The sequence below is a fragment of the Noviherbaspirillum malthae genome, from assembly GCF_015352985.1.
GTDB lineage: Bacteria > Pseudomonadota > Gammaproteobacteria > Burkholderiales > Burkholderiaceae_D > Noviherbaspirillum > Noviherbaspirillum malthae.
In genome coordinates, this window is the sequence record NZ_JACYXF010000035.1 from 1 (window position 1) to 56,791 (window position 56,791).

Below are 56,791 nucleotides of genomic sequence, written 5' to 3' on the forward strand. Positions count from 1 at the left end.
TGCGGCGCTGGACGCTGGTTACGACCTCGATACTTTCCATTTCTACTCCAAGACATAGTCATATGCCTAGGTCTATTCCTAGGCGTTATGAAAAGCACGATGTCCGATTGAAATGGGGGCTGCTCCATTGACATAGCTAAACCGCCAATCAGTACTCAACGCATAGAATGCGTCACCAATACTATCGAGCATGGTTATTAGCGCTTGTCTCGATTTTGCCGCTTCCTGCCTTGTGTTCACCATCTCCGTGACATCGCGGCCAGTGACGTAGAGTACACTCTGAGCGGTCGACCACTGCCCAGCCCATGAAAAGTGGATGATGCTCCCGTCCTGACGGAACCATCGGTTCTCGAAATTCAGAATCGGTATGCCTTTTAGGAGCTGCTTTTCAATGAGTTGCGTGCGTTCTAGTTCGCCCGGAACCAAAAAATCTTGGTACTTTCGTCCTGTAATTTCTTCGGGCGTATAGCCCAGCACTTTCTCCACAGCTTGATTGATGCGAAGGATGGTGCCATCACCGGCTATCAGGACCATCAAATCAACGGAATTCTCAATCAGTGCGGTGTTTGCTGCAGCAAGCTGACTTAGGCGTCGATTAGTCTTAACTTCTGCTGTTACATCCCGTCCGGTGCCGCGATAGCCTTTGAATTCGCCGTCTTGGAATATTGGTTCTCCAGATATCCGGACGTGACACGGTTCAGAGCATTGGCCTCCGTAGGCGGTGTACGTTATATCTCTGAACGGTTCTCGGGCATTTGTTTTTTCAACGTATTCGCGTATTCCCGGGTCGTCCTGATGAATAGCTCTGTCGAAACGAGTCTGGCCAATCAAAGCTTTAGCTGAGAGACCGTATATCTGCTCAATAGCGGCAGACACTGACGTAAAGCGTCCTTCCGCATCAGTCTCCCAGTACCAATCGGACGATAACTTGATAAGGCTGCGAAACCGCTCTTCGCTATGCCGTAGTTGCTCTCTAGCCTCCCGCTCGGCAGTGATGTCGCGCGACACTGCGACAACACCTGTATTGCCTCCGCTGAGTGGTGACTTGATTACCTTAAGCTTGGTACCTAACCAGTAGAATCGTCCATTCTTTGCGCGAATACGGAATTCAACCAGCTTACTCGGGCTGCAATATTCAATCTGCATCCGAACTTCCTTCCGGATTGCCTGCTCATCATCTTGCGAAATGAGGGAATAGACACTTAACGTAGCAAGTTCATCTGGAGCATACCCTAACAAACGTGAAATTGATGGAGAAGCATATCGGAACAATCCGGTACTGGGTTCATGATGGCTAATCAGGTCCGAACTATTCTCAGTAAGGAGGCGATGAGCCGCCTCGCTCTTCGCCAGTTTTTCTAGCGTTTCATGCTGGCTTGTGACATCAACAATGGTGCCAACGTAGCCAAGAAAATCACCGTTATCGGACGTTCTTGGAACACCGGAACCCATCATCCACCGAATTGAACCGTCGCTCCGGACAATACGGTACTCAAACTGGTAGCCGGTTCGCTCTTCTTTTACCTTAATGAAGCTTGGGCGTAAACGTGCGCGGTCATCAGGATGGATGCAAGCAAACCATTCATTGATGTGAAGGCTTGTTTTTTCACCAATCGTAAATTCTGGATTGGCATTCAGAAAAACACAGTGGTCGGACGTATCAGTCATCCAAACCAGTAATTTGGCAGAGTCAGCGAGACGTCGGACTAGCGGTTGCGCATTTGAAATATAGGATGGCATGACAAGTAGTTGTCGACCTTATAGCGCGATGGTTACAAACGCATAGTTTCTATAGAGAAATCAATATACCCGGTTGGCGTATCGTTTTCCATAGACGCTTTTGCAATTTTGCACTGGCAGCGATAACAAGAGATATGACTTGGCCTTGAGCTGGCAAGGGATGTCTAACCGCAGCAGTCAGGCGAACGGCGTCACCCTATTGAGGAGTCATAGACGAGAAAAGGGTGGGAGCGACTGGCTCGTAATTTGCAAGGCTTCAGGTGTCTCCTCCCCCCAACGGGGATTTAGCCCATGCACGCTCCCATCGGCTGCAGTGCGTGGGCTTTTTTATGCAACGACCAAACAGTTGAAAAGTAAAAAGCCCACACCTTTGCAAGTGTGGGCTTTCTCCTGTCTCCTCCACCTCTCTACGGAAATGGATTCTTTCGAACTGCCCAATGACTTTGCTATAAGTTGTTTCAGCGCTCTATTGGGGAAAACACGTATCAAGGAGCGCAATTTTTTCTAGCCCCGGTTTGGGAAACCAACTCCGTCATACACATTGCAGACTGGAATTCCATAGGACTACGGTAAGCACTCTTCAGATTTTCGGAGGTTAGCAGGAGCGGTGTTTGGTGAACTGCTCCGCCAAAAATTGACTGCGCCACAGGTCGAATGAAGGTTTCAAAGGCTTTGAAGAGCTCCAACGTATCTGCGTCCGAGCTGTCAATGTTCTTGAGTTGTGAAAGCGTATCAAGGGCTTCACGTGAAATTAAGCATTCCCTTTCGTGCGCGCCGATGTTGACTGAGAAAGTAACGCCATCCGGAGTCGGACGTACGGGTGTTGTATTGTCCATAAATTCCTCCTGGCTATCGCGTTTCGATTGAAATTTTGTCGCGCACATTTGTTCTACTTACATGCTAGACCACCCACGATATGCATTTCATGAAATGCAACAAGCCGATACAAGATTGTTTGCAGCAATCAGCTAATGCGACCGGCGAACAAAAACCGAATCTAGCAACTTGGCCCTTTCAGTTTCTCCCCTGTTTCTGTGGCCAAATCTGTGGAAAACTTATGAAAGCAGATGCAAGTCATTGAAAGATATAAATTATTTTCCAATGTGCAAAAAAGAGGCAAATGGATAATTCTGTTTTGAATAGTCAGTCACAGCAGACTCGGTAAAGCCATAATTTGATTTACATTGGATACAAATATCAAGGTAATGCCATGACCTTATCAAATCAGACTGCTAGGAAACTAGCAGTTGCTGTGGCGATTTTTGTCTTCGCTATCGATATTGCGACCAAGGAAGCCATCTTTCGCTCCTTCGCCTTACGCGAATCGGTTGCGGTAACATCTTTCTTCAATCTCGGACATTGGCTCAACCCCGGCGCTGCATTCAGTTTTCTGAGTGATGCTGGAGGATGGCAGCGCTATTTCTTCTCCGCACTTGCCTTTGCTGTCATCGCTTGGCTTGGCACCGGAATGCTTTTCAATGATTCGCTGACAAGAACACTACGCGTTGCGTTTGCTCTCATCGTGGGCGGCGCTGCCGGCAATCTTTACGACCGGATGGTCCGAGGAGCGGTGATTGACTGGATAGACTTGCATTGGGCAGGGTGGCATTGGCCTGTCTTCAACCTCGCCGACTGTGCCATCGTAGCCGGAGCAATCACTTTGGCTACGGCTAAGGTACCAAACACACCCAAGAATGAAAAATCTGCAGTACAGAGCTAGGAAACCTAATACGGCAATACTTCAATGAAGGGATGGCAGCCCTTAGCTTGTTACGGCCTTTCTAGGCGGTCTTCATTTCAGCGGAGGGCAGTTTTCTTCTTGGGTGGCGGCCTTGCTTTTGCTCCTCAACTTCTCTCAATGCGAACTTCACATCAGAGAAAGTCTCAGTACATATGAGTCTACACAGCACTGTGAGCACATGGAGTATCCCACTTTTACATCACAGCAATCATTGCCACTTGGGGGAAAAGGATGGGCACTCGTTCTTTTGTGGCCAGCACTTGCACTGTGTCTTGCCGGCTTGCTCTGGATATACACAGAGAGCGAGATTAAGAGAATCAAAGTTGAAGCCGTCAGTCAGGTACAAGAACGCGCCACTTCGACAGCTGACTCCTACGCCCAACAGCTGGGTCATATGACCGAGCAAATTAGTCAAGTAACGCTACGGCTCAAGCATCATTGGGAAGACCCAAATATTCCTGTAAATTTGGAGAAGGACCAAGAGTATGGGCTTTTTCCTCCCAGCCAGCTTCTCTATGCAAACATCTTTGATGCCGATGGCGATTTGGTGACTAGCACCATTCTGGGTGCCCCTCGCAGCGGAAACATCGCACACCTTCCTTACTACAAAATGCACCAGGTTAACTGTTGCTTAGGGCTGCTGATTTCTCCGCCGAGTCCTAGTGTATTGCTGGGCCGTTCAATTGTGCGCTTCTCCAGACGGTTGAATAATCCTGACGGCAGTTTTGATGGGATAACAGTCGTGTCGGTCGAACCTGATTACCTAGTCACGTTTCAAAAGAACGCCCTACAAGGCGAGAATGACTTTGTCTCAGTTCGGCTAGCCACTGGCCCTCTAATTGCAAGCAAGGTAGGCGGCAGCGACAACGCATCTACACCAATTTTCTACCGTACCGACCCTATTTTCCAAACACGTGAGGGAATAGTTCTTGAGCCGGTGGAGCGATTCAAGGACGGACATGCGCGATACGTCGCGTGGAGAAAAATTGATAACTACCCTCTGGTTGCTCTCGCTGGATTCTCGCTCGCCAAAGCCACTGCTTATGTCGACGACCAGACCCGAAAATACCGTGACTTCGCAGCGCTAACAACCATTTTTCTATTGGTCTTTGGATTCGGTGCCGCTAATTTTTCTGCACATCATGTAACGCGGAAGAGAGAAATTGATGAGACGCGTGAAACCTATCGTCTCGCTACCGATGTCGCGAACGAGGGCTTTTACATGTTGCGCCCTCTTCACGACACCAACGGTAAAGTCATTGATTTCAGACTGGACGATTGCAACAACCGAGCTGCAGATTTGGTTGGCACAACTAGGGCGAGATTGCTTGGAAAGACAGTCTCTTCACTGAAGTCGACATCGTTCAGAGAAGAGCTCCTGCGCTTATGCCATCTAGGTCTGACAAAGGGTTTTGCAGAGGAGGAAATTAGGATTCCGTCGCAAAGTCCGTTTAGAGCAAGGTGGGTCTACCGACGCATTGTACGGTCCCGTGCTGGTCTCGCCCTTACCGTCCGAGACATTTCAGAGGAAAAGGAAAAGGCTCAAGAGCTCGCACGACTCGCGAACAACGACACACTGACCAAACTACCAAACCGAAACTGGCTAAACAACTATCTGCCAACCGCGGTTGAGCGCGCGGAGAATGGGACTGCCCATCTCGCCGTGCTGTTCATCGACCTGGACAACTTCAAGAACGTGAACGACACCTTGGGCCATGAGGCCGGTGACGAGCTTCTAGTGCAAGCGGCCGAGCGACTTCGGGATTCAGTACGGGTTAGTGACCATGTCGCACGGCTTGGAGGTGATGAGTTTGTCGTAATCCTTGACCACATTGACGTCGTCGAAGACGTTGCCAAGGTAGCAAAGGTCATCATCGATAAGATACGCCTGCCTTATACGCTAACGGCAAGCATGGGCAATGAAATCAACGCCTCGATTGGAATTAGCGTCTACCCCCAAGACGGAGATAATGCGGAGCTGCTCCTGAAGCATGCCGACGTCGCCATGTATGCTGCCAAAGCCGCGGGTAAAGGACGCTATGCGTTCTACCATACTCATTTGTCTGACTCGCTCATTCTCCGGCTCGGCAAGGAACGAGCGCTGCGTGAAGCCGTTGAAAATGATGAATTCGTAGTGCATTACCAACCGCGCGTCGGGCTCGTTTCAGGACGACTTACCAGTATGGAAGCGCTGATACGCTGGCAGCGCCCTGACCGAGGACTGGTGTACCCCTCCGAGTTTATCGACGTCGCGGAGGACATTGGCCTCATTGTCAGCATCGGTGAAATTGTCATCGACAAGGTCTGCCGTCAAATTGCAAGATGGAAGGCTGAAGGTCTGACGGTAGTGCCCGTTTCGGTGAACGTCTCATCACATCAGCTCAAATCCGGCACCCTAAGCCCATTTATCCGAGCCTGCGTCGAAAGGTATGGCATTCCAGCAAACACCCTTGAGGTGGAACTTACCGAGTCGGCCGTGATTGACAGGAGCACTGTTGTGACGAAAGAGCTGGCAGCACTACGGGGACTAGGCATCAAGTTGATGATTGACGACTTTGGAACCGGCTACTCCTCCATGGCCCAATTGCACAGACTTGACGTCGATGTCTTGAAAGTCGATAAGGCGTTCACCAGAGCACTATCGGAAGGCGATGAGGGACGGCTTCTGTTTGGCGCCATTATGTCCATGGCTAACGCCCTCAACATGTGTGTCGTAGCAGAAGGTGTCGAGACTTCCGACCAGTTGGGAATGCTACGGTCCCTGGAGTGTGACGAAGTCCAGGGCTTTCTTGTTTCGAAGGCTGTGACAGCCAACGACATGGCAAACTTGTTAATCAAGCGGTTTCTGCTTCCTGGGTCACGCGGTCCAGGGCGGCTTATGCCTGCCTGATTATGCAAACAGTCATGCTCGACCTAGGCGCCCATTACCATTGGTCGCGACGTAGGTAGGTATCCGTCGAATTCGTCAGGAAGTGCGAATTCGTCAGGAAGTGATGTCCGAAAGGACTGCGTCAAGTTGATTGAGGGCGAATGGCTTGCCTAAAAATGAATCCAATCTCAGGTTCCGCGTGGCCCTTCTTTGAGTACTACTGGTCCCCACAATCTTCACTGCCGGATAGCGGTGACGAAGCGACGTCAGGCAGTCAACGCTGCCACCCGGAGGTAGCAACTCGACGTCAAATATGACAACGTCGCAGGCGGTCGTCTGTAAAACTTCATCTATGTCCGACGTTATTGAAGCCGGAACGGCATAGTGTCCTTTTGCGGTTGCCATCTCCGCAACTGTATCGGCGACAATCTGGTTCTCGTCGACAACGAGAACACGCAATCGTTTTGCTGAGGTCATTCCAAAGAGGACGAAGAAAAGGGAGCGCAAGAATGCGGCCTTGTTTCCAAGAAATCACGGATGACATAAAGCGTATAGGTTACTAGAAGTTCATCTTCGTATTGGCACACGCACCAGAACTGAAACGATGTCGTTATATGCCAACTGAAGCGTTGCAAGTGGTGGCCTGCCTACTCATTTTTACGGCAATCAATGTAGAATTACGCCTCTGGAAATTTCCCAACTTATTGATTCTACGAAATATTTCTTGAACGCCCCATTGAGACGGCCATATTCAGAAATTTCTTGAAAAGAGTTCTTCTCTGTACCACATAACCGTACGGGGAAATGTCAGTAACGCTCGAAAGGATTCGAGACCCCACCCCAGCGCCGTGAGCGTCTCTATCCATTTTTTGCCTTCAAAGTAACGCGAATGTCAGTAACGATTCCTGCCGAGTTTCAGGTTAGCTCAGCTACGTCCCTAGACAATCTCATTCTTGAAAGCATTACCGACTTTGCGGTAATTGCAATGGACTCTGCTGGTCACGTTTTGCGCTGGAACGAAGGCGCCTGTCGGATTCTGGGATGGACGGCGGAAGAGATGGTCGGACAGCACGTGTCTCGATTCTTCACGCCGGAGGATGCGGCAGTACACCAGCCCCAGAAAGAGATGCAGCAAGCTCGCTTATTCGGACGCGGCATGGACGAACGCTGGCACGTCCGCAAATCGGGAGAACGCTTCTGGGCGTCCGGTGAAATGATGCCTCTGAAGGGCAATACTGGCCAGCTTATCGGGTTCGTAAAAGTCCTCCGCGACCAGACCGAACAGAAGCTTGCCATTATCGACATCGTTGACCAGAACGAGCAGCTCGAAGACAAAGTCACGACTCGAACACAAGAACGTGACCGCGTCTGGCGTAATTCCCTCGACTTGATGCTCTCGATTGGAGCAGATGGCATCGTGCGTACTGTCAATCCTGCGTGGACCTCGACACTCGGCTACGAGCTGAATGAACTGGTCGGCCAACACTTTGCCCCCTTCGTGCATGTCGACGATATACCGGCGACCAGTGACGCCATCACAACGGCATCCCGGACCCCTGTTGAGCGTTTCGAGGTTCGACTAAAGCATAAGGACGGCTCCTATCGCTGGTTTGCCTGGCGTGCAGCACCGGAAGAAGGCATTGTGTATGCGAACGGACGCGACATCACAATCGAGAAAAAACAGGCCGAGCAATTGCGTCTTGCCAGCAGAGCCCGACTGCAACTTGCCATGGCGGCCGGTGAAATGGGCGCCTGGGAATGGAATATTCAGACAAACACGATTGTGTGGCTGCACGGCGCCGCAGCAGTACACGGGATTGCTCCAGCTGATGAAAACATGGTGTTCCCCGTTGAACACTATGTCGAACATGTCCATCCGGACGACAGGCGAAAGCTAGTTGATGTCATGGAGCGTGCCGTCTCGGAAGGCAAGAACCATCATGCCGAGTACCGTGTTGTCTGGCCCGATGGAAGCGCTCACTGGATTGAAGCGCGTGGCGAGATGTTCTTCGATGAATCAGATAAGCCTGCCTATATGGTCGGTGTCAGCGTCGATATCACGCGACAGAAGCGTTCTGAACAAGACTCGAAATTCCTCGCTCACGCCAGCAACGAACTTGCACAGCTGATTGACCCGCAGAGCACGCTTGACCGCCTGGCATATCTTGCTGTGCCGTTCTTTGCTGACTGGTGCGCCATTGACATTCTGGAAGGCGAAGACACCCTGCGCCGGGTTGCAGTGGCACACGTGGACCCATCCAAGGTCAGGCTTGCCTTGGAAATCCATCACCGCTTCCCTCCTGACCCGAAGTTATCACAAGGCATCTGGAGCGTGGTTCGTACCGGTCGGCCACAGATGGTTCATGAGCTGACGGACGAGCTACTGGCCCAATACATCAAGGAGCCAGAGCGCCTGACCATCATGCGGGAAGTGGGCATCCGCTCATTCTTGTCCGTGCCGCTGACTGCACGTGGTAAGACTATGGGCGTCATCACATTTTTCGCTGCTGAATCTGGCCGACGTTACGAGCAAGCGGATTTGATATTGGCTGAGGAGCTCGGCCGCAGAGCCGCAATTGCGATAGAAAACGCTAATCTCTATCGTGCAGTCAAAGAATCTGACCAGGCAAAGGACGTGTTTCTCGCGACCCTCTCCCACGAACTGCGTAATCCTCTTGCCGCAATCGTGAGCGCATTGAACCTGTTGACGATTACACCTGATGACAAGGAAAAGGTCACAAAGTACATCAAGATGATGGAGAGGCAAGCAGGCCATCTCACGCACTTGGTAGATGACCTAATGGATGTTGCCCGCATCTCTAACGGAAAAATCGAACTCAAGAAGGAAGCATCAAGCCTTGCTGGCATTTTGAACAATGCCATTGAGACATGCAGTACGCAGATGGAGAAAGGGGGACACCGCCTTTCGTTAACGTTGCCTGGTGAAGCCACACCGATTCATGCAGACCATGTTCGCTTGACACAAGTTTTCTCAAACCTATTGTCGAATGCAACAAAATACACCCCGACTGGCGGCCAGATATCCGTCATCCTTGAACATGTCGACTCAGATTACGTTGTATCGATACGAGATACCGGTGTTGGCATCCCATCTGACATGCTCAAGAACGTGTTCAACCTGTTCACCCAGGTCAATCATCCACTTCAGTACAGCGAGGGCGGGCTGGGTATTGGGCTGGCCTTGGTTGAAGGCATCGTGTCGCTTCATGGCGGTAAGGTCGAGGCATTTAGCGATGGCTCAGGAAAAGGAAGCACATTTATAGTCAGGCTACCTTTGGATATGCCCTTGCCAGCCTCTGCCAGTGAACTTGGCGGAATCCTATCAACTTCGGCGGTCCAAGCAACAGAGAAGAAGCGTATCCTCGTCGTTGACGACAATGTGGATGCAGCTCTGACGACCGGAGAAATCCTGCGCATACTCGGACACGAGGTCGATATTGCACATGATGGGCTCACGGCTGTCTCAGCGGCTGGTGCCGGCAATCAGGACATCATCCTCATGGATATTGGTTTACCTGGTATCGATGGCTACGAAGCTGCGCGTCGCATTCGGGCACAGCAACAAGGAAGCACATCGCGGTCGTTACTCATTGCTGTTACAGGATGGGGGCAAGAGAAAGACAAAGAGCTTGCCTTTGACGCTGGCTTTGACCTGCATTGGGTGAAACCAGTCACATTGGAAAAGCTAAAAGAACTTTTGGAAGCGTCCAACCTTCAATTTTGAAGCCTAGATGCATTCCATGGACATAAAAGACATTGCTTTTGCAGCAAAGTAGAACTACCAACGCCGATGACGTTGGTAGTCCAATTGGTTTCACGCTTACTGGTACGAACAAAATTATTTTGCGGTGAAGTTAGTCAGCCATTGCAGGTTTTCTTCGAGCTGCCAAGCTTCACCTCCGGATTGCCATGCCGGCTGAAGGGTGTCTTCGCTACTGCCGCAGCCAGCCGAACGCATGTAGCAGTGGTCTGCCAAGCCACTGGTCATCCGGAGTTGCTGGACCATATGCCAGCCACTACCGTTTGGATTGACGCAGCCGTTTGCCGTGAGACCACAATTAAGCCCGGTCACTTCCTGCATTTGGCTGCGGACAGTCAGTTGATTTCCACCCATAAATTCATCGGCTTCGCCGTTGACGATGCGTAGACGGTCATTGGGCAGCACGTGATTTCCGTTGGTCATACACTGTCGTAAATCTGTGGAAGCATATTGCACACCGGTGCCAAGCCCGTATGCCGCTTGCACCCGTGCGTCATAGTTCTTCGCCAGGACAGCCATAATAGAACCTTGACTGAAACCACCGACCACTAGCCCCTTACGGCAATCTGCTCCCTTGCGAGAGCAGATTTGGGTAATCGCACTTGCGGCATTATTAGGGTCGAAGATGCACTTCGATTTTGAGCCGATGACGTCACAGCTACCAAAAGCCGAATTACCGTACTCGACGGTGGCTGCGACATAGCCTTTTGCTGCCATCCTCTTGACAGCTTCAAGAGCCGAAGCATTGGTAAAATTTTCCCAAGTACCCACCATATATACAAAGACCGGGTGTTTTCCCGGCGTTGTCGGCTCCATGCCCACGATGTTATATGTACTTGAGCACTCGCCGCCGGAAGGGCTAGCACCGTTATATGTCATCGCAAAATTCGTCTGAGCCCATACTGCAGTACTCAAAAGAACTCCAGCACCAAGTACCGCCACCTTCTTCGTATATTGCATTAACTTTTGTCTCATCTCCGTCCTTGTCTCGTTTTTTTGATAGCCGTCATCTACCTGCGAATCACATGGGCAATGACGCACGACATACAGCAAATCGCATGCCGAAGATAAAACGTGAGACAGCAATGTAGCTAGGCTGGACGACGTGATTTTGGACTTTCGTCAAAGTTGAGGACAACTGTTTCGCACAACGAAACCGAGAGACGTTTCGCGTCAACCGCTATCTGCGTGAGTGCAGGCTTCGTCTTGGAAGCCCTTAGGTAGATTGTCACCATTCTGCTGTGCGCTCTTAGCCCATCGACACGCCTTCACAAAGTTCCCCTGTCGATAATGCGCTTGTGCGATATTTACCCGCGCGTCCCGTACTCTGGGTGAGACGTCCAGCGCTTTGTATGAGACCTCACGACTCTCGTCGGCACGTCCTTGAAGTAGAAGCAGCCGGCCATAATCGACGTATGTTTCGGGTGCGACGTCGTCTTTGTTGAGCGCTTGGCGATAGAGCGATTCAGCAGTCTTTACATCTTTATCGCGACGTTCGACGATAAGCGCAAATCCGTGATAAACATCTGCGTACTCAGGGTCGAGAAGCCAAGCCTGATTTAGCTGGGATATGGCATTGGTATAGTCTTTCTTTTCTAATGCATTCCAACCCGTAATAAGGAGCTCCCGTGCTCCCTCTTGTCTTGTGAATCCACGTTTCTCGTAGGTGGCTACAAGCGCTTTCTCCTCATTAGCAGAACTACGCCTCGCCTGACCGCCAAACATCGGCATCAAGTACGCCGGCGCCGATATGCTTTCCTGGAGGACCGGTAAGGCAACCAGAAGAGCGAGACACAAAGCTTGCTTACGCATAGCCAACCGCTTCTATGAAGGTTCATGCATAAAGTAGGAAGCGAGGCTACATTCGACGGAGACCAATCCAGAGAAACTCTTTAGCGGCCGGGTGTGACTGGCCGCAGTAAGGGCAAGATATCCTCCCAAGTCTCTCGGCTCTGGAAATCGTCGGAATGAGCCCAACAGCGTGATACCGTTTTCTACATGATTTGTTTACACACAATACAACGTCACCTGCATGAGGCTTCTCGATTCGACTACCCATGCTTAGCCTCCGCAGAACTTTTGTACTCTTGAATGCAGGGTAACCGTGTGAGTTAGACCGGTCAGCTAAATCGATGTTTCAACGGTAAGAGAATGTAAAGAATGACAAGTTTGCAGAGATATGTCTGAGTAGGCGCAATAGAAGGAACGCAGAGAAACATCTCTATGTCTGAAAAATGCTTGTCAGAAAGTGTAAAGGCAGAGGTAAAAATGTTGACTACAGTCAACATTTTTACCTCTTCTATTTGTATCATTGCTGGTTGAAAGAGACTACGTCGCCTAGTAGTGACAGGCATGCAAAAATGACAATAATACTAACGTGTCGAAGCCGGAAATGCCGCAAGCAATTTTGTGTATCGGCCTATGAGATGCATCCCGCACTTTCTTGCGTGCCGGGTCAAGTCGTTTGCCCATACTGTGCGAACGTCTCAAATGCAGACCCAGCCCACGTCTATTTGGCACGTCCGATGCCAGTTGGTGAGACCAATATCTATTTCACGGACAAGAAGGTGGCATAGCCCTCTTTCTTAGCCCGTCTAAGAAAACAATAACTGGGCTTGGTGAGCCGGCAAGGGTCTTGAGATGTAATACCCTTGAGCTTCATCACAGTTGAGCTCATGGAGGATTTTCATTTGATTTTCCGACTCGACCCCTTCCGCAACAACTAGCATTCCTAATGCATGCGCCATCATAATCATGGCTGTGACAAGCACCTTACCTTCTTCATTTTCAATCGTGGCGGTAAAAGCTCTGTCAATCTTCAATACATCTAAATCAAGTTCTTGTAATTGAGAGAGCGAGGAATATCCTGTTCCAAAATCATCCAGACAAAGCTTGATACCCACATCGCGCAGCGAGGTCAGGACGTTTACGTCATGTCCTGTTTCCTGCATCATCATCGATTCGGTTATCTCAATTTGAACCCATTCAGGTTCGATGCTATACCGCGTAAGTGCTGAGGTGAAAACATCGAGCATGTTCGATTCATTGAACTGCCTTGGCGACACATTGATAGATACAGGCACGATAGATTTCCCGGCGCGTGCCCATACCGAAAGCTGCTGGCACACCTTTTCAATAATGAGGGTGCCGAGCGGAAGAATAAGCCCCGTACTTTCTGCCAAAGGTATAAATTCAATTGGACTGATAATCCCCTTTGTAGGGTGATTCCAGCGTACTAGGGCTTCCATGCTCGAAGCGGACCTATCCTGGATATTGACCCGAGCCTGGTAGTACATTTCGAATTCATCAAGCTCAATAGCACGACGCAATTCGATTTCCCGATTCAAGCGATTCTTAAGAGCTTCGTAGAAGTGATGCTGGTAAAACTGGTAGTTGCTCTTTCCTTCCTTCTTTACAGCATACATTGCAATGTCGGCATTCTTGAGCAGTGTTTCAGCATCGGTACCATCACGTGGATAGATGCTGATGCCGATGGACGCACCGATAGTATGGTTTTGGCTTGCCAAGTGAAAGCCTTCTTTAAAAACATTCAGAGCTCGTTCGGCGACGCGTTTCACATCCTCGTCTCGGCCAGCCCCTTCAACGAGGACTACATACTCGTCTCCCCCGAGCCGAACGACATGGTCGTGAGGTCTGACGGTCCTTTTTAACCGGCTAGCAATCATCTTGAGTAGTTCGTCTCCGGCCGTATGTCCGAGTGCATCATTAACTGCTTTAAATCCATCAATATCGACGAAAAGCAGTGCAATCGTAGTATTAGATTCCTTTGCACGTGCAATTGCAGATGGCAAGTGGTTCTGTATCCAATGACGATTAGGCAGTCCTGTCAGGGCATCCTCGTTACCCCGCCTTTCGAGTTCCTGGAGATGAGCCTTGTTCTCGCTTATATCGCGTATGGTCACCGCCAAGTCGTCGCCGGAGCGAACCGCTTTGTAGTTTATCCATTCTGCATCTAGCCGGTCACGCTCGGACACTTTGACTTCGCTTTCGTGCACTCCTTTTTCGAGCGCTTCCTGAAGACGCGCAAATGCCGCCTCCTTCACTGCTCCTTGGTAGAAATCGGAGATGGTTTTACCGATAAGGTCATGGCGTTGTAACTTGAATATCTCTGCGCCGCGATTATTACAGTCGACAACAAGGTAATCATAGATTCGGCCATCCTTGTCACGTAACGGCCGATTGATATAGAAACCATCTACGCCTTCTTCGGTCGCAGCACGATACGCTATGCGTGCTGATTCCAACTCAGATTTCCTGCGCAGGAGGACGTGCGCAAATCCCATTGCCATCAGGGTAAATACAGCTAACCCAAGCGTGTTCCAATAGGCGTTGGCTAGCGCATTGCTCCGCTCGGATTCGAAATGAGCAAGCATTTCCGCTTCATCTAAGCCGACGATTGCAATGAGTTGCGTTCCTTTTACCTTCCGCCATGCTACAAAACGATTTCGCTCGTCTGCGAACCATCTTTTTCCTTCTAGTTGCGTAACGCCTCGTTCACTATCTGCATCGGGATAAAACGATGTCACCGGGTCTGCTGATTGAACTGCAGTTACCTTATTACCTATCCGAGCGACTCGTATCTGTTTGTCTACGCCAAGGACTCCTAGGTAACCGTGCTCACCAAAGGTGGTTACTGAATAGTTTGCCGTTAAAAACTCTGGGCGAATACCCGCAACTACGACTCCTTTAAAATCAGTGCTTGTTGGATGAAGACGCCTAGACAGCAATATGACTTCCTCATTGGAAAAGCGCCCGCGCATGGGCTGGCCTATCAGCAGTTGGTCCTCAGTTATGTACTTATGAAACTGAAAATATGGTCTGTCAGAGACGGTAAACTGCGACTTACTCGGGTGAGAGCTAGTGAGGACACTTCCTTGCTCACCAAAAATGGCAACTACTACGACGGCATCACGAGGAAATATTCCTACTTCGTCAGCCTTCTCGAGCTTAGTGGCACCTTTCGATAAATCCCAGTCATGCCGCACGTGAATAAGAATGCGGTTGAAACCATCAATTGTTCTATCTAGGCGTTCAGCGTAGCTTTGAGCCAACCCTTCTGCATGAGCATAGATATCTTTTATCGCCTGGAATTTCTTGCTTTCAAGAGTATTCAGAAGACTAGACCACGCGATGGCTGCCAGAAATAGTGAGATGAGCGGCAGCATCACGACAACAACTAGGTGCTGCCGCTGCGACAGAATAGGTAAGATGCGCCGCCGCAAGAAATGTGTAACAGCCGTCATGGTTGATGCATTGATTTTGGAATGCACCTAGGCATATCACGTTCGTGCCGTGCATTTGAATGGATATTCTCGCATCAATTGTAACGTGAGCTGGAAGTAAAGCCGTTTACTAGAGACAGCCAGCCAATGCCAAAGACTATGGTTCTCGGCATTGCTTTAGTGCACGAGCATCAAGCCAGCAAACTGAAACCACTTTTAAGATACATCAACCTGCCAACATAATAGGAGTAATCTGGCCGCATAATGTCTTCGCAAATGACGTACTGGTGCAGAAGAGTACTGCAACCATCGATGTGAAAGACTCCGCTATGCATAAAAGTCTACGGGTTTAGCATTGCAAAGATTCCAATCTGAAGCGGCACTCAGGTCGACATCTCTTTATCGAGCCCGCGCATAATAGTCAGTTCTTCCTTTTTACATGTTTACAAAGAAAAACCCGCATTGGCAGAATTGCATGCGGGTTCTTCTTGTAAGTGACGGTACTTCGATTAGGGCACCCTCATCGTACCGTGGATGGTAATTCCTGGTTCAACTACAACGGGCGGAGGTGCTGGAACATAGACCGGCGCAGGTGCGTAGTAACCATGACGCGGTTCTTTGCATTTGCGTTTCTCTTTATATTCCCCATCCTTCTTGAATTTTCGCTCGACCTTGCAGTTGCCCTCCCAATACTCTTCTTTGTATTCACGCCGGTCATGGCCATGACCACGCCCCTTACCGTGCCAACTTTCGTCTTTGTCCGAGTCTGCCAGCGCAGATATAGGAAGAAGAATCGCTGCAGAAAGTAAATAGATAGAAAGATTTTTCATCGTCATTTGAAGGTTTTTCTTCCCATCCTAGCCACGTCTACTCCGTTGAACTAGAACTAGGGTGCAAAAACGGTAACAAGGTGTTTCTTCATCTAACAGTAAATTTTTTTCTGTAAATGATTCTACGTTTTGTAGAATCTGCTACATGCATGATGACGAATCTAAATGGCTGCTGCTGATAGCGTCTTTACCAACTTCAGGAGCGACTATTCGAATGCGCCTTTGGCGAGGTATTAAGGGTCTCGGCTGTATCGCACTGCGAGACGGCGCTTATCTTCTTGTTGACTGTCAAGAACACGCAGACGCTTTGGCTGAGTTTGCGACCCAGATAAACCGTGAAGGTGGACAGGCGTGGGTACTTGACGTTGTGCCGCGGTCGGAGAGCGACAACCAAGCATACCAAGCGCTGTTCGACTGCTCTTCCAAACACGTCGAAATAGTTCCTGGATTGACTCAGGCTCGAAAAGCGCTTCCGCCTCAAACACCGGCAGAAATCACAAAGACCCTCAAGCGTCTTCGCAAGGAACGCGATGCCATCCTGCGTAACAATTTCTTTTCAAACCAGGCTTCCCTCGATGCTGAAGCAGCTTGGGCTGATTTCGAGGAAGCAGCCACTGCTATCCAAGTCTCACTGAATGGAAAGTCGTGCATAGAAACCAGCGACAGCCATATTCTGGATGCTGGGCGAGTCGGAGTTTGGACCAAGGCTGACAGCGTCACCTTGTTCGACGACTTCGCGTATGACAGCCTTGCCAAGCAATGACTAATCCGCTCCTGACACGAATCCTCTGGGTACGGGGCCTCCGAGCGTTTGCTGACGGATACATCAGCCTGCTGCTGCCGATTTACCTCATTTCACTCGGAATGGGGCCGCTCGAAGTTGGCGTCATTGCAACGGCGACGTTGCTTGGTTCCGGCATCCTCACGCTAGTTGTTGGGCTGCATGCTTGGCGATTCCAATCGCACACCCTGTTATTAGCCGCTGCTGCTCTCATGGCTGCGACGGGGGGCGGCTTTGCAACCATCAGTGGTTTTTGGCCCTTACTGGTCGTAGCAGCAGTCGGAACGCTCAATCCGTCAAGCGGGGACGTCAGCGTTTTCCTTCCGCTTGAACATGCATTGTTGTCGCGTGCCGTGCCGGACAAGCAGCGGACAGCAGTGTTTGCGCGCTATAGCCTGATTGGGTCGCTGCTCGCCGCGGTCGGCGCGCTCTTCGCAGCTGTTCCGGACTATGCAGTAACCAAACTTGAAGTCGACAGGCATTTGGTCATGCAAGCGCTGTTTGTCCTGTATGGCCTAATAGGCGTAGTGTGCGCCCTTATCTACCGCCATATTCCCAAGCATGCAGACACCGGTGAGCAGGTAACTGCGGCGCCTCTGCGTAAATCAAGAAAAATCGTTTTTACCTTGGCCGCGTTATTCAGCCTTGACTCGTTCGGGGGCGGCTTTGTGGTTCAGTCGCTCGTTGCCCTGTGGCTGTATCAAAAGTTCGAGCTGTCCACCATTGTGACGGGAACGATTTTCTTTTGGACCGGGGTGCTGTCTGCTTTCTCCTACCTAGTTGCGGTCCGGATTGCCAACCGTATCGGACTGGTCAACACTATGGTGTTCACCCACTTGCCGTCCAGCATTTTCCTGATGCTTGTTCCCTTCATGCCGACGCTCGGATGGGCGATAGCCTTGCTTCTGGCAAGAAGTGCGCTCTCCCAGATGGACGTCCCGACACGGAGCTCCTATGTCATGGCTGTTGTTCCACCAGAAGAACGCGCCGCCGCGGCCAGTGTTACCGCGGTACCTCGAAGTCTGGCGTCAGCCATCAGTCCTATGATAGCTGGCTATATGTTGAGCGCCTCCGCCTTCGGCTGGCCGCTGGTAGTCGCCGGCGGCTTGAAGATTACCTACGATTTGCTGCTATTGGCGATGTGCAGAAAGGTGCCACCGCCCGAGGAAGAAAGACCTGTAAGTTAAGTCGGCGGCCAATTCTTCCTTCCAAACCCTTGGATTGTCAGGGCTTGCCGGTCAGATAATGAACTTCAATCGTGGAGTGCACAATTTCCTCATGTATCGACAACTCCTCTCGAATCTTGTTGGCGGTAAGACTCGTATCCTCGGTAACTACGCTTAACGCGCAGGAATAGAAACGCTGGCCAACTTACCAGACATGCAGGTCGACCAGCTTGGTCTGCTTGATGCTGTCTTTAGCCTCAAGGCGTGCCGACGGTGTCCTTTACAAAGCCAAAAAAGAAGGCCGTATTCAGGTTGTTGCATCAGAACAAGAAGCCTTACCTATTTGATGTTTTTTTCCTCTCTCCCTCAGCCACGTCAATCAATCCTAGTGCACGGGCCATCGTAGCCATTACTGCGACAAGGACTCTTCTCCCGGCGATTTCTATTTTTGCTGGAGCGACCTGCCAATCTTCAGTACATCGAAACCAAGCTTCTACTGCAGTTGCCGCAAAGAAGGATATCCCATATTCTTTGGTTCATGTGATGTAGCCATCAGCCTTGTCTAATGGTTGACTGCGCCCACATCAAGCGTATTTCCAAAATTCTTCTGTTGGAACCAATCTGACATTTGTACGTCATTTGGACTATCTACAGATTCAAACACAACACATAAAATTCAAACTGGATTTCATAAGTGGTGACTAATTGAGTACGAGCGAAAAACCAGCATTTCCTAGCTCAACCCAATAGCAGCCAAGTTGAAATCCTTGGGTACCAACGTACCCTATAACCATATGCGTCGCATCAGGCGATTCTCCTTCGGAGGGGATGTGTACGTTCCATGGTCTTATAAAAAAGGAGACGCTATGTTTAACGAGCAATTTATGATAGGGAAACCACTCTTGCTGGCCCTAATTTTGGCGGGAAGCGCCGATTGCGTTTCTGAACGTTTAATTGAAGCGGCCCTAGAAAAGAACACAACCATAAGTCAGAAAGGTAGTGATATTGAGCAGGTCGGATTCACGATTCAAGCGGCGGTTGCGGTAGCCAAGCAGGAAACTGACGAAAGCGAAGACAACCTTATAGCAGTTTCTAGCTTCAAACATGCTATTCACTAACTAAGTCATTTTGAAGAGTGGCATCGCTTTGGCTGGACAACACCAGCATCAGTGAGTAATAGAAAAGAAAACCTTGTTCCATATTGCGGACGTGTCAGTCTCGTATGAGATGAAAACCGCTGTGTCACCAGCCATCGTGCCCGCTTGGCCAGAGAGATATGGTTCGCTCGGAGCTATTGTTACCAAGCCCTCAGGGTTCACCTTCAGCTTCCATGGCGAGAGTGACGCGTATTTTGTTTTAGCGCTTCGTGTGACATCGGTGGCCTTTCCCTGGGCTTCAACAATTTCAACTTGAAGCTGAACGCTGCCGCCCTGTCCAATCTGAATAACGTTCTTGCGAAAAGCAGCCATCGCTGCAGCATCGCTTTTGAATGTCATTCGATGCAGGTCCGCCTCGCCGAGCACCATATTGTTATTGACACGTACGCGTAAAGAGGAGGCTTCCTTCTGCAAGTCACCTGCAAAACTCTCTATGCTGGACATCAAAGAAAGTGCCGGCAAAGCTTTCCAAAAGATAGGTCCAAGACGATTTAAAAAGACGGTTATAGATTCCATTTCGTTCTGGATAACGGTTAGAACAGGACCATTGCTTTCATTATTTCAGAAAACTTGGCGCAATGGTTCAGTCAGTAGAATCCCAAGCTTTTACCACCACCAAGCAGGTAGATATGCCAAGTCCAGCTGCGACGCTCGCACCATGGACTATGAGCAAAGTGTATTGACGCAAACCCTTCATGGACGAAGGGAAACTACCCTTCAATGATGCAAGGCATCATAACACTGCTAGATTGCAACGGATTCATATAGGAAAACTATTGTTGCAATAGACAATTCCTCTCAACAAGTAGCTTCCACGCATCATTTCGCTATGTTGGTTATCCTTGATTTGCATCAGTTAGTTACTGATTATTGGTGAACCTGCATAGTTTTTTACTATGTTGAGCTTTGAAGGGTGGCAAAGGGGGTACTTCATTTAACCGGAGGACCCAATGACTACTTCTAATAATATCGTCCAAGACGAACCCATTGTTAAACCAGACGACTTGCCCGCAATAGCCAGGAACCGGCGTCAGTTTATTATCAGAAGCACCGCAGCGGCAGCAGCTCTTGTTGCCGGCCGCGCCTCGACGCAAGTCACAACCGGCAATCCACTGCAGCAAACGCCATCTGCATGTACTACGGTCACCGATTTACCCACTCCATTGCGGCCAGACCCTCAAGATGCCTCACATGTCTTTAGCGCACCTGAAACAGTGCTTGCATTCCGAAACCATGGCATGCAAGCCGAGCTGTTAAGTCGGCCAATTACCCCTTTGGGCTGCCATTACCTGCTCATCCATTTTGATATTCCCGACCTTGAAGCGAACGGCTACTCAGTGGCTATTGGCGGACGTGTCAAACAGCCATTCAGCTTAAATCTGGACGACATCAAATCCGGACCGAAGACGACGCAAGCAGTAACGATGGAGTGTGCAGGCACGGGGCGTTCAACTCTACACCCGCGCGCAGTCTATGTCCCCTGGTTCAAGGAAGCGATAGGCACCTATCAGTGGGGCGGCACTCCATTGCGCCCTTTCCTTGAGCAGGCAGGCTTGCTCGAGGATGCTGTTGAAGTACTCTTCACGGGCTGGGATACAGGAATTGACCTGGGGGTTGAACATGCCTTTGAACGTAGCTTGCCCATAGAAGACGCCATGCGTGATGACGTCATGCTGGCATGGGAAGCAAACGGGCAACCCCTGTTGCCACAACATGGTTTCCCGCTGCGCTTGGTCGTTCCTCATTGGTACGGGATGGCAAGCGTCAAGTGGCTGCGGGCAATCACCGTACTCAATCAGCCATTCAAAGGCATTGAGCAAGAAAAGGTCTATCGGTACCAGCAGCAAAAAGGCGAGCGTGGTGAGCCTGTACAAGTCAAGCGGGTACATTCCGTCATGCGGCCACCCGGTATTCCGGACCTCATCACTCGTCAGAGATATGTTGCGCCAGGGACCCATATGCTGGAAGGGATGGCTTGGTCGGGCTCCGGCCGCATCACAAACGTACAAGTGAGTACAGACGACGCCAAGTCCTGGAAAAACGCAACCTTAGTGCGCGCGCTGGAGGACCGCTTTGCCTGGATGCACTGGCACTTCGAGTGGACTGTCAGTGAACCGGGAGACTACATCCTGGCATGCCGGGCTACAGATGAGGAAGGGAATCAACAGCCCATTGACCCAAATGACCAATGGAATAGGCAGGGCATGGGGGTAAATGGGGTTCAGCGTATTGCTGTTACTGTTCAGGAGGGCATCGGCGGTGCACAACCGGATGTGCCATCGAAAGCTCGCGTCGCAGTAAAGGGAGCGGAGGCGCCTATTATTCCAAACGTATCAAACCAGATAGCGAAACCACGCTGAATTCAGGTGACAGCGGTTTGTATATTGGCCATATAATCGGTAGAACCTCCCTGAGTCCACCGCGGCGTTTGACGTGTGCGGTGGTCCGTTCGCCCGCTGCCTTTCCTCATGGGCAGCGGGCGTTTTTTATTGCGGCGCAAAAAATTCATTATGTATCTTAATGATTGATGTCACTCACAAGTGTTAGCTTAGATATCCCCATGCCACAAAGCTACGGTTATTTAACAAACCGCAGCCACTGCAGAGGTTAAAGCTCATAACGGAAAATAAATAGATTCAGATTAGCATTCTCGGGCTACCGCAAAAACGTGTCTCAGCCACATCGCCTAGGAGGATTTTTCCTTCGCTATTGAGACTAAGTGCTTTGAGTGCGGCGCCGTATAGCCGACAAGCCATTAATTTCGCGTGGCAACGTTTGTATCTATTGCCTTGTGTTGCATGCAGGTATTTCGCCTGTTACAGGCCCTGTTTGACAAAATGCATTGCGTCAAATTTCATGCATGCTATATTTCCGTATCCCTTGGGGAGTAGCCGGCTTCTTACAAAAGAAGTGCCTGTATCAACATACTCGGTAGGTAGTTTGTTACCGTGGTGCAGGCGGCCGTCAGGTTGGCGAGACCATTGGCATGCAAAGCACGATGAAGGTCGGGCTGGTTTTGCATGCCATTGTCTTTGTCCCGACCTGAAAGTGACCAATGAACGTACTCTCCACTGTTTTCATTGCTTTAGCAATGTCCACCGATGCTTTCGCGGCAGCAGTTGGTAAAGGCGCTGCCCTCCATAAACCCAGACTTCAGGAAGCGCTTCGCACAGGAGCCATCTTCGGCGTCATTGAAGCACTGACGCCAGTGGTAGGCTGGGCGATTGGCCAAGCCGCTGCTCCCTATGTTGCAGCTTGGGACCATTGGATTGCGTTTGTTCTTCTCGGCGTACTGGGTATCCGAATGATTCATGAAGGTTTTTCGACCGCGGAAGAGGAAGTGGAGAAACCTCGAACGCATTCGTTTTGGATGCTGGCTGTCACCGGATTTGCAACCAGCATTGATGCGATGGTGGTTGGCGTCAGCCTGGCCTTTATGGATGCGAACATCATCGCCACCGCAGCCGCGATAGGACTGGCTACTTTCACAATGGTCACGCTCGGCGTGATGGTAGGCAGGGTGCTGGGCGTTATTGTTGGGAAAAGAGCGGAAATTATTGGTGGAGTGATTTTGATTGTTATTGGCGGACTCATCCTTTACGAACATATTGGGCATGCCCAAGCAGTGTAGGCGGCTACTTTCAAGTGCATTATTGGGAGGTAATCAATGCATAAGTCGATTCCCATACGGATTTTCCAGCCGGATGAAATGGAGTTGGCCGGCGCGTTCTTGCAGTCCTTTCGAATGGACGGTGAAATCTCCGCTGCGTTTATCTACACGAAGTCGAGTCCTAATCTTGTGGAAAAACGGGGAGGTCTGTACATTGCATTTCCTGCTACGTACCACCTCGACTTCGAGAAAGTAAAAGAGCGGTACACCGTACACTCTGCCGTTCAGGGCGAGCAGGTAAGTGTATGGATAAAGGATACCGACATTGAAGAAGTTGTGTCGTATATAACTGACCACATCACGAAAGTGGCCTAACCCGCAGAAGCAATTGCGGTCTCATCTCTTGGATTACTCCAACTCATCTTTCGTTTCATCCAGCCCGACTTCGTGACTCATTGCAGCTGCAGCCAATTTGCTGGCCAGCTCCGGGACGGCTTCCTTTCGCTCACTGTATCGGCTCGTCAGGTAATCCGAACGGTCTCGCACAAGCAGGGTGAACTTGAATAGTTCTTCCATCACGTCGACCAGACGCTCGTAATACGACGACGGTTTCATGCACCCGTTGTCGTCGAACTCCTGATACGCCTTGGCCACCGACGATTGATTCGGAATGGTCACCATCCTCATCCAGCGCCCGAGAACTCGGAGCTGATTGACCGCATTGAAGGACTGCGACCCACCGGACACCTGCATAACTGCCAGAGTACGTCCCTGTGTCGGACGAATGCTCCCGATTTCCAGAGGTAGCCAATCAATTTGGGACTTGAACACACCTGTCATAGCGCCGTGGCGCTCGGGACTACACCAGACCTGCCCCTCGGACCACTCCGATAGCTTTCGGAGCTCCTGAACCTTGGGATGGTCCGGGGGGCAGCTGTCGACCATAGGGAGCCCGTGAGGGTCAAAAACCTTCGTTTCAGCGCCAAAATGCTGCAAGATACGCTCCGCTTCCAAGGTGAGAAGACGGCTGTAGGACTTCTCGCGCAGTGAGCCGTACAGCAGCAGGATGCGCGGCGGATGCGTAGACACCGTCGCTGCATCTAGCTTTTCCTGAGTCGGCACGTCGAGATGCGGGGCGCTGACGTTGGGAAGGTTTGATAGGTCAGCCATTTCCTTTGACCCTCTTGCCATCGGCGTCGATAACCACTTCTCCATCCTCCTTGCTGAATGGACCTTTCTGCGGCAACGGGAGGATGTCGAGAACTGCCTCGGACGGGCGGCATAGACGCACGCCGACCGGGGTAACGACGAAAGGCCGATTGAGGAGAATCGGGTTGGCCAGCATAGCGTCCAGCAGTTGCTCGTTCGTTAGCGCCGGGTTGTCCAGGCCGAGCTCGTCATATGGCGTACTCTTTTCCCGGATGGCTTCGTGCACCGTCAGGCCGGCTTTCGCAATTATTTCCTTCAGTTCTTCCCGGCTAGGTGGCGTGTTCAGGTACTCGATGACCTGCGGCTCGACACCGGTATTTCGGATGAGCGCGAGGGTGTTGCGAGACGTGCCGCAGCTAGGGTTGTGGTAAATCTTGATATCCATGGGGTTATGCCTTTGCTTCGTACCAAGTCTGCGAGCGGTTGACGACACCAACGACTAGCAGCATTACAGGGACTTCGATGAGAACGCCGACGACCGTCGCCAAAGCAGCGCCGGACTGAAATCCGAATAGGCTAATGGCGGTAGCTACTGCCAGCTCAAAGAAGTTAGACGCTCCGATGAGACTGGATGGACCAGCAACGCAATGGGCGACGCCCAACTTCCGGTTCAGGAGATACGCAAGACCCGAGTTGAAGAACACCTGAATCAGGATGGGCACCGCCAAGATGGCGATGACTAGCGGCTGCTCCGTGATTGCTTCACCCTGGAAGGCAAACAGGAGCACAAGGGTGAGAAGCAGCGCCGAAATCGAGAACGGGCCAAGTTTTCCGACCGCGCGCTCCAAATGACCCGGTCCCTTGGCTAGCAAGGACTTGCGAATCAGCTGCGCGAGGATGACCGGCACAATAATGTACAGGCCAACCGACGTAATCAAAGTGTCCCACGGCACAGTGATGGAAGACAGTCCGAGCAAAAGTGCGACTAACGGAGCGAACGCCACAATCATGATGGCGTCGTTGAGCGCGACCTGGGACAGCGTGAAGTACGGGTCACCTTTGCAGAGTTGGCTCCACACGAAAACCATGGCCGTGCACGGAGCGGCTGCGAGCAGGATAAGCCCCGCAATGTAGCTGTCCAGCTGGTCCGCCGGAAGCCATGCAGCAAAGACGTGGCGGACGAAAATCCATCCGAGTAATGCCATCGAAAACGGTTTTACCAGCCAGTTGATGGCGAGAGTTACGCCGATACCGCGCCAATGCCCCTTTACCTGCGAAAGCGCACCAAAGTCTATCTTGATGAGCATTGGGATAATCATCACCCAGATGAGAATCCCGACGGGGATATTGACCTGTGCAACTTCGAGCTGTGCGATTCCTTGGAAGACTGACGGAAATGCTTTTCCCAGGAGGATGCCGGCAATAATGCAGAGGGCTACCCATATGGTTAGGTAGCGCTCGAAAAACCCAATTGCCGGAGCGGCGCCGTCGGTGACAGCAGTAGTGTGAGACGTAGTCATTGTGGTTCGGAAGATGAATGTGCCGCGCCTCGTGAAAGCACGGCGGTAGAACGAGTTAGGCGGGCGTGACGGGTGTATCCCCAATCTTCTTGATTTCCTGCTGAATGGCGTGCTTTTCGAGCATGTTGAGCGGCAGGCTGACAAATGCATTCATGCGGGCCATGATTTGCTTGAAAATCATTTCGAATGCGTCGCGCTTTTCTTCATCTGTGCCTTCAACGGCTGCCGGGTCTTCGAAGCCCCAATGCGCAGTTGCAGGATGGCCGGGCCAAATAGGGCATTCTTCACCTGCAGCGTTGTCGCAAACCGTGATGATGAAGTCCATATGGGGTGCACCAGGAGCGGCAAACTCATCCCAGCTCTTGCTCCGCAAATTGTCGATTGGGTAACCAGTCTTCTTCACCTGTTCGACGGCGAACGGATTGACCTTGCCGCCAGGCTTGCTTCCAGCGCTGAAGCCCTGAAAGCGCCCATGTCCCATAGTAGTTACGAGTGCTTCTGCCATGATGGAACGTGCGGAGTTGCCCGTGCAGAGAAACAGCACGTTGAAAGTCTTGTCGGTCATGATTTTTCCTAAGGTTCTTGGATAAGGCGCCGCCGCATGCAGACAGCTTGCGACGGACATAAACTAGAAAATTCGGCTGTTTTCTGTAGTTCAGACGGTGCCGCGTGGCGCTCGATGAGTTCATACCCACGGCGCTCGAAGAAATCGGCTGCGGTTGTCGTGAGCAGGTAGAGGTTTTCCACGCCGGTTCGCCGAGCATGCTCCTCTATGGCGTCGGTCAATTGCTTGCCAAGCCCGGTGAACCGGTTTTCCGGCCGTACGGCGAGGGAGCGCAAGAGCGCATCTTTGCCGTATCGCTCCAACCCCACTAACCCAAGGACAGACCGCCCACCTTCCGCGACCAGGAAATCAACGAGGTGCGCAGTGGTCAGGTCTTGGTGCGGGAGGCCGGCGTCCTCGAGTAAGCCGAGGACTGCCGGCAGGTCTTGTGATGCGGCGAACCGAAGCGGGGTCATGGTTCAGCAGCAGGCGCCCGTTGTGCTCTTCTGCGTATTCGGCACGCAGCACGGTGCGTCTGCCGAAATTTTGATACGCGGTTTGGCGAGCGGAACGCAGCATGCTTCGGTGCCCGCAGCGGTTTCCCCTGGTGCGGCAATCTTGTTGGGTTCGCCGAAAACGGGAATGGTGTCGAGCGTATGGAAGGTTTCCCACGCGATTCCGGAGGGGTCATTTACCCAGTATTTGTCGGACTTGGCATAGCAGCACGCTACGCCTTCTTCCTTCTCCACGTCCGGCTGGATGGCACCGAGGCGGCACTGCATTTCGCTCAGTTCTGTGGCCGACTCAACTTGGATGCCGAGATGGTTCAGGCCCACTTCGGCTCCGCGCTGAGAGATGGCAAAGTTCACTCGAGGGTCGTCAAGCATCCACTTCGCATAGTCTGTCTTCACGACGGTCGGTTCGGACGCGAACATGCCGGAATAGAACTTGATGCTGTCGGCAAGGTTGTCGACGGAGACGTGTACGTGCAGGCGTTTCATGAGCAAGCTCCTTCTTTGGAACAGTTGGAAACGCGGACAGGAGAGCAGACGTTCCCGCCGCAGCAGTTCTCGGTCAAAAACCCGAGCAATCCGTTCATAGCCTCGAAATTGGCCGCATAAATGAGCGAACGGCCTTCGCGCGTCTGTGACACTAGATTGGCGTGCAGCAACTCCTTCAGATGGAAGGACAGCAAAGACGGAGCGATTCCGACGCCCTCTGCAATCTGCGTGGCCGGTAACCCACTAGGGCCGGCTTGCACCAGCAGACGAAATACCGCCAAACGGGTCTCTTGTGCAAGGGCGGCGAGTCCAGCAACAACGCTTTTGACATCCATTTCAATATTCCTTGAATTGTTTTATTCAATACTAGTTGAAGTATCATAATTACGCAATGCCTTTATGAGAGCATCAGTGCAAAAACAATATTCACGCGAACTAATATGGAAGAGGTTCCTCGAAAAATTACTTGCCATACGTTGGCGGTAAAAATCTCGATTTTTTTCTTGACCTTCCCGCCGTGGGAAGCCTTAGACTGATAAGCGTGAAAGTTGCCTAAACCAATTTTTCCGTGTGATAGACTTTTGAAATGAACCGCGTCCTCAAGACATTTTTGCTTTGGCTGTTGATAGCCGCTCTGCCTCTCCAAGGCATGGCCGCTGTTATCAAAGCGTCTTGTGGACCGCGTCATCACGACATGTCATCCGTGATGATGATGAAGGGACACCATTCCCATGATGAAGCTACTGCACCTCACCAGCACGATGACGCAGGAAACACCGTAGTTGCTGATGACGCACAAAAAGCCTCAGCCAAAAAGAGTGCTGAAGCTAAGCAAGGCCCCCATCTTTCTTACTGCAGTGCCTGTGCAGCTTGCTGTTTCGGTGCTGCCGCTCCCCCGCCGTCCGTTTCCTTGACTCCTGACTTCAGTACCGTCGAAGCGGCAGTCATTCCTCCCGTTGTATCGTTCACCGGCTTCATTCCGGCTGGTCTCGAACGCCCTCCAAGACATCTTTCCGCTTAATCGTCGCCTAGAGCTGACGACGGGCTTCATTCGCTTGTCCGGTCACGCTCCTTCGCAGGTTCACGTGCATTTGTTCGCACGTACGTTCTATCGATTTGAGGGAAATGATGTCAACCAAACAATGGCTAGCGGTCGCCGCATGGGCCTTATTGCCCATTGCCGCTTCTGCACAACAAGAACAGGCCAAATACAACCCCGCTGACGCAAATGCGCCGGTCAATACTGTGCCTTATGAGTCCGCCTTCAAAGGCTTCCGCTCGTCCAGCGATGAACAAGCATCGCCGGACAAGGTTTGGCGCGCCGCCAACGATGAAATGGGCAAGCTCGGAGGGCACGCCGGTCATATGAAATCTGGCCAAAGTCAGCCCACTGCTTCCCCCGCCGTCGAAAAAGCTTCGGAAAAGCAAGGCAATGCTGTCGACCACAGCAAGCATCACTAAGGGGATAACAATGACGAAAAAGAACCTTATCCCGCATCGTTCGATTCTGGCAACGGGGCTTCTGAGCATCTTCCTGACTGGTTGCGCCACGTTCTCTGCCGACGGCGGACTTGATAACGTGTCTGCCATGACCAAGGAGCGTACTGGCCAGGATGTGCGCTTTTCCAAGCCAACGTCAGATACCAGCAGTACGACTTCCGACGCGGTCAGCCAGTTATTGGCCAAGCCGCTGACGCCGGATACGGCTGTGCAGATTGCTTTGGCAAACAACAAGTCGCTGCAGGCTTCTTTCGCCGAGCTTGGCGTTGCAGAAGCTGACCGGGTTCAGGCTGGCCGCATCCGTAATCCCAGCTTTTCATTCGGCCGCATGCGCGGGGGCGAGGACGTCGAAATCGAGCGAAGCGTCATGTTCGACTTGCTCGGAATCGTCACCATGCCATTTCGCAGCGGTATAGAAAACCGGCGCTTTGAACAGGCAAAGCTGCAGGCTGCCTCGCAAGCCGTGCAGCTGGCCGCCGATACCCGGCGTGCCTACTTCAATGCAGTAGCCGCAGAGCAGACTGCGAAATACATGGAGCAAGTCCAGGCTGCTGCTGATGCCGGCGCCGAACTGTCACAGCGGCTGGCACGAGTAGGCAACGTCAGCAAGCTGGACCAGGCACGAGAGCAAGTCTTCTATGCGGACGCTACCGCGCAGGTTGCACGCGCTCGACATAACGCCACCGCGGCGCGTGAACAACTCACTCGCCTCCTCGGCTTGTGGGGCAAGAACACCGCTTTCACGCTCCCAGACCGGTTGCCAGACCTGCCTAAGGCTCCGACCGAGATGTCCAATGCGGAACAGTTGGCGATGGAGCAACGCTTGGACATCCAAATGTCCAAGCGTGACGCCCATGCCACTGCCAGTGCGCTTGGTTTGACCAAGGCGACCCGCTTCATCAACGTTCTGGACGCTGGCTATACCAACAAGAGCGAGACAGGTGCGCCTCGCGCGAACGGCTATGAAATCGAGCTGGAGCTTCCCATTTTCGACTGGAGCGGCGCCCGTACCGCCAAGGCCGAAGCGCTGTACATGCAATCCGTGTATCGGACCGCCGACCTGGCCGTGCGTGCCCGGTCACAAGTTCGTGAAGCCTACTCGGCATACCGCACGACCTATGACCTGGCAAAGCACTACCAATCCGAAGTCGTCCCTTTGAGGAAGAAGATTTCGGATGAGGTCCTGCTTCGCTACAACGGCATGCTGGCCAGTGTCTTCGAACTGTTATCCGACGCCCGTGACCAGGTCAGCAGCGTCAACGCCGCTATCGAAGCACAGCGCGACTTCTGGATAGCCGAGACCGACCTGCAAGCCGCCATCAACGGTACTGGCGGTGGAAACGTACAAATTCGTAGCGCCGCGCCTTCGGAAGCCGGCGCCGCAGAACACTGAACAAGGAATAGAAATGGTTTCGCGTAGAGATTTTTTCACAGGCGCCGCCGCATTGGTGGGCGCGGGTGTAGTCAGCCGCGTAGGCGCGGCCTCCTTGCCGGAAGCACCGGTGATGGAAAGCGCTGCGACCGCAGCTCCTCTTATTCCTCCCAATGGGCGCCCATACAACCCGGTCGTCACACTCAACGGCTGGTCGCTGCCCTGGCGCATGAACAACGGCGTCAAGGAATTTCACCTAGTGGCAGAACCAGTCGTGCGTGAACTTGCGCCTGGCATGAAAGCCAACCTGTGGGGCTACAACGGTCAGTCGCCGGGCCCGACCATCGAAGTGGTCGAAGGTGACCGTGTCCGCATTTTCGTCACCAATCGCCTGCCCGAGCACACTAGTATCCACTGGCATGGCCAGCGCCTGCCGAATGGGATGGATGGGGTGACCGGCTTGACTCAGCCTGGCATCCCGTCCGGCAAAACCTTTGTGTACGAGTTCGAGGCAAAGCGCCCGGGCACCTTCATGTACCACCCGCATGCAGATGAAATGACGCAGATGGCCATGGGCATGATGGGCTTTTGGGTTACCCATCCGAAGAATTCGAATTTCATGAAGGTGGACCGTGATTTCGTTTTCTTGCTCAGCAATTACGACATCGAGCCCGGCAGCTTCACACCGAAGGTCAATACGATGCTGGACTTTAACCTGTTCACTTTCAACAGCCGCGTCTTCCCGGGCATCGACTCGATGAATGTGCGTCAGGGCGACCGAGTCCGTATCCGCTTTGGCAACCTGACGATGACGAACCACCCTATCCATTTGCATGGCCATGAGTTTGTGGTCACGGGGACTGACGGGGGTTGGACACGTCCGGAATCGCGCTGGCCGGAAGTCACCACGGATGTGGCTGTTGGCCAGATGCGTGCGATTGAGTTCGATGCGACCGACCTCGGTGACTGGGCTTTCCACTGCCACAAGTCGCATCACACCATGAACGCGATGGGACACGACGTCCCGACAATGATTGGTGCTGACCATCGCGGTATCGCGCAAAAAATCAACAAGCTTGTGCCTGACTATATGGTCATGGGCGAGCGCGGCATGGCGGATATGGGCGAGATGGAGATGCCGCTGCCTGACAACACGCTACCAATGATGAGCGGCCAAGGCCCGTTCGGCGGTGTCGAAATGGGGGGCATGTTCACCGTCGTGAAGGTTCGAAAGGACCAGAAACCGGGTGATTACAAAGACCCGGGCTGGTACAAGCACCCGGCCGGCACGGTTGCCTATGAGTGGAAGGGAGAAACCCCGCCTGCAACCCGGAGCGGTTCAGCGGGTGGCCAGTCCATGCCATCTGCGAATAATTCTGCGAACGTCGAAATGACTGTTCGCAAACCATCTAGCCATGGTAGCCATCACTAACCGGCAGCAAAACCAGATAAATCAACAAAGAAAGTAATCGCAATGAAAAAGCACTCTGTACTCAAGTCCACTACCGCCGCATTGATGGCCGTTACGTTCGCCCTCGGCGCTGGTCTTGCGTATGCACACGGTAATGAGACACATGCCAAGAAGGCTGACGCGCCCATCTCGACAGACGAGCATGAATTCGGCAAGCAGGGAGACCCGAAGAAGAAGACACGCACCATCACGATTGACATGAACGACACGATGCGTTTTGGTCCAGCGGACATCACCGTCAAGGAAGGCGAAACAATCAAGTTCGTCGTGGCCAATAAGGGGCAGATGATGCATGAGATGGTCATCGGAACGCTGGATGAGCTCAAGGCCCATGGTGAGCTGATGAAGAAGCACCCCGGGATGGAGCACGACGAGCCTTATATGGCACACGTCAGTCCGGGCAAGAAAGAGGAAATGGTCTGGCAGTTCACCAAGGCTGGAGAGTTCTATTACGCCTGCCTGGTACCCGGTCACTTCGAAGCAGGAATGATTGGAAAAATCAAAGTCACAAAGGCAAAGTCATGAAAAGACACCTAATACTGAAAGCTACAATCGTTGGCATGCTGTCGGTGAATCTGGCGGCCACTGCAGCAAACCCTACCATTGAGGTCTACAAGAGCGAAAGCTGCGGCTGCTGTTCCGAATGGGTAAAGCACTTGGAAGCCAATGGCTTTACTGTCAAAGCCAAGAACGTGGCTAACCCGTCCGACTACCGAGAAAAATTCGGGATGCCGGATGAACTTGGCTCATGCCATACCGGTTTTGTTCAAGGCTACGCGCTTGAGGGCCATGTACCGGCAAACGAAATCAAGCGTCTGATTGCAGAAAAACCGAAAGCAAAAGGGTTGGCAGTCCCTGCAATGCCCGTTGGCTCCCCAGGGATGGAAGGGCCTCGCAAAGACCCGTATGACGTTCTGCTGGTAAAGGCAGACGGTAAATACTCCGTGTACAAGCACTACAACTGACTCGAAAGGAAGCACCATGAAGACAATCGCTCAACTGGCACTGGTCGCTGCAATCTTTGGCGTTGCACCAATGACTTTGTATGCTGCAACCGATTCCACCCCTGCAGCCTTATCGTCTGAATCCGCGGGTGAATCTGTGGACGGTGAAGTTCGCAAGGTAGACAAAGACGCCAAGAAAATCACCATCAAGCATGCTGAGCTGAAGAACCTCGATATGCCGGCAATGACAATGGTCTTCCAGGTAAAGGACCCCGGCATGCTGGACAAGGTCAAGCAAGGCGACAAGGTAAGCTTTGTCGCGGCGAAGATTGGCGGTCAATTTACCGTAACCCAAATCGACGTTAAGCAATAACAGTCCTACTCTAGGACCGACAAGCGAAAGCACTTGACCTTACAGCGATGGGAAGGTCTACAGTGAAGTCTCAACCAAATGGAGGTTTCACTATGTACGAGCTGAAAGTAGAAGGAATGACCTGTGGCGGTTGCGCTTCCCGCGTCACAAAGGCGATTCGGTCGGTGGACAGTAATGCCGACGTCAACATCGATTTGAAAAGCAAAACCGTCCGTGTAGATACAACCGCAGATGTGGCGGCACTTGCCTCGGCAGTCACTGCCGCAGGCTATCCGGCAACGGCAACCCAGAGTGCTTAAGCAGATAACCCTTCGGTGGCGGTGACCCGCCCCGAAGGTTATTGGCTCCTGTCGTCCCCTGATGACAGCAATCCCACGTAACTGAAGGCCAAGCCATGCCAAAGATAGTTGTATTGCCTCACGCCGAGTATGCACCTGACGGGCAGACCATTGATACACAGGGGACGACCACCCTCTGCGATGCCTTGCTAGCCAATGGTGTTGAAATTGAGCATGCCTGCGGGAAGGTCGGCGCTTGCACCACCTGCCATGTGGTGGTTACCAAAGGTTTTGAGTCCTTGAATCCGATGGACGAAAACGAAGAGGACATGCTTGACCAAGCCTGGGGCTTACAACCCAATTCCCGGCTTTCATGTCAGGCCATCGTGGGTAATACGGACATAACAGTCGAAATACCGAAGTACACGATTAATCATGCAAAGGAAAATGCGTAAGTCGACGCATCGCCAAGATTTCAAGGCTTATCGGCAAACTTGACCTAGGTCATTCAATTTTCATCATCATCTCCATACGATAGGCCGACCGCATCTTCCATAACGCAGCCCACAGGAGGGCTCATGGACAACCGAACTCAAGAACAACACGTACACCATGACCATCATGGTCACCATCATGTGCATCACGGACATGGAGACGGTGACGTGGCTGAACCGCTCTTGGACAAACCGTTCACGGACCCAGTATGCGGGATGAAAGTCGCGGCAAACCCGGACAAGACTATCTTTTATCAGGGAACGAGCTACCACTTTTGCAGCACGAAGTGCATGGACAAGTTCAAGGCCGACCCCGAAGCCTACCTGGAGCCCAAGCCATCCGCGCCAATCTCCGTGCCGGCACCGGAAGGAACGATTTATACGTGCCCGATGCATCCGGAGATTCGCCAGACGCAACCTGGCAACTGCCCAATTTGCGGGATGTCGCTTGAGCCGGTAATGCCGTCGCTTGAGGAAGAAGAGAATCCGGAGCTGGTCGACTTCCGCCGGCGTTTCTGGTGGACGCTACCGCTGACGGTCGTCGTGACCGTTCTGGCGATGTTTGGCCACAGAGTTTTTCCCCAAGGGTTACCGAGCCAAAGCTGGATAGAGTTCGCCCTCAGTACACCAGTAGTCCTGTACGCAGGCTGGCCGTTCTTCGTGCGTTGGGCTCAGTCCATTGCTAACCGCAGTCCAAACATGTGGACGCTGATTGGTACCGGAACGGGTGCTGCCTATATCTACAGCGTGGTGGCGACCATCGCGCCTGGACTCTTTCCGTCCACATTCCAGATGCACGGCCGCGTCGGTGTGTATTACGAGGCCGCGGCCGTCATCATTTCATTGACGCTTCTGGGACAGATTCTCGAGCTGCGGGCACGCTCGCAGACCTCCGCGGCTATAAAGTCTCTTCTCGGGCTCGCACCGAAGACTGCGCGTCGGATACAGCCTAATGGAAGCGAAGAAGACGTCCCACTCACCCATGTCCATATCGGCGATATGCTCCGCGTCCGCCCGGGCGAAAAGGTGCCAGTGGACGGTGAAGTCCTGGAAGGCGAAAGCGCGCTGGATGAATCAATGCTGACCGGTGAGCCTGTTCCGGTCACCAAGCGTGCCGGGGACAAGCTCATTGGAGCAACCATCAATACGAGCGGCAGCCTCGTGATGCGGGCAGAGAAAGTGGGCTCCCAGACGATGTTGTCCCAGATTGTGCAGATGGTTGCCAATGCACAGCGCTCGCGGGCGCCGATGCAACGCCTGGCGGACGTCGTCGCCGGCTACTTTGTGGTCATTGTCGTAGGCATCGCTTTGCTCACACTGCTTGGTTGGGGCGTCTTCGGCCCAGAGCCCAGCTGGGTTTACGGCTTCGTCAACGCCGTTTCGGTGCTCATCATTGCCTGCCCATGTGCCCTCGGTCTCGCGACGCCTATGTCAATCATGGCCGCCACTGGGCGTGCAGCAACACAAGGCGTGCTATACCGCGATGCCGCTGCTATTGAAGGCATGCGCCAAGTTGACACCCTCATTGTCGACAAGACCGGGACCCTGACAGAGGGCAAACCGGCGTTCGACCGTGTCGTTGCGGCGCCAGGATTCACCGACATGGACGTTCTTCAGATTGCGGCCAGTATTGACCAGGGAAGCGAACATCCCTTGGCTCACGCCATCGTGGAAGAAGCCCGTAAGCGTGGAGTCCGTCTGGACAAGCCGGAAACTTTTGAGTCATCCAGTGGCATTGGCGTACGGGGAGTCGTCGCGGGCAAGCGGATTGCGCTTGGAAACACGGCGCTGATGGACCAAGAAAGAGTTGACTGGCGCGGACTCGTAGGACCGGCAGAAGAGTTGCGTAATGAGGGGGCGAGCGTGATGTACCTTGCTGCAGACGGTCGACTGGTCGGACTTCTGGCTGTATCAGACCCTATCAAAGCGACTACCGCAGAGGCTCTCCGGTCTTTGAAAGATGCAGGTCTCAAGGTGGTCATGGCAACCGGCGACGGCCTGACCACGGCAAAGTCCGTTGGTAAGAAGCTTGGCATTGAGGAAGTCTATGGCGAGGTAAAGCCGCAAGACAAACTGAATCTTGTCGAGCGCCTCCAGGGAGAAGGCAAAGTTGTTGCCATGGCTGGAGACGGCATCAACGATGCCCCTGCATTGGCTCGGTCCAACGTTGGCATCGCTATGGGAACCGGCACCGACGTTGCTATCAATAGTGCTCACGTAACACTGGTAAAGGGAGACCTACGCGCGATAGCTCGCGCACGCACACTCTCTGTAGATACGGTACGCAATATGCGGCAAAACTTGGGGTTTGCGTTTATCTACAACGCCTTGGGCATTCCATTGGCGGCCGGCCTTCTTTACCCTTTCACAGGCCAACTACTGTCCCCGATGATTGCAGCTTTGGCAATGAGTCTAAGCTCAGTATCAGTTATCACGAATGCGCTTCGCTTGCGCGGCGGTTCGGGGCAATCCTAAACGCGTCAGAGGAGAACAGGTTCTACGCTGCGATAATGCATTTCAATAGCCAATCAATGTCTTACCGAACTTCAATGAAGAACATGAAACGCCCAAATATTGGATTACATCTATCAAAGTGCCTGTTGGTCTTACTGGCTACAGCATCCGTACATCAGTACAGCATCGCTCAGCAGTCCACAGCGCCGGGAATACAAAAGCGGCTAAGTGACCTGTTCTCGAGTTCCAAGGAAGAGGAGCTTCTGGAGCCCGACTTGGCGTTCAAGATGAAAGTTGCCGCTTCCGGTCCCACTACCCTTGTCGTAGACCTGATACCAGCGAACGGCTATTACTTGTACCGAGACCGAATCCGCTTCGCCCTCAAAAATACCCGTGGAGTAGCTATCAAGTCGGTGAAACTCCCGGTCGGTAAGGTGAAGAATGACCCAACGTTCGGCAGGATGGAAACCTATGAAAAGCCCATCCAAGCCGAAATAGCGTTGGAAAGAGCGCCCAATGCGAAAACTTTGACCCTTGCCGCAAGCTACCAGGGTTGCAACGAAAAAACCGGAGTCTGCTATCCGCCGCAGGACAAAGAGGTCAATCTGACCTTGCCGTGATTATTTGATGTGCCGGTTGGGATACACCGCTGGAGGCACAATGGACATCAACTATGAGCGAATTAAGCGGCTCGACCTGTTGGGTGGAGTTGGAGCAGGAGTGCTGGGAGCCGGCATAGCGCTCCTGTTTGCCAGTTCCCTGCAGCCCTTTGCCGTGCCTGCGCTGTTGATTGGAATCCTCGCACACGGATGGGCAATGTATGCCAAAGGCAAGCTTGTGCGCCAAGCCAAAGTGGAACAGCCGAAATGGGTCATAGTGGCAGAATGGGCTTGTTGGCTGATGCTGACTGGCTTGGTTTTCTATGTCGCCTTAGCCGCACGAACCTAGGCCGTTTCATTCTTCCGGTTTGTGTCAAACAACCTCAAGCTACGCCGCCTAGGAATGCGTTATGGGGTACTTCTATGGGCGCCGGCCGGAGCGACCATCCCGCTTGCCAAGGCAAAGGTCATACGATTACCGTCCTTGTCGCCCAGCAGCGCCCCTTTTACAAAGCAAAAGTTCTTCGCAGAGCGAACAACCTCGGCCTGAAAGGCCAGTCCACTACTCGCCTTGGCGAGACTGAGAAACTGAACTGAAAGCTCAAGCGTGACAACAACATCTACGTCGTACTGGGCAAGCCCAGCTAGAACAAATGCTGCATCGAATCCTGCAGAAATGACGCCGCCATTGATGGCGTCCGTTCCACCTCCGCCAAGTACTCCTTCATTGAGGGTCTTGAACCGGACAACTGCCAGTCCAGGTTCTTCGAAGGTGCCCTCAAAGCCAAACCATTCAATCTCCTTGCGGAAATTGAATCCGGATAGCTGACGGCTTCGCTGCTCGGCGGACAGTCGAAACGGAATTGCCGCTGTTTCCATGGGAACCCTCTCGGTTAGTGGCAATGAGATTTTGTCGCCAAGTCATTGATTATCGGGCAGTCTGGCCGATGGTCACCGCGGCAGCTGTCAGATAAAAGCTGAAGCTGGTCCCGGATGGATTGCAGCTTTTGGATGTCCTGGTTCAACTCCTCAATATACTGACTTGCCAGCTTCTTGACTTCTGCACTCTTCCGCGTCCGGTCCTCCCAAAGGCCTAGCAAGGTCTTGATACGCTCCAGAGAGAATCCCAAATCCCTCGAACGCCGAATGAAGCGAAGGGTCTGCACCTCCGCGTCGGTGTACTGCCTGTAACCGGCGTCCGTCCTAGAACTTTTTTTGATGAGGTCCACGCTCTCGTAATAGCGAATCATCTTCGCTGTGACCCCTGACGCTTTAGCGGCTTCACCAATATTCATTTTTTACCTCGTCTCTGAATGAAAATATGCTCTGGTCATTTCGCAGTTGATTCAGGCTTCCAGCGCCGCAGCAACAACGCATTGCTGACAACGCTGACCGAGCTGAATGCCATTGCCGCACCGGCGATTACCGGGTTGAGAACGCCGAATGCAGCAAGCGGAATTCCAATCAAGTTGTAGATGAATGCCCAGAACAGGTTTTGCTGTATTTTCCTGTACGTCTTTTTCGAAATGTCGATAGCGTCTGCAACCAGCGCCGGGTCGCCACGCATTAGCGTGATTCCGGCAGTATGCATCGCCACATCGGTACCGGTGGACATCGCGATTCCGACGTCGGCCGCTGCCAGCGCGGGCGCGTCGTTGATGCCATCACCTACCATGGCCACTTTCCGGCCATCCTGCTTCAGCGCACCGACGACATTGGCCTTGTCAGCTGGCAGAACCTCCGCCTTGAATTCGGTGATACCAACTGCCGATGCGACTGCTTTCGCGCTGCCGGCGTTGTCCCCTGTGAGCATCACGGACGTCACGCCCATTCCAGCCAGCTTGGCTACTGCATCTTTCGCGGATGGCTTCAACGTGTCACCGAACGCCAACAAGCCTGCGATTTCGGTATTCCTATCCGTCTGTACCGCGAGCCAGGAGACAGTTCTGCCAGAGGCTTCGTGAGCCTTCGCGATATGTTCCTGGCCAGAGGTATTGGCACCCAATTCCTGCATCAAGCGCTTGTTGCCTAGGAATACGGTTACACCTCCAACATCGGCCTGAACGCCACGGCCAGGTAGTGCCTTCGCGTTGGTTGCCGGGCGTAGAGACGTAGCACGCTCCACTGCTGCGGCAGCAACTGCTTTTGCCAACGGATGGTCACTGTACTGCTGAACAGCCTGTGCAAGCTCCAGTACGCGACGTTCGGATTGCGTGCCGCTAGCGATTGCAACAAGTGCCGGCTTGCCTTCAGTCAGAGTGCCTGTCTTGTCAAAAGCTACAGTGGTAACGGCATGAGCTGTTTCGAGAGCTTCCGCATCCTTGATGAGAATGCCGTACTTCGCTGCAACGCCGGTTCCAGCCATGATGGAAGTCGGCGTAGCCAGCCCCAAAGCACAAGGACATGCGATGACCTGAACAGCCACGGCATTGAGCAATGCCTGCTGCCAGTCGCCTGTGACCAGTCCCCAGCCAAAGAAGGTCACGACAGAGATGAGTAGCACGACCGGCACGAAAACGGCACTCACCTTGTCCACGAGCCGTTGGATAGGTGCTTTCACGGCCTGAGCGTCTTCGACGAGCTTGATAATTTGGGACAGCATGGTTGCCCCGCCCACTGCAGTCGCTTCCAGAACCAGCAGGCCATCGGCATTCACGGCACCGCCCGTGACCTTGTCACCCACAGACTTCGTGACAGGCAGGCTCTCGCCAGTTAGAAGCGATTCGTCCAGATGACTTGAGCCTTCTACAACCGTGCCGTCGACCGGGACGCGGTCGCCGGGACGAACGATGACAAGGTCACCTACATGGACCTGTGCAACTGGAACCTGAACGTCTTTGCCGTCTCGGCGCACAATGGCGTCGGTCGCGCGCAACGACTCAAGAGCTCGAAGTGCCGCCACCGTTTGTTGCTTGGCACGAGCTTCCAGCCATTTCCCGAGCAATACAAGCGTGATAACCACTGCCGAAGACTCGAAGTACAAGTGGTCCATCCCCTCATGGCCAGCGTGCGCTATCAGCAGATAGACCGATAAGCCGTAAGCCGCGCTGGTGCCAATCGCAACCAAGAGGTCCATATTGCCTGTACGAGCCATCAGCGCCTTCCATCCGGCCTTGTAGAAACGCGCGCCCAGCCAAAACTGCACTGGAGTGGCCAGCAGCAGCTGAACCCAGCCAGGCAACATCCAGTCTTGGCCAAACGGCATACCAACCATCGGGACGACAAGTGGAAGGCTGAATAAAGCCGCTAAAGCGACAGGCCACCATGTCGGTAGCGTGCCTGTCTTTTCTTTCTTCGGCTCGGTGGCCACTACTGGCGAGGCTTCGTACCCCGCTTTCTGAATGGCCGCGATGAGGGTCTCGACAGGAATGCCGACAGAGGTGATTTGAGCTTTCTCGGTCGCGAGATTGACTGCTGCGTCCGTTACCCCAGGAACCTTCTTGAGGGCTTTTTCTACTCTGGTCACGCAGGACGCGCAGGTCATGCCGGAAATGGAGAGGGAGACAGGCTCGCCAGGAACCTCATAGCCCGCCTTTTCAACCGCGCTGGAAAGCGCCTCCAACGTGGCAGTTTGGTCAACTTCCACGGTTGCCTTCTCTGTTGCAAGGTTCACTGATGCGTTTTTTACGCCCGGCACCTTTTTCAAGGCTCGTTCGACCCGGCCTACGCAGGATGCACAGGTCATCCCATCGACTTTGAAGCTGAGTTCGGTAATGCTGTTTGTATTCTTGAGTGCGGTATCCATGAGGATTCTCCTGATGCTATACCTACACGATAGACCTTCCAACGATGTCAGGGTCAAGCAGTTTTCTTCCCTTTTCAATGCCGAATAGAGAGGTGTAATTTCTACTATGCAAAATTTTCCCAAATGCATGTAGACTGGCCATTATTGCAACAATTGCTGTGAATCCTATGGACCTTGCCACCGACTCCCAACCGAATATCCTTGAGCCCGCACCGGAACCTACGTTGTTTTCGTTGGACTTTGGAAGCAATGGTGGAGTACTTGCACCTACAAGTACCCGCGAATTGCAGGTCTGGATTCAATCAGAAATCGAGTTTTGGGCTTGGGTCGCCTCGGTGCCAACTGGCAGCCACCGCGGCTCAATTGACGAAGGTGTTCAGTGTTTGCACAACGCATTGCAACATGTACAAAACGCCATTCGATATGAGGGAAACTCAAGTGCAATAAGCGAGCAACTTGGCCATGCACAGAATTACCTAAGGAACGGATACATCAAAAAAGAACTGCCTCATAGCTCGTCCGCCTTGGCAGAACGGGTGAACAAGGTGCGGGAACGCGACCCCCTCGAGGCAATTGCGTATCTTTTCGTATTTCTCCCCAAGAGTGGGAACATCTTCGATTCTCGTGACCTCTCTTCTTGGCGGGGGTTCTTGACGGGGATTTCTGAGCTTTATGGCTTCCCTGCGGTGCCACATGAGGCATACGAAACAGCTGTCTCAAGCGCGGAGAAACTACGTGCCCGGGTAGAGCAGCTTCTAGGCGAAAAAACCGAAGTTTTCAATGGGCTCCATCGTCACTATCAAACCATATCGTCTGAAATCACGACCGCCGAGCAAAAGCACAAAGATAACTTCCTCGAGTTCATAAAAGCCAATCAGGCGACATATGACAAAGCGCTCCAAGACCACAAGGACGCGATGTCTAACCTAGAGCAGACCTTCCGCGAAAAGATGACCTTGCGAGCTCCGGTCGAATATTGGGAAGGACGTCAGTCACATCACACACGGCGGTCTACTTTATTGGGGTGGAGCGTGTTTGGGTCAATGTCAGCATTGGCGGTTGCCATCGGACTCATCGCGAATTGGGTGCTGAGCAACCTCAAAGCAGACGGCACCCCGGAAGCATGGCGGGTCTCAGTATTAGCTTTGATTGGCGTGCTTGGTGTATGGGCGGTACGACTCATCGTACGGATGTTTCTCAGTAACGTCCACCTCGGTACCGACGCCGCTGAACGGGTCACGATGGTGAAAACCTATCTCGCCTTACTCGAGGGTGACAAACTACCGTCCGATGACGACCGCAAGCTCATTCTTCAGGCGCTGTTCCGTCCTGCGTCTGACGGCTTAGTCAAAGATGAGGGCTTGCCTCATCCGGCCCTTGAGGCGCTTACACGCATAGGAAGATGACCAATGTGCGACGATACCAGTGCCGACGCCGCCCAGGAAAACTGCGTACCAGTAGCTATTTTTGGACTTTCAATGACGTTATTGTCACCTCATCATTGATATATTCCGCAGTGAATTTGACCTTGTCCCCCGCTTTGACGCCTGACAGTAACTTCGCATCCGTCACGGAAAAAGGCATCGTCATTGGTTCCATTTCAATGGTTTTGCTTTTGATGGGCCCGTGCTTGAGCACGATGCTTTTGCCCTCAATATCCACATCTTCAACTTCCCCATCTGCCATTGTCGTGGAATTTGCTGACTTGGCCTGAGAACGGCTCGTTTTCATCTCGGCTTTTTCTACTGCCTTGCCGCTGTTCTGCTCGCCGGCATAGGCAGCCAGAGTAACCGTCATGAAGCCAAACATCACAATTAATTTACCCCGCGACGTTTTCATGAGGGGCCTCCTGAATCGAAGATGGTGTTCCTGCGACTTTGCCTGCTGCCTTGCGAGCCGCTTGCAGCACCACCAAGGTGGCACGCGCATCAGCCAGGGCGCGATGGGTAGGTTGTTCGGACACGCCTACATGTTCTGCCAAGGTTGCCAGCTTGTATGACTCTAAGTCTGGCCAAGCAATCTGTGCCATAGGGAGCGTATCGTAGATGCGGTTGCCGATAGTATGGCCAGTCTGTTCGGCCGCCTTTTTCAGGAAGCGCTCATCGAAGTGTGCGTTATGGAAGAACAATGGCGCGTTACCGACAAAGTCCAAGAAACCACCTATGACATTGGCTAGCGGTTGCCCTTCATTATCTACGTCCGACTGCGAAATACCGGTCAGTCCGGTGATTCGCCCTGGCACCCCATTTTGCACGCGTACCAGCGCTGAAAAATGTGTCACCTCGTTGCCTTGCGCATTGACCTTGACCGCTGCTACTTCCAGCAACTCATCATTGGTTGGGGACAAGCCGGTCGTCTCTATATCTGCCACCACATGGTCTCCTGCTGCGGCGTCCCAAGCATCGTCTATCGTACGGAACGATTGACGCTGATATTCTCTACGCGCCTCACTTGCAGCGAAGCGTGCTCGATTATCTTTGGCAATCCCAAGATGCGTTCGCAAGCGTTGGCTGAGCCAATCCTTGACATATGCCTGCTGCTCGGCCTCGGACAAAGTGGGCTTGGCGCGCTCCAAGGCATTGCACCAGGCATAGCGACTGAAGGCGTTAGCGCGAATCTCAGGCCATAGTAGGCCAGGGATGAGATGGGCTTGTGGTTCGCCAAATTCCGCAACCAGCCATTTGGCATCAGTTTTGTTGAGTGTGGCGATGTTCTGGTAACCCGTAGCGACAAACTCCGGCATCCTACCTTCCCAGTCGCTCAGGGCAACGTATTCCGCTATCCCGGCCGGGTATTCGTACATGTGCTGTAGGGTTGGCCAAAACTCTGCAGCGAGGCAGACATGGTAAAGCGACTTCAGCAGCTCCGGGTGCGGCTCCTTTGCCTTTCTCTTGGCCCGCACAATCGTCCGTAAAGCGACGGCCACTGCCTTGAAGTCATGTGGCCCACGTGTGCAAGCAAGCCGGATTGAGATGTCATTGACGAGCTCGGGTGGCATGAAGGGACTGAGCCAGCAGTAGGCTATATCCTGCTTGCCTGTAAGATTTTTGTCGTGCTTCTGGTATTCCCACCAAGGGTCATTGGGCTTGCTGCGCTCCGAAGATTCCCAGACATAACGAAAGCCTTCCAAAGCCAGGGCGACCTCTTCGGATGAGACCGGGCCGATGTTGGAACTGGTTGTCACTGAAAAGGAGATAGATACTCCGCCGGCCGATACTTCGCGCTCGGGCGCCGTTGAACCGGCAGCATTTGGAGTCGCTTTCGCTACGGCAGGACGAACAACAGGGGGCGTGTTAAGCAAGCTAGGCATTGACGTTGGTTCAGACTGCTCGCGTGCGGGAGCCACGTTGTCCGAACGAAAAAACGAAAATATCTTGGCGATAATGCCCATGCATGCCCCTGATTGACAATCTGGAATGGTTTAATCATACCGCTTTCCAAAGGGAATACATCTGGGTTTAGAAACCGAAATCTGGGCAAATATGCGGTTTCCCCCATTGCCGATTTAGGGACTAGAGCGGAGTAAGCGGATGAGCTCCGTATATATTCGCTGAGCATCTTCCTCAGCCTCGTCCCGAGCGGCCAGAATCTCGAGTGCCCGCAACAAATGCTCTGCAACCTCCATCTCATCCAACAGCATAGCCAGCTGAAGCGCCGCGAGTACCTCGTTCACCAATGATTTTGACCGTTTAGCCATTTCAGCCTCAAGCTTCCTGTTCAAAGCGTAATGCTTCCAGCGAGGGGAAAGTCAAGCGGTTCTTTCCCAATAGACGAAGACCAACTGCCAAGCCCCCGTATTGGCCCGTCAATTATTCCTGTCCAGCGAAACGCTTTATTTCTGAACGGTCAATGAGGTGACCGTTGGGGCGTTATCTACGTTTTCGATGATGAATTTCACTTTGTCGCCGGCTTTCACGTTCGACAGCAACGAGGCATTCTCTACCGAGAAAGCCATGGTCATCGGCGGCATTTCAACTGTTTTGGATTTGATAGGGCCATGGTTCAACGTGATGCTCTTCTTTGCCTTATCAACGGCCTTTACTTCAGCTTCGTTTTCGCCAAAAGACTTTGCTACTGGTTTTGCGTTTTGGCTTCCCATGTTGTCCATCTTCATACCGCCCATGTCGCTCATACCCCCTTTGCCTTGGTCAGCGGAAGCGTTTAGAGCTAGTGCAGCCATTGCTGCAACGAGTGCGAATTTGTATATGGAAGGGTTCATTTCCTTGCTCCTGTAAAGGTTGGGTAAAAAAGATGTGTCATGCCTGGGCACTGCTTGGCTGAAAATTCGCCGCAATACGCAGCTTCCGCTCCTGGAGAAGGCGCCACGCTGCGGGAATAACAAAGAGCGATAACAGGGGGGCGGTGACCATGCCCCCTACCATCGGTGCGGCAATACGCTGCATAACCTCGGACCCAGCTCCGCTGCCGTACATGATGGGTAACAGACCAGCAAGAATCACGGCGACGGTCATCGCCTTGGGCCTGACACGCAGCACCGCCCCCTCTCGAATTGCCTCGAGAATCAGTTCCTTGGTCAATGGCTGACCGCTCCGAAGGCGGGCGTCCAGCGAGTTTCTAAGGTAGACCAGCATCACAACACCGAACTCGGCTGCCAAGCCTGCCAGCGCGATGAAACCAACCGCCGTCGCCACGGACACTGCGTGGCCTAAGCTCCAAACAAACCAAAACCCGCCGATGAGGGCAAACGGAACCGTCAGCATAAGTAGGAGTGCCTCGGACGTCGACCGAAAGGCCAGATACAGAAGCAGGAAGATGACGGCAAGAGTTACTGGAATCACCGTTTGCAGCTTTGCTGCTGCCCGCTCCAGGTACTCGAACTGCCCGGACCAGCCTATCGAATACCCAGCTGGTAGCTTCACCTCCTTCTGGACAGCTTCCTGCATCGCCGTCACAGCCGACCGAAGGTCCGTGCCGCGCACATCGACGTACACCCAACCGGATAGTCTGGCGTTTTCGCTACGAATCATCGGGGGGCCGTCAGTCACTTGGACTTGAGCCAGGTCACCCAGCCGAATTTGCGCCCCTCGCTCCGTCACGACGGGCAGCTCTCGTAAGTTTTGGACTGAATCCCGGTAATCCCTGGGATATCGGACGTTAATCGGGAAGCGCTGTCGCCCGTCGACGACTTCGCCGACGTTTTCACCACCTATCGCTGAAGAGACCACGGACTGGACGTCGGTGACGGCAAGGCCGTAGCGAGCTGCCTGTCGTCTATCTATGGTTACGTCGATGTAGCGCCCGCCGCTCAGCCGTTCAGCCAAAGCGGACGTCACGCCCGGCACCTTTTTCACAACGGCCTCAATCTGGCTCGCGATTTGGTCAATCTGGTTCAGGTCACCCCCCGACACCTTCACACCGACAGGCGTTTTTATACCGGTCGAGAGCATGTCGATGCGGTTACGAATCGGAGGAACCCAGACATTCGACAATCCGGGCACCTTCACCACTCGGTCCAGTTCTTCGACCAGCTTTTCGGGTGTCATGCCCGGACGCCATTGGTCCCTCGGTTTGAACTGGATAGTCGTTTCAAACATCTCCAGAGGTGCCGGGTCAGTCGCTGACTCTGCACGCCCAGCCTTGCCAAATACGGTTGCCACCTCGGGGACCGTTTTGATGAGCCGGTCCGTTTGCTGTAGCAGTTCGCTGGCTTTCGAAGCCGACAACCCCGGAAGCGCAGATGGCATATACAGCAAATCTCCTTCATCAAGCGGCGGCATGAACTCTCCACCAAGCCGGGAAATTGGGATAGCGGTCAAGGCAAGAGCCACGACGGCAACCGCGATGACCACGATTGGATGCCGCAATGTAGCTTCCAACAGCGGGCGGTACGCCGCTATCAAAATCCGATTGAGGGGATTGGATGCTTCGCTTGGAATGCGCCCGCGAATCAGGTAGCCCATCAGTACAGGCACCAAAGTGATAGCAAGCCCTGCCGCCGCTGCCAACGTGTAGGTCTTGGTGTAGGCCAGAGGCGCGAACAGCTTGCCTTCCTGTGCCTCAAGAGCAAATACAGGCAGAAACGACAGGGTCACAATCAGAAGCGAGAAAAACAGGGCCGGACCGACCTCAATAGACGCCTCCGTCACAATCTTCCAGCGCTCCTGGGTTGTGAGCGCTTTATCGGGGTGCGCATGCTCGTAGGCCTCGAGGTGCTTGTGCACGTTCTCAATCATGACGATGGCCGCGTCGACCATGGCCCCAATCGCAATCGCGATGCCCCCGAGCGACATGATGTTTGCATTCACGCCTTGGTAACGCATGACAATGAACGCCGCGAGAATGCCCAATGGCAAGGAGACGATGGCCACGAACGCGCTGCGAAGATGGAATAGGAATATCGCGCAGACGACTGCGACAACGATGAACTCCTCAAGGAGCTTATTTCGCAGGTTGTTGACCGCTGCTTTTATCAGGTTCGAGCGGTCGTAGGTGGTGACCACCTCCACTCCCTTCGGCAAGGAGGACTTGAGCGTGTCGAGCTTCGCCTTCACGGCATCAATCGTCTGTAGGGCATTTTTACCGGAACGCATCACGATGACGCCGCCAGCGACCTCTCCCTCGCCATTGAGTTCGGCAATACCGCGCCGCATTTCAGGACCAAGCCGGATGGTGGCCACATCCCGGAGCAAAACCGGCGTCCCAGCCTCGTTTACATTCAGGACGATGTTCCGGAAATCTTCCAACGAACGTAGGTAACCGCGCGAGCGCACCATGTACTCAGTTTCCGCCATTTCGACGACCGAGCCACCTGACTCTTCATTTGCCTTGCTAAGCGATTCAAGGACTTTGGCGTGTGAGATACCGAAGACACGAAGCTTGTCCGGGTCCAGGACGACCTGATACTGCCGGACCATCCCACCGATGCTGGCCACTTCCGCGACATCCGGCACCGTTTTTAGCTCGAATCTCAGGAACCAGTCATTCAATGCACGTAGCTGGCTCAAGTCGTTCTGCCCGGTGCGGTCGATTAGTGCATATTCGAAGACCCAGCCCACCCCAGTACCGTCCGGCCCGAGTTCGGCACGTACGCCCTGCGGAAGACGGCCCTGCACCTGGTTGATGTACTCCAGCACCCGAGAACGGGCCCAGTACAGGTCGGTGGCGTCGTCAAAAAGCACGTAGACGAAGGAGTCGCCAAAGAACGAATACCCGCGTACGGTCTTGGCGCCCGGGACAGCCAGAAGCGCGGTCGTCAGTGGGTAGGTGACCTGGTCCTCGACAATCTGAGGCGCTTTACCGGGATACTGAGCGCGGATAATGACCTGCGTGTCTGACAAGTCGGGCAACGCGTCGAGCGGTGTTTTCCCCAGAGACCACAGCCCCCAGACAGCCAAAATCGCCGTCGCAAACAGGACGATAAAGCGGTTGGCGATAGAGTATCGAATGATTTGGGCAATCATTTCTTCCCTCCGCCAGCTGGCTTCACGTCCTGAAGCATGTAGCTGCCGTCATCCCCCTCCTTGAACAAGAACTCCACGTCCTGGCCAACCATGGCCTCCGCAAAAGCGTCTGGCTTTGGTTTGCCGAAGTCCATTGTCATGGCAGGCCACTTCAGCGCAGGAATCGGCCCATGGGACAAGGTCAATGAGCTTGGGGACACCTTTTCGACCTTGCCGACTCCTCGGTAAACCCCAGGAACAGCGGTAGGAGAAGACTGCGGTTGAGACTTCTGTCCTTGCTCTTGTTCGCTTCCGGCAAACTTCGGCAGAACGGATTTCAGCCTCGCCTCCGAGTCGATGAGGAACTGTCCTGATGCGACAACCTTTTGGCCTTCGTTCAAACCACTCAGAATTTCCGTGTCGTCACCGATATCTCGCCCAGTTGTTACCTCTACCGGCTGGATGCTATTGTTTTCGCCCGTAACCAAGACGACCGAGCGCTTCCCGCTCGTAATAACTGCTTCGGTTGGAACGAGAAGCCGCCGTACCGCCTTCTCTCCGCCGACCTTCACCCGCATCAGCATGCCCGGTGTGAGGCTGCCGTCACGGTTGTCCAGTTCCAGCCGTGCCTGCACCGTCCTGGTTGTCGAACTCACGCCCGGGAGAACTTCCCGGACCTTTCCGGCATACTTCTGCTCCGTATTTCCTGCAAAGGTTGCCTCTACCTGCATGCCAGGACGGACCAAATTGGCCTGTTGTTCCGGGATTTCGGCCAGTAGCCAGACCTTGTTAAGTGCAACCACTTTGGCGACGGTCATGCCTGGCGAAACCATCGCACCATCACGAACGCCGAGTTCCGTAATGACGCCGGTAACAGGCGATGCGAGCGTCAGGGTCCTCTGTACTTTTCCAGTCCTCTCTAACTGGGTCACGAAGCTGTCAGGGATGGAAAGTGCGCGCATGCGGTCGCGAGCAGCAGACGCCAGAGCATCGTTGCCGCTACGCTTCAATGCCAAGTACTCCTCCTGGGGCGCAATCCACTCGGGCACAAATAGCGTTGCAATCGGTTCGCCGCGCTTAACGCGCTGCATGGGTGTCCGGGCATGAAGTCGCTCGATGTAGCCGGTCACCCGGCTCTGCACGACTTCTGCAACGCTCTCGTCAAACTGGGTAGCGCCAACCAACTCGAATGCGTCTCTAGTTTCCTCACGCCGAACGGTGGCATATCGGATGCCTAGATTCTGCTGGAGTGTCGGATTGACCGTCACTCCTCCTTCGCCGCCGGCCTCGTCCGCGTAGACCGGGACAAGCTGCATGTCCATGAAGGGGCTTTTGCCTGGCTTGTCGAATTTCTGGCCGGGCACCATGGGGTCGTGCCAATACAGGACCTTGCGTCCGGTCTTCGGGTCAATCTTCTCGCCGGCGGCATCTTGACTCGTTGCGGTCGGCTGCATGCTTCCATGGCCCTGTGAGCCGACCCAATAGCCACCGAACGCCAAACCAGCACCTGCAAGGACCAACGCCAGTGCCTTGAGTGCAAAATTGTTTTTCATTATTGTGCCCTCCCGGCCGAAGCCAACTCATGTGGCACAACGTGATGTTCGAGCCTTGCCCAGGTCAGAGCCGCATCTCTTTCCAGTTCTGTTATCTGCAATTGCTGCTCAAATTGCATCTTCCGGGCGTTGAAAATCGCACTGAGACTGCCGGTGCCAGCTCGGTACGCAGCAGTGGCCAGGTCGGCCTGTTGGCTGGCAGCAGGCAATAACTCAGCCTTGAGGCGTGCAAGTCGCTCTTTTTGACTTGAAAGCGTGGCTGCCAAGGTCCGTATTTCAGTCTGCATCTCCCGTACGGCATCTTCGTACTGCAACCGGGCTCTCGTTCCCATTGCGGAGCGTTCGGCAATGTCACGGTCCTGCCTCTGCGACGGGTTGACCGTGATGGGGATACTTACTCCCACGGAAATCATGTTTGAGAACTGCGGCCGCTGGCTGAACCCGGCTTCAATTGACCAGTCCGGACGTCGCTCCTTTGTTGCTACCGTCGTTTCCGCATCTGCAAGGGTGATAGCTCGCCGGGCTGCAAGAATCTCAGGATGGTACTTCTCCAGGTCTTCGACAGAGAGATGTGGAACATGGGATTCCAATATGGGCGTCTGGTCAGACACAGACTCCACCGGGGTGGTTGTCCAACGGCTCAGAGCCAGCTTCGCGTTCTGGAGTTCCAGCACGCTCTTTTGGGTGGCGTCTCGCGCCTGAGTAACGGCCAACTGAGCCTGTACGACGTCGCCTGCGGTGGCTTTGGCACCCCGGTGCGACGCTTGAACGGCCGTCAGGTCGTCTACAGATTGCTGCTCGAGTGCCTTGACGAGAGCTAGCGACCGCTGCGCATACAGAACCGTCACCCATGCCTTGGCTGTCTCTTCTCGTACCTTTGCCACGTCCGCAAGATAGTTGCCTTCTTCGGCTTCGACAGCTCGCTGCGCGCGGTCTGAACGGGCGGCCCGTTTATCTGACGACACCCATTGCTGCTCGATGCCGACCCTCCGCATGGTCATGAAATCCCGCGTTGTACTCCAGCGGTCGGCGCCGTTGACCGGAAGATTTTCGATGCCGACTTTGAGCATCGGGTCCGGGAGCTGGCCAGCTTTCACCGCTGCCTCCCGACTCGCCTGTACGGCAGCTTCCGCTGCTTTGGGCAAGGAGGACCGCTGCAGCGAAAGCTGCAGAGCCTCGTTCAAGGTCATACCAGCCGGCTGAGCATGGGCCAAAGCTGTGCCAAACGCCAGGGCTATGAGTGCGCTGGCATGGCGTAGTACAGGCGACCGGTTACTTGGAACCAATCGCGTATTGATACGCAAAAACATGAAACCCCCTGTGGCAAAGACGAACACCGGCCTCGGCGATATGCCGGCCGGCGAGACAACAGGAGGTCAAGTCAAATACGCAGTCGCTGCGTTCGTAAGTATGGAGGGTCGTTTCCTGAGTCCAGGACTAGCTCAGACCAGAAAGAGGTGCGGAAAGGCGGAATAACTGGCGAAATGGCCGGAATGACAAACGAAATGGTCGACGGAGCAAGTGTTGGAGTAGCTGCCAGATGCTCCAACGCTAACTGGTCGCCTGACACGGCTTCGGCACAATGGACAGGCTTTTCCTTATCCATCTCCGCACACGGCATTCCTTCCATCATCTCAGGCATGGCCGGCTTCGCCAGCTCTGGACACACGTACGCAGCCATGGCGATTCCTGAAGTCAGGAACGTCATGAGAAGGACGGTGGCGATAAGCCTGCCGAATGATGAAAAGAATCTGCGCATTCGTTGTGAAAAGGTTATTGCAGCTAGTGTAGCGCACAACTTTTGCCGTCACCAGCCGACGCGAATCCGTGACCTCAGCAAGTGAACGGTTATTTCAATATAGAGGTTCCTACGGTGGCAAGGTCAATAGATGCCATCCGCTCAATTCGCCCAATTCGGCGGATGAAATTCCTTTGCCAGCTTGATATAGACACAAGTCGAAAGTACCCCTTTTGGCATTCACGAAAGTGATATCCAAACATCACCACTTGAAATTGGGAATGTCGCTTGGCTAGACCTATATTGTCTTCAAGACAGAAGACATTACGAAAGCACGAAAGGAATAGTTATGACAGCTCTTGTACTCACCACAGCGAACCGCTCCGCCACCTTCTTTGGCACACTCATCGACGCATTGGACAAGGCCATCACAATGGCACGGGCCGTACATCACGACAGCCCCAGCGCCGACGACATTAAAAATGTGCGCGCTATTGCTGCAACCATCTAAAGACCGCTTTACGGCACCAAGCCGGCTGCTAAGGTAATTGAGCCGGTAAGGCGTTACCGCCACTTTGGTGCCATTGAATACAGAAGGCCTGATTATCCAGTGTGGATAATCAGGCCTTCACCATTTCTGCTCATCAGAGTGACGCTAACCGGCCTTCGTGAGAAGACGAGTAATCTCATGCATGCGGTAAGGTTTGTTTAGGAAGTCGAAGTCATGGAGATTAACGTTCCCAGCCAATAGTGCAGGCTGTGGAAACCCAGAGACCAAAATCACATGGATTCCCGAGACTAGCTCGCGCGCCATATAACCAAGCTCGACTCCGCTGATACCTGGCATCACGACATCGGTGAACAAGACATTGATGTCCTGCCTTTTACTCAGTATTTGAAGCGCCTCATTTCCACTCTTGGCGGTCAAAGTCTCAAACCCAAGCATTTGAAACAGTAGCACTGTCGTATCCAGCAAGTCTTCATTGTCATCAACAATAAGTGCCTTCTGCGTGCTGGCATGCTCGTCAGCTCCGCCTACTTCCATAGCGGCCAAGGGTAGATGCGATGTGCGGTAGTTATTCCCAACCGTGGCATGTGAACCGCGTTGCGCCATCAGCTTACCTAGCTCATCAAAAAAGTTGAAAGAGTAAAATCTATTTTCACTCAAGAGACTCAATCAAGAGCCTTCAAGAATATGGAAAATATGACAGCGCACCAGAAAAAGCTATCCCATGAACTCGGGAAGTTCTATCCGAAGTTGTTACCGGACACTTAGCAGCCTCCGGAGATGCGAAGCAAAGAGGACGCCTACAAACACCTTCTCATTCGAGACGCATTGTCAAATTTGCATCATCCACTTCTCCACGGATTCTGTGTTCAAGTCTGTGGATAAAGTTACTTCTTCAAGACAAGTCTTTGAATATAAAGAATTTTCTGCCGTGCAAAAAAATGAAGCAAATCCAGCTACCCTCTAACCTTTTCGGTACTACTCCATAGCTTCACTGGTCAGGGTTTCCGAAAAGAAATGATTGGTCAGGTCAATTTCCCGAAAAAGGAGCGAGCCTTCGTTATTTGATGGTGTGAGATTGATTTTTTAGTCGATACGGTTCAATCGTCATCGTCATGATGGTGATGGTGCTTCCAATGACCTCGGCGGCCATGATGGCGATACGGTCCTTCATCGACATAGTAGAAAGGTGACTCCACGACCATAGGCTTTGGCATGATGTAGACGGGAGCAGGCCGCACTTGAATAGGTTGCCGATAGACTTCAGGCCGCTCCTCGTAAACTGGCACTCGCACCTGCTCAACAACCGTTCGACAGCGCTCAACATTCTGGTACTGCACCGACCTTGATGACATACGGTCACCCACGGCTGCGCCTGTCATCGCTCCAACCGCCGTGGCTATGGTTTTCCCATTGCCCCCACCGACTTGGTTTCCAAGAACGCCGCCGGCAATTCCGCCAAGAATTGCGCCACCGTAGTCATTACCTGCGGCCTGTACTGGAACCTGCTCCTGCCAGCATTCCTGGCGAGGACGCTCGACCATTTGATATTCCGTAGCACTGACCACTAGCGGCAAGGTGAGCAATGCAACGGCTCCAAGTATTGCCTTATACATATTCATATTTTCAATTCAGTTCATCTGCAGCCGTGCGGTCGGGCCAACAGATAAGGCGGACAATCAAGGCGTCTACGGTGAGAACGTTCAATAGCGTTTGGCAATCTCATTGCCGACATAGCCGCCGCCCACAGCACCGGCAATCGTGGCTAAGGTCTTGCCGTTGCCACCACCGACTTTGCTGCCAAGGACACCACCTACGACCGCACCAACGCCGATTCCGATAGGACTAACTTGCGCAACTGGCTGCTGAGGCTGCGCAGGCGCGTACACCGGTGCCGGTGCAGGAGTATTTTGTGCCACTTGCACTGGCTTAGTGTGCGTCACATACCGGTGATGAACGATGGTCTTTTCAACGACTTTAGGAGCAGGCTGCGCTTCAGCCAGAGGCTGAGCGACTTGAGGCACTGCTGCGACAGGTGCGGGAGCGGCTCTGACTGGTGCAGCAACTACCGGTGTCGCGACACTTGGAGTGCCAGAGCTATGCGAAGACGGCAGAATGCCAGTGATGGCGGCTGCGCCGAGCAGGCTCACAAGCATTACAGAGCCGGCAGCGCCGGCAACGAGTGGATGGATACGCTGAGTCGTCGAAGTGTTTGCCATCTTAGATTGCCCTCGCAGATGTGGTTATGGTTACACCCACAATAACGATGCAGCGTGACAACCGGCAGTAAAGCGACTGTTTCGAAAGTAAGCGCTTGTAACTATGCCTGGAAGCTTGGTGTAACAGCATTGCTCTATCCAGTGAAGGTATAGAACATCAAAACCCAGTATAAAAAGAAAACCCGCAGGGCTTGCGCGCTGCGGGAAACTCGTCTTTGTGCCCTTGGAGAGCATTTTCAGCGTACTCCGGTCCGCTCAAGCTTGATTGAGGTAAAACAAAGGACGCAAAGGGTCCTTGCTCACACCATCGCGCATCCGAGCCGTTTACTCATTGAACGGATAACACCTTCGACGATGGTGGCCGAATCAACAACTGCAGCGTGCTTCTCAAAGCATTCAGCGGGCTATCACTCGTCGCGCAGATGCAAGAATTTTCTGACCCGAGCCATGTTTGCCAGCATGTTGAGCACGTATGTTTTACCAGTGTAGGGATAGCAAGCGGTCCGCCATCTCAGGCGTACACAATCTGGCAATCTCCGAGCGCGAAGCCCAACGGAAATCATCCATTTCGACTGTTGGGAGCCCGGTGACTTTATTGCGGAAATGGCTAGTGCACTTGAGATGTGCAAGACTTTGGAGGTTTGCCGGCGCCCTTACGAAAAACAAATACAGGCGTTTGTCTGCCAGGTAGTCAAAGTCCCCGATTTCCAGGAAATGGTCGTCATCGAACACAAGCCCTGTTTCTTCGTACAGTTCCCTCTTCGCCGCTTCAAACGGTGACTCGTCGTACTCTTGAACACCCTTGGGAATATCCCAGTAGCGTGTGCCGGTCACGTGAGCCAGCAAAATCTTTCCATCCCTATTGACAATAACTGTGCCGCACGATGTGGCTACATCAAGTTCTATTTCAGGTAATGTCATTACGATAATTTCTTCCTTTCATCTGTCGTTCTTAGTTGAGCCAAATATGTGGGGGCTAGTTCCCTCGAATGAAAGGCAGGGCTAAACCCCCGTAGCGCTTCGCGCGATTCATCGAACGAGTTCGGTCTTGGCGATAGAGCGTTGAAAAGGTGTCAACGCTATTTTTGTCGTCGCCGTTAGAGAGGATAGGCATGTGCCAGATTTCTGAGCGAGACAATGATGAAAAAGTTAATCTCTGCAGCCGCAATATCACTGCTTTTGACGACCGCAGTATTTGCTCAAAGTCCGTCAACGGCACCTGCGGCGAAACCAACTGCTCCTGCTGCATCGGCATCTGGCTCTTCCAGTTGCGAAGCTCAGGCAGTCGGCAAGAACGGTAAGCCACTTACTGGAGCGGCAAAGACATCCTTCATGAAGAAGTGCGAAGCTAGCGACACAAGCTCCGCATCAGCCACTTGCGAAAGCAAAGCAGTCGGAAAAAATGGCAAGCCCCTCGCAGGTGCAGCAAAGGATGCTTTCATGAAGAAGTGCGTTGCGAATGCCGGTAAGTAAATAGGCGAACCGGTAAGAGAAGTGGCCGACTAGCTTCGGCCACTGGCTTCGACCCAGTGATTGAAATAACTGTGTTGATGATAACTTGAGCCGTTCGGATGGGGTCTATGCCTTCAATAACCTTGGTCAGGGTCCCTACAGCTTCTCTATCCTCTGTTTCCCATGTCGGGCTTCTTCCTGAGCAGCTAAGGCATGTGTCATAAAAACTGATTCCGGGTCGCCGGCCTGTAAGGTTCCGCAGTGGGGGCATGTAATCTGGCCTGGGTTCATCTGCGTCAGGGAAGTCTTCGTAAACTCATTTACTTGAAATGGACGACCACACGTCAAAGTACTGCAGACCTCTATTTTGCTGCTCATAGCCCAGTCAAATACGGTTGATAGATATGCAAATTATACGGACGACTGAACTGGGCATCTATCGGAAAAATCCGAATATTGGTGTGGCCTTGACGGCAAATAATAATTTTGCAACTGCTTACAAGTCAGGCTTCATTTGGCACTGGCGTCTTCAACTTGCTGTCAATCTGGATGCGAGCTTTTCGAAGCGAGTTGCCCTCCGGATAGGATGCGCATTCATCACGGCTATAGCCAAGCTAGATGAGTACTTGGCTACAAAATGAAGGGGGTCGCGGATTCGATTCCGGCAAGCCGCGCCATCGTTCAGCAGTATCCGCTTGCCAGCAGGTCAGTTTCCGGCGTCTTGCGGATGGTAAGCTCCGTCGAAAGCGCATCAGCTACTCTTCGGCCTGCCCAGTTATCTTCGCTTTCGGCAGAAACTCAATACCCGTCCTTCGGACCAGTTCTGCATAGCTGATTGGTTTGCCAGCACGCGCCTCGTCATCGTTTTCAATCCAGTGCGCCCACGCGCGGCCGGTCGTCGCGTCATAGACTAATTTGTAGAGGTATTTGGGCACCCACACCCGATTGTCACCAATCGTATTCGGCTTGCCTTCAAAGACAGGGCCGGTGATGACGTACACGTCACCTTTTGCACGCAACGCGTACTTGCGTGTTGCATCTTCAATACCATTCCACGGCTTTTGGTTGTTCACCGGCGCCTGAGGAATCATGTTCGCGAGCGAAAAGCTTTGTGCCATGGCTTGTGGAGTCGACATATTGCCGGCTGGAGCGAGGTGTCCACGCGAATACCCACTGTTCTTGTAGTCGTCGAGCTCCGCGCGCTCACCCCGAGGTAACCTGGCATCAGCGAAGAACTTGTCACTGCGCTTACCTGACTTGTCGTTCTCAAGTTGCCCTCGGCTCAACCGCTCTGCCACGAAAACAGGCGTCTTTGATGAGCCCGAATGAAGCACGGCGAATGCGTCGTAACAGAGCTCCCGCGGCTTGAGTTGCTGGGCATTGGGAACAACCGGCGGCGAGGCATTTGCAAAAAACTGCGAACAAGCTCGAAAGTCGGTTGGCTGGTTCGTGCCCCTGGATGCGTCTGCCGGGGCTTTCGATTCCGGTAACTGAAGGAGGCGCGACAGCTCATCTAGAAGCGTCGGCTGTTTTGCGCACGCTGAGAAGGAGGCTACGAG

Annotated in this window: 54 protein-coding genes and 1 riboswitch (1 of these 55 cut by a window edge); of the genes, 25 read left to right on the forward strand and 29 right to left on the reverse strand. The window is 53.1% G+C overall.

Annotation, left to right across the window (positions count from 1 at the left end):
• Positions 1-78 precede the first annotated feature (78 nt).
• Both IGW03_RS25130 and IGW03_RS25135 read right to left on the reverse strand, forming a co-directional pair.
• Complete coding sequence (locus tag IGW03_RS25130) at positions 79-1,740, reverse strand: PAS domain-containing protein (RefSeq protein ID WP_228536075.1); 1,662 nt, start codon at positions 1,738-1,740, stop codon at positions 79-81.
• Between the two features lie 485 nt (positions 1,741-2,225).
• A complete protein-coding gene (locus IGW03_RS25135) occupies positions 2,226-2,576 on the reverse strand; it encodes a DUF1488 family protein (RefSeq protein ID WP_194725281.1) in 351 nt (116 codons plus the stop codon).
• Between the two features lie 374 nt (positions 2,577-2,950).
• On the opposite strand from IGW03_RS25135, the gene lspA reads away from it, so the two are divergent.
• Both lspA and IGW03_RS25145 read left to right on the forward strand, forming a co-directional pair.
• Complete coding sequence (lspA, locus tag IGW03_RS25140) at positions 2,951-3,460, forward strand: signal peptidase II (protein ID WP_194725282.1); 510 nt, start codon at positions 2,951-2,953, stop codon at positions 3,458-3,460.
• A gap of 199 nt (positions 3,461-3,659) precedes the next feature.
• Positions 3,660-6,371, forward strand: a complete 2,712-nt coding sequence (locus IGW03_RS25145) for a bifunctional diguanylate cyclase/phosphodiesterase (RefSeq protein ID WP_194725283.1) — start codon at positions 3,660-3,662, stop codon at positions 6,369-6,371.
• Positions 6,372-6,464: 93 nt separating this feature from the next.
• Here the strand turns inward: IGW03_RS25145 and IGW03_RS25150 are convergent, their stop codons facing one another.
• Positions 6,465-6,857: a response regulator gene (locus IGW03_RS25150; protein ID WP_194725284.1), complete on the reverse strand. Its 393-nt coding sequence runs from the start codon at positions 6,855-6,857 to the stop codon at positions 6,465-6,467.
• A 382-nt stretch (positions 6,858-7,239) separates the two neighbouring features.
• Here IGW03_RS25150 and IGW03_RS25155 point away from each other — a divergent pair, with 382 nt between their 5' ends.
• A complete protein-coding gene (locus tag IGW03_RS25155) occupies positions 7,240-10,095 on the forward strand; it encodes a PAS domain S-box protein (protein ID WP_194725285.1) in 2,856 nt (951 codons plus the stop codon).
• Between the two features lie 114 nt (positions 10,096-10,209).
• On the opposite strand, the gene IGW03_RS25160 is transcribed toward IGW03_RS25155, so the two are convergent.
• The 4 genes from IGW03_RS25160 to IGW03_RS25175 all read right to left on the reverse strand — a co-directional run bounded on the left by IGW03_RS25160 (position 10,210) and on the right by IGW03_RS25175 (position 16,210).
• Positions 10,210-11,091 carry a hypothetical protein gene (locus IGW03_RS25160; RefSeq protein ID WP_194725286.1) on the reverse strand — a complete coding sequence of 294 codons (882 nt, stop codon included), beginning with the start codon at positions 11,089-11,091 and terminating at the stop codon, positions 10,210-10,212.
• Between the two features lie 213 nt (positions 11,092-11,304).
• The gene (locus tag IGW03_RS25165) at positions 11,305-11,943 is read right to left on the reverse strand and encodes a tetratricopeptide repeat protein (RefSeq protein ID WP_194725287.1); all 639 of its coding nucleotides are present in this window, start codon (positions 11,941-11,943) and stop codon (positions 11,305-11,307) included.
• Between the two features lie 782 nt (positions 11,944-12,725).
• Complete coding sequence (locus IGW03_RS25170) at positions 12,726-15,395, reverse strand: bifunctional diguanylate cyclase/phosphodiesterase (RefSeq protein WP_194725288.1); 2,670 nt, start codon at positions 15,393-15,395, stop codon at positions 12,726-12,728.
• Between the two features lie 488 nt (positions 15,396-15,883).
• Positions 15,884-16,210 carry a hypothetical protein gene (locus tag IGW03_RS25175; RefSeq protein ID WP_438943678.1) on the reverse strand — a complete coding sequence of 109 codons (327 nt, stop codon included), beginning with the start codon at positions 16,208-16,210 and terminating at the stop codon, positions 15,884-15,886.
• Between the two features lie 139 nt (positions 16,211-16,349).
• Between IGW03_RS25175 and IGW03_RS25180 the strand changes: the two genes are divergently transcribed.
• From IGW03_RS25180 to IGW03_RS25190, 3 genes are all read left to right on the forward strand, one after another.
• A complete protein-coding gene (locus IGW03_RS25180; protein WP_194725289.1) occupies positions 16,350-16,967 on the forward strand; it encodes a Chromate resistance protein ChrB in 618 nt (205 codons plus the stop codon).
• On the forward strand, positions 16,964-18,172 hold the full coding sequence (locus tag IGW03_RS25185) for an MFS transporter (RefSeq protein WP_194725290.1): 1,209 nt from the start codon (positions 16,964-16,966) through the stop codon (positions 18,170-18,172). Before IGW03_RS25180 ends, IGW03_RS25185 begins: the two co-directional genes overlap by 4 nt.
• 845 nt (positions 18,173-19,017) lie before the next feature.
• Complete coding sequence (locus tag IGW03_RS25190) at positions 19,018-19,269, forward strand: hypothetical protein (RefSeq protein WP_194725291.1); 252 nt, start codon at positions 19,018-19,020, stop codon at positions 19,267-19,269.
• A gap of 48 nt (positions 19,270-19,317) precedes the next feature.
• Here the strand turns inward: IGW03_RS25190 and IGW03_RS25195 are convergent, their stop codons facing one another.
• Positions 19,318-19,824, reverse strand: a complete 507-nt coding sequence (locus IGW03_RS25195) for a hypothetical protein (protein ID WP_194725292.1) — start codon at positions 19,822-19,824, stop codon at positions 19,318-19,320.
• 434 nt (positions 19,825-20,258) lie between these two features.
• On the opposite strand from IGW03_RS25195, the gene IGW03_RS25200 reads away from it, so the two are divergent.
• The 3 genes from IGW03_RS25200 (at position 20,259) to IGW03_RS25210 (ending at position 23,293) form a co-directional block, all read left to right on the forward strand.
• Positions 20,259-21,668 carry a sulfite oxidase gene (locus tag IGW03_RS25200; RefSeq protein ID WP_194725293.1) on the forward strand — a complete coding sequence of 470 codons (1,410 nt, stop codon included), beginning with the start codon at positions 20,259-20,261 and terminating at the stop codon, positions 21,666-21,668.
• 517 nt (positions 21,669-22,185) lie between these two features.
• Positions 22,186-22,354: riboswitch (yybP-ykoY riboswitch) on the forward strand.
• Between the two features lie 9 nt (positions 22,355-22,363).
• The gene (gene mntP, locus IGW03_RS25205) at positions 22,364-22,939 is read left to right on the forward strand and encodes a manganese efflux pump MntP (RefSeq protein WP_194725294.1); all 576 of its coding nucleotides are present in this window, start codon (positions 22,364-22,366) and stop codon (positions 22,937-22,939) included.
• Between the two features lie 36 nt (positions 22,940-22,975).
• Positions 22,976-23,293 carry a hypothetical protein gene (locus tag IGW03_RS25210; RefSeq protein ID WP_194725295.1) on the forward strand — a complete coding sequence of 106 codons (318 nt, stop codon included), beginning with the start codon at positions 22,976-22,978 and terminating at the stop codon, positions 23,291-23,293.
• A gap of 33 nt (positions 23,294-23,326) precedes the next feature.
• Here the strand turns inward: IGW03_RS25210 and arsH are convergent, their stop codons facing one another.
• The 7 genes from arsH to IGW03_RS25245 are packed head-to-tail and all read right to left on the reverse strand — an operon-like array spanning position 23,327 to position 27,467.
• Positions 23,327-24,088 (reverse strand): arsenical resistance protein ArsH, encoded by a 762-nt coding sequence (gene arsH, locus IGW03_RS25215; protein WP_194725330.1) that lies wholly within the window; start codon positions 24,086-24,088, stop codon positions 23,327-23,329.
• Entirely contained in the window at positions 24,081-24,512 is a 432-nt protein-coding gene (arsC, locus tag IGW03_RS25220; RefSeq protein WP_194725296.1) for an arsenate reductase (glutaredoxin), read from the reverse strand. The genes arsH and arsC overlap by 8 nt, the downstream gene beginning before the upstream one ends.
• Positions 24,513-24,516: 4 nt before the next feature.
• A complete protein-coding gene (arsB, locus tag IGW03_RS25225) occupies positions 24,517-25,587 on the reverse strand; it encodes an ACR3 family arsenite efflux transporter (RefSeq protein WP_194725297.1) in 1,071 nt (356 codons plus the stop codon).
• Between the two features lie 55 nt (positions 25,588-25,642).
• On the reverse strand, positions 25,643-26,152 hold the full coding sequence (locus IGW03_RS25230; protein ID WP_194725298.1) for an arsenate reductase ArsC: 510 nt from the start codon (positions 26,150-26,152) through the stop codon (positions 25,643-25,645).
• Positions 26,153-26,160: 8 nt separating this feature from the next.
• Complete coding sequence (gene arsN2 / locus IGW03_RS25235) at positions 26,161-26,607, reverse strand: arsenic resistance N-acetyltransferase ArsN2 (RefSeq protein ID WP_194725299.1); 447 nt, start codon at positions 26,605-26,607, stop codon at positions 26,161-26,163.
• Between the two features lie 3 nt (positions 26,608-26,610).
• Positions 26,611-27,132 (reverse strand): ArsI/CadI family heavy metal resistance metalloenzyme, encoded by a 522-nt coding sequence (locus tag IGW03_RS25240; protein ID WP_194725300.1) that lies wholly within the window; start codon positions 27,130-27,132, stop codon positions 26,611-26,613.
• Positions 27,129-27,467: an ArsR/SmtB family transcription factor gene (locus tag IGW03_RS25245; RefSeq protein WP_194725301.1), complete on the reverse strand. Its 339-nt coding sequence runs from the start codon at positions 27,465-27,467 to the stop codon at positions 27,129-27,131. The genes IGW03_RS25240 and IGW03_RS25245 overlap by 4 nt, the downstream gene beginning before the upstream one ends.
• A gap of 251 nt (positions 27,468-27,718) precedes the next feature.
• Between IGW03_RS25245 and IGW03_RS25250 the strand changes: the two genes are divergently transcribed.
• The 12 genes from IGW03_RS25250 (at position 27,719) to IGW03_RS25305 (ending at position 36,966) form a co-directional block, all read left to right on the forward strand.
• The gene (locus IGW03_RS25250) at positions 27,719-28,153 is read left to right on the forward strand and encodes a hypothetical protein (protein WP_194725302.1); all 435 of its coding nucleotides are present in this window, start codon (positions 27,719-27,721) and stop codon (positions 28,151-28,153) included.
• A 104-nt stretch (positions 28,154-28,257) separates the two neighbouring features.
• Positions 28,258-28,593, forward strand: coding sequence for a hypothetical protein (locus tag IGW03_RS25255; protein WP_194725303.1), 336 nt, complete (start codon positions 28,258-28,260; stop codon positions 28,591-28,593).
• A 10-nt stretch (positions 28,594-28,603) separates the two neighbouring features.
• Positions 28,604-30,025, forward strand: coding sequence for a TolC family protein (locus tag IGW03_RS25260; RefSeq protein WP_228536078.1), 1,422 nt, complete (start codon positions 28,604-28,606; stop codon positions 30,023-30,025).
• 13 nt (positions 30,026-30,038) lie between these two features.
• Entirely contained in the window at positions 30,039-31,436 is a 1,398-nt protein-coding gene (locus IGW03_RS25265; RefSeq protein ID WP_194725304.1) for a multicopper oxidase family protein, read from the forward strand.
• Between the two features lie 42 nt (positions 31,437-31,478).
• Positions 31,479-32,000: a cupredoxin domain-containing protein gene (locus tag IGW03_RS25270; RefSeq protein WP_228536079.1), complete on the forward strand. Its 522-nt coding sequence runs from the start codon at positions 31,479-31,481 to the stop codon at positions 31,998-32,000.
• Positions 31,997-32,440, forward strand: a complete 444-nt coding sequence (locus tag IGW03_RS25275) for a DUF411 domain-containing protein (protein WP_194725305.1) — start codon at positions 31,997-31,999, stop codon at positions 32,438-32,440. The genes IGW03_RS25270 and IGW03_RS25275 overlap by 4 nt, the downstream gene beginning before the upstream one ends.
• Positions 32,441-32,456: 16 nt before the next feature.
• Positions 32,457-32,792: a copper-binding protein gene (locus IGW03_RS25280; protein WP_194725306.1), complete on the forward strand. Its 336-nt coding sequence runs from the start codon at positions 32,457-32,459 to the stop codon at positions 32,790-32,792.
• A gap of 92 nt (positions 32,793-32,884) precedes the next feature.
• Positions 32,885-33,091 (forward strand): heavy-metal-associated domain-containing protein, encoded by a 207-nt coding sequence (locus IGW03_RS25285; protein ID WP_194725307.1) that lies wholly within the window; start codon positions 32,885-32,887, stop codon positions 33,089-33,091.
• 95 nt (positions 33,092-33,186) lie between these two features.
• Positions 33,187-33,525 (forward strand): ISC system 2Fe-2S type ferredoxin, encoded by a 339-nt coding sequence (fdx, locus tag IGW03_RS25290; protein ID WP_194725308.1) that lies wholly within the window; start codon positions 33,187-33,189, stop codon positions 33,523-33,525.
• Positions 33,526-33,648: 123 nt separating this feature from the next.
• The gene (locus tag IGW03_RS25295) at positions 33,649-36,039 is read left to right on the forward strand and encodes a heavy metal translocating P-type ATPase (protein WP_194725309.1); all 2,391 of its coding nucleotides are present in this window, start codon (positions 33,649-33,651) and stop codon (positions 36,037-36,039) included.
• 74 nt (positions 36,040-36,113) lie between these two features.
• Complete coding sequence (locus IGW03_RS25300; RefSeq protein ID WP_228536080.1) at positions 36,114-36,638, forward strand: protein-disulfide reductase DsbD N-terminal domain-containing protein; 525 nt, start codon at positions 36,114-36,116, stop codon at positions 36,636-36,638.
• A 40-nt stretch (positions 36,639-36,678) separates the two neighbouring features.
• Entirely contained in the window at positions 36,679-36,966 is a 288-nt protein-coding gene (locus IGW03_RS25305) for a hypothetical protein (RefSeq protein ID WP_194725310.1), read from the forward strand.
• Between the two features lie 59 nt (positions 36,967-37,025).
• Here the strand turns inward: IGW03_RS25305 and IGW03_RS25310 are convergent, their stop codons facing one another.
• The 3 genes from IGW03_RS25310 to IGW03_RS25320 are packed head-to-tail and all read right to left on the reverse strand — an operon-like array spanning position 37,026 to position 40,362.
• Complete coding sequence (locus IGW03_RS25310; RefSeq protein WP_194725311.1) at positions 37,026-37,496, reverse strand: PaaI family thioesterase; 471 nt, start codon at positions 37,494-37,496, stop codon at positions 37,026-37,028.
• A 14-nt stretch (positions 37,497-37,510) separates the two neighbouring features.
• Positions 37,511-37,912 carry a Cu(I)-responsive transcriptional regulator gene (gene cueR / locus IGW03_RS25315; protein WP_194725312.1) on the reverse strand — a complete coding sequence of 134 codons (402 nt, stop codon included), beginning with the start codon at positions 37,910-37,912 and terminating at the stop codon, positions 37,511-37,513.
• A 35-nt stretch (positions 37,913-37,947) separates the two neighbouring features.
• Positions 37,948-40,362, reverse strand: a complete 2,415-nt coding sequence (locus IGW03_RS25320) for a heavy metal translocating P-type ATPase (RefSeq protein WP_194725313.1) — start codon at positions 40,360-40,362, stop codon at positions 37,948-37,950.
• A 167-nt stretch (positions 40,363-40,529) separates the two neighbouring features.
• Between IGW03_RS25320 and IGW03_RS25325 the strand changes: the two genes are divergently transcribed.
• Complete coding sequence (locus IGW03_RS25325) at positions 40,530-41,768, forward strand: DUF6161 domain-containing protein (protein WP_194725314.1); 1,239 nt, start codon at positions 40,530-40,532, stop codon at positions 41,766-41,768.
• 55 nt (positions 41,769-41,823) lie between these two features.
• Here IGW03_RS25325 and IGW03_RS25330 read toward each other — a convergent pair whose 3' ends face one another.
• The 6 genes from IGW03_RS25330 to IGW03_RS25355 form a co-directional block, all read right to left on the reverse strand.
• Positions 41,824-42,201: a copper-binding protein gene (locus IGW03_RS25330; protein ID WP_194725315.1), complete on the reverse strand. Its 378-nt coding sequence runs from the start codon at positions 42,199-42,201 to the stop codon at positions 41,824-41,826.
• On the reverse strand, positions 42,182-43,753 hold the full coding sequence (locus IGW03_RS38320; protein WP_228536081.1) for a 3'-5' exonuclease: 1,572 nt from the start codon (positions 43,751-43,753) through the stop codon (positions 42,182-42,184). The genes IGW03_RS25330 and IGW03_RS38320 overlap by 20 nt, the downstream gene beginning before the upstream one ends.
• Positions 43,754-44,194: 441 nt before the next feature.
• On the reverse strand, positions 44,195-44,581 hold the full coding sequence (locus IGW03_RS25340; protein ID WP_194725316.1) for a copper-binding protein: 387 nt from the start codon (positions 44,579-44,581) through the stop codon (positions 44,195-44,197).
• A 37-nt stretch (positions 44,582-44,618) separates the two neighbouring features.
• Positions 44,619-47,783, reverse strand: a complete 3,165-nt coding sequence (locus tag IGW03_RS25345; RefSeq protein ID WP_194725317.1) for an efflux RND transporter permease subunit — start codon at positions 47,781-47,783, stop codon at positions 44,619-44,621.
• Entirely contained in the window at positions 47,780-49,315 is a 1,536-nt protein-coding gene (locus IGW03_RS25350; RefSeq protein ID WP_194725318.1) for an efflux RND transporter periplasmic adaptor subunit, read from the reverse strand. The genes IGW03_RS25345 and IGW03_RS25350 overlap by 4 nt, the downstream gene beginning before the upstream one ends.
• Entirely contained in the window at positions 49,315-50,505 is a 1,191-nt protein-coding gene (locus IGW03_RS25355) for a TolC family protein (protein ID WP_228536082.1), read from the reverse strand. Before IGW03_RS25355 ends, IGW03_RS25350 begins: the two co-directional genes overlap by 1 nt.
• Before the next feature lie 303 nt (positions 50,506-50,808).
• On the opposite strand from IGW03_RS25355, the gene IGW03_RS25360 reads away from it, so the two are divergent.
• Together IGW03_RS25360 and IGW03_RS25365 are read left to right on the forward strand one after the other, a co-directional pair.
• Positions 50,809-51,159 carry a hypothetical protein gene (locus IGW03_RS25360; protein ID WP_194725320.1) on the forward strand — a complete coding sequence of 117 codons (351 nt, stop codon included), beginning with the start codon at positions 50,809-50,811 and terminating at the stop codon, positions 51,157-51,159.
• Positions 51,160-51,402: 243 nt separating this feature from the next.
• The gene (locus tag IGW03_RS25365; protein ID WP_194725321.1) at positions 51,403-51,564 is read left to right on the forward strand and encodes a hypothetical protein; all 162 of its coding nucleotides are present in this window, start codon (positions 51,403-51,405) and stop codon (positions 51,562-51,564) included.
• A gap of 144 nt (positions 51,565-51,708) precedes the next feature.
• Here the strand turns inward: IGW03_RS25365 and IGW03_RS25370 are convergent, their stop codons facing one another.
• The 4 genes from IGW03_RS25370 to IGW03_RS25385 form a co-directional block, all read right to left on the reverse strand.
• Positions 51,709-52,221, reverse strand: a complete 513-nt coding sequence (locus tag IGW03_RS25370) for a response regulator (RefSeq protein ID WP_194725322.1) — start codon at positions 52,219-52,221, stop codon at positions 51,709-51,711.
• A gap of 440 nt (positions 52,222-52,661) precedes the next feature.
• A complete protein-coding gene (locus IGW03_RS25375; protein ID WP_194725323.1) occupies positions 52,662-53,183 on the reverse strand; it encodes a glycine zipper 2TM domain-containing protein in 522 nt (173 codons plus the stop codon).
• 81 nt (positions 53,184-53,264) lie between these two features.
• Complete coding sequence (locus IGW03_RS38710) at positions 53,265-53,780, reverse strand: glycine zipper 2TM domain-containing protein (protein ID WP_194725324.1); 516 nt, start codon at positions 53,778-53,780, stop codon at positions 53,265-53,267.
• Between the two features lie 477 nt (positions 53,781-54,257).
• On the reverse strand, positions 54,258-54,701 hold the full coding sequence (locus tag IGW03_RS25385; protein ID WP_194725325.1) for an NUDIX hydrolase: 444 nt from the start codon (positions 54,699-54,701) through the stop codon (positions 54,258-54,260).
• Positions 54,702-54,917: 216 nt separating this feature from the next.
• Here IGW03_RS25385 and IGW03_RS25390 point away from each other — a divergent pair, with 216 nt between their 5' ends.
• A complete protein-coding gene (locus IGW03_RS25390; protein WP_323745028.1) occupies positions 54,918-55,253 on the forward strand; it encodes a hypothetical protein in 336 nt (111 codons plus the stop codon).
• Positions 55,254-55,987: 734 nt separating this feature from the next.
• Here IGW03_RS25390 and IGW03_RS25395 read toward each other — a convergent pair.
• Positions 55,988-56,791 carry the 3' portion of a DNA/RNA non-specific endonuclease gene (locus tag IGW03_RS25395; protein ID WP_194725326.1) on the reverse strand. It continues 27 nt past the right edge of the window, so only the last 804 of its 831 coding nucleotides appear in the window; the start codon falls outside the window, past its right edge — the gene reads right to left on this strand; its stop codon occupies positions 55,988-55,990.

Excerpts from the sequence above, each read along its gene's own strand:
- IGW03_RS25130 (WP_228536075.1), bottom strand. The coding sequence starts at position 1,740 with ATGCCATCCTATATTTCAAATGCGCAACCGCTAGTCCGACGTCTCGCT.
- IGW03_RS25135 (WP_194725281.1), bottom strand. The coding sequence starts at position 2,576 with ATGGACAATACAACACCCGTACGTCCGACTCCGGATGGCGTTACTTTC.
- lspA (WP_194725282.1), top strand. The coding sequence starts at position 2,951 with ATGACCTTATCAAATCAGACTGCTAGGAAACTAGCAGTTGCTGTGGCG.
- IGW03_RS25145 (WP_194725283.1), top strand. The coding sequence starts at position 3,660 with ATGGAGTATCCCACTTTTACATCACAGCAATCATTGCCACTTGGGGGA.
- IGW03_RS25155 (WP_194725285.1), top strand. The coding sequence starts at position 7,240 with ATGTCAGTAACGATTCCTGCCGAGTTTCAGGTTAGCTCAGCTACGTCC.
- IGW03_RS25160 (WP_194725286.1), bottom strand. The coding sequence starts at position 11,091 with ATGCAATATACGAAGAAGGTGGCGGTACTTGGTGCTGGAGTTCTTTTG.
- IGW03_RS25165 (WP_194725287.1), bottom strand. The coding sequence starts at position 11,943 with ATGCGTAAGCAAGCTTTGTGTCTCGCTCTTCTGGTTGCCTTACCGGTC.
- IGW03_RS25170 (WP_194725288.1), bottom strand. The coding sequence starts at position 15,395 with ATGACGGCTGTTACACATTTCTTGCGGCGGCGCATCTTACCTATTCTG.
- IGW03_RS25175 (WP_438943678.1), bottom strand. The coding sequence starts at position 16,210 with ATGACGATGAAAAATCTTTCTATCTATTTACTTTCTGCAGCGATTCTT.
- IGW03_RS25180 (WP_194725289.1), top strand. The coding sequence starts at position 16,350 with ATGCATGATGACGAATCTAAATGGCTGCTGCTGATAGCGTCTTTACCA.
- IGW03_RS25185 (WP_194725290.1), top strand. The coding sequence starts at position 16,964 with ATGACTAATCCGCTCCTGACACGAATCCTCTGGGTACGGGGCCTCCGA.
- IGW03_RS25190 (WP_194725291.1), top strand. The coding sequence starts at position 19,018 with ATGTTTAACGAGCAATTTATGATAGGGAAACCACTCTTGCTGGCCCTA.
- IGW03_RS25195 (WP_194725292.1), bottom strand. The coding sequence starts at position 19,824 with ATGGAATCTATAACCGTCTTTTTAAATCGTCTTGGACCTATCTTTTGG.
- IGW03_RS25200 (WP_194725293.1), top strand. The coding sequence starts at position 20,259 with ATGACTACTTCTAATAATATCGTCCAAGACGAACCCATTGTTAAACCA.
- mntP (WP_194725294.1), top strand. The coding sequence starts at position 22,364 with ATGAACGTACTCTCCACTGTTTTCATTGCTTTAGCAATGTCCACCGAT.
- IGW03_RS25210 (WP_194725295.1), top strand. The coding sequence starts at position 22,976 with ATGCATAAGTCGATTCCCATACGGATTTTCCAGCCGGATGAAATGGAG.
- arsH (WP_194725330.1), bottom strand. The coding sequence starts at position 24,088 with ATGGCTGACCTATCAAACCTTCCCAACGTCAGCGCCCCGCATCTCGAC.
- arsC (WP_194725296.1), bottom strand. The coding sequence starts at position 24,512 with ATGGATATCAAGATTTACCACAACCCTAGCTGCGGCACGTCTCGCAAC.
- arsB (WP_194725297.1), bottom strand. The coding sequence starts at position 25,587 with ATGACTACGTCTCACACTACTGCTGTCACCGACGGCGCCGCTCCGGCA.
- IGW03_RS25230 (WP_194725298.1), bottom strand. The coding sequence starts at position 26,152 with ATGACCGACAAGACTTTCAACGTGCTGTTTCTCTGCACGGGCAACTCC.
- arsN2 (WP_194725299.1), bottom strand. The coding sequence starts at position 26,607 with ATGACCCCGCTTCGGTTCGCCGCATCACAAGACCTGCCGGCAGTCCTC.
- IGW03_RS25240 (WP_194725300.1), bottom strand. The coding sequence starts at position 27,132 with ATGAAACGCCTGCACGTACACGTCTCCGTCGACAACCTTGCCGACAGC.
- IGW03_RS25245 (WP_194725301.1), bottom strand. The coding sequence starts at position 27,467 with ATGGATGTCAAAAGCGTTGTTGCTGGACTCGCCGCCCTTGCACAAGAG.
- IGW03_RS25250 (WP_194725302.1), top strand. The coding sequence starts at position 27,719 with ATGAACCGCGTCCTCAAGACATTTTTGCTTTGGCTGTTGATAGCCGCT.
- IGW03_RS25255 (WP_194725303.1), top strand. The coding sequence starts at position 28,258 with ATGATGTCAACCAAACAATGGCTAGCGGTCGCCGCATGGGCCTTATTG.
- IGW03_RS25260 (WP_228536078.1), top strand. The coding sequence starts at position 28,604 with ATGACGAAAAAGAACCTTATCCCGCATCGTTCGATTCTGGCAACGGGG.
- IGW03_RS25265 (WP_194725304.1), top strand. The coding sequence starts at position 30,039 with ATGGTTTCGCGTAGAGATTTTTTCACAGGCGCCGCCGCATTGGTGGGC.
- IGW03_RS25270 (WP_228536079.1), top strand. The coding sequence starts at position 31,479 with ATGAAAAAGCACTCTGTACTCAAGTCCACTACCGCCGCATTGATGGCC.
- IGW03_RS25275 (WP_194725305.1), top strand. The coding sequence starts at position 31,997 with ATGAAAAGACACCTAATACTGAAAGCTACAATCGTTGGCATGCTGTCG.
- IGW03_RS25280 (WP_194725306.1), top strand. The coding sequence starts at position 32,457 with ATGAAGACAATCGCTCAACTGGCACTGGTCGCTGCAATCTTTGGCGTT.
- IGW03_RS25285 (WP_194725307.1), top strand. The coding sequence starts at position 32,885 with ATGTACGAGCTGAAAGTAGAAGGAATGACCTGTGGCGGTTGCGCTTCC.
- fdx (WP_194725308.1), top strand. The coding sequence starts at position 33,187 with ATGCCAAAGATAGTTGTATTGCCTCACGCCGAGTATGCACCTGACGGG.
- IGW03_RS25295 (WP_194725309.1), top strand. The coding sequence starts at position 33,649 with ATGGACAACCGAACTCAAGAACAACACGTACACCATGACCATCATGGT.
- IGW03_RS25300 (WP_228536080.1), top strand. The coding sequence starts at position 36,114 with ATGAAGAACATGAAACGCCCAAATATTGGATTACATCTATCAAAGTGC.
- IGW03_RS25305 (WP_194725310.1), top strand. The coding sequence starts at position 36,679 with ATGGACATCAACTATGAGCGAATTAAGCGGCTCGACCTGTTGGGTGGA.
- IGW03_RS25310 (WP_194725311.1), bottom strand. The coding sequence starts at position 37,496 with ATGGAAACAGCGGCAATTCCGTTTCGACTGTCCGCCGAGCAGCGAAGC.
- cueR (WP_194725312.1), bottom strand. The coding sequence starts at position 37,912 with ATGAATATTGGTGAAGCCGCTAAAGCGTCAGGGGTCACAGCGAAGATG.
- IGW03_RS25320 (WP_194725313.1), bottom strand. The coding sequence starts at position 40,362 with ATGGATACCGCACTCAAGAATACAAACAGCATTACCGAACTCAGCTTC.
- IGW03_RS25325 (WP_194725314.1), top strand. The coding sequence starts at position 40,530 with ATGGACCTTGCCACCGACTCCCAACCGAATATCCTTGAGCCCGCACCG.
- IGW03_RS25330 (WP_194725315.1), bottom strand. The coding sequence starts at position 42,201 with ATGAAAACGTCGCGGGGTAAATTAATTGTGATGTTTGGCTTCATGACG.
- IGW03_RS38320 (WP_228536081.1), bottom strand. The coding sequence starts at position 43,753 with ATGGGCATTATCGCCAAGATATTTTCGTTTTTTCGTTCGGACAACGTG.
- IGW03_RS25340 (WP_194725316.1), bottom strand. The coding sequence starts at position 44,581 with ATGAACCCTTCCATATACAAATTCGCACTCGTTGCAGCAATGGCTGCA.
- IGW03_RS25345 (WP_194725317.1), bottom strand. The coding sequence starts at position 47,783 with ATGATTGCCCAAATCATTCGATACTCTATCGCCAACCGCTTTATCGTC.
- IGW03_RS25350 (WP_194725318.1), bottom strand. The coding sequence starts at position 49,315 with ATGAAAAACAATTTTGCACTCAAGGCACTGGCGTTGGTCCTTGCAGGT.
- IGW03_RS25355 (WP_228536082.1), bottom strand. The coding sequence starts at position 50,505 with ATGACCTTGAACGAGGCTCTGCAGCTTTCGCTGCAGCGGTCCTCCTTG.
- IGW03_RS25360 (WP_194725320.1), top strand. The coding sequence starts at position 50,809 with ATGACAAACGAAATGGTCGACGGAGCAAGTGTTGGAGTAGCTGCCAGA.
- IGW03_RS25365 (WP_194725321.1), top strand. The coding sequence starts at position 51,403 with ATGACAGCTCTTGTACTCACCACAGCGAACCGCTCCGCCACCTTCTTT.
- IGW03_RS25375 (WP_194725323.1), bottom strand. The coding sequence starts at position 53,183 with ATGAATATGTATAAGGCAATACTTGGAGCCGTTGCATTGCTCACCTTG.
- IGW03_RS38710 (WP_194725324.1), bottom strand. The coding sequence starts at position 53,780 with ATGGCAAACACTTCGACGACTCAGCGTATCCATCCACTCGTTGCCGGC.
- IGW03_RS25385 (WP_194725325.1), bottom strand. The coding sequence starts at position 54,701 with ATGACATTACCTGAAATAGAACTTGATGTAGCCACATCGTGCGGCACA.
- IGW03_RS25390 (WP_323745028.1), top strand. The coding sequence starts at position 54,918 with ATGATGAAAAAGTTAATCTCTGCAGCCGCAATATCACTGCTTTTGACG.